Source organism: Bradyrhizobium zhengyangense (assembly GCF_022012435.1).
Taxonomy (GTDB): Bacteria; Pseudomonadota; Alphaproteobacteria; order Rhizobiales; family Xanthobacteraceae; genus Bradyrhizobium; species Bradyrhizobium zhengyangense.
The window spans coordinates 624,999-673,277 of record NZ_JAKLUA010000002.1 but is presented as its reverse complement, the minus strand read 5'-3'; the positions used below and the strand labels follow the sequence as shown (position 1 = coordinate 673,277).

Here is a 48,279-nt window from a genome sequence, read left to right as displayed (position 1 = left end):
ACGCCGCGCGCCGCGGACGTCAAGGCTGGCCGTCGCTCCTGCCTCACCCCAAACTCCGCCCTTGCCAGGCCACGCCTGGACGGCCACAAGCACGGCGTCATTCTCGAAGCAATCGGGCGGATCTTTAATGGTTGCTACGGTACCGAGCGAGCGGGGAGCGCCCACTCACCCGGCTCGCTCACGTCCCGCGCAAGAGTTCGCGCGCGGCCACCCAGTCGTTGCCGTCGAACTGGAGCCTATAGCCGTGCTTGATCGGCCGGAAATCCTGCGGCGTGGTGTTGAGGATGGTTTCTCCCCGGCGCTTATCGTCCGCGCGAAGCGATCACGCGGCGTGCTGCCTTTTGCCAGTGCGTCAGCTCAGCGGAGTTCCGCGGGATGGTCTTGCGTCGAGTTGCTGGTTACTCGGCGCCGCGCTTCGATCCCGTATAGGAACGCCGCAACAACGCGAACAGGCTGCCGCCGGTCGCCGCTCCCAGCAGGTAGACGACCAGGGTCTGGACCGCGAGCGGCAGGCTGAGATTCATCCTGAAGAAGGAGATCGTGACCGTCTCGAAATTCTGTGCGGCAAAGATCACCGTCGCGGCAGCGAACAGAACGATGACGGCAATGTAGAGCCAACGCATCGCGTTCCCCTTCCCGTCCCGCCTAGTGCCGCCGTTTCAGGCTGAAGCCCAGGCTCACCCAGCCGGCGCCCGCCATGATCAAATCGATGCCGAGGAACAGGCCGAGGATGTAGACGCTGTTGACCGGCCAGCGCGCCACAATCAAGAGACCGAGCAGCAGCGTGATGGCGCCTGACAGCGCGACCCATACCCACGGACTCTCGCGCTTCATGCTGAAGGCGAGAAACAGCCTGACAGCGCCGGACGCGATCAACGATATGCCGAGAAACAGCGTCAGCAGGACTGCCGCGAACAGCGGATTATCGAAGGTGAGGATGCCGGCGATGACATAGAGCACGCCGAGCAGCACCCAGATCAGGAACTTGCCCCAGCTCTTCATCTGGAAGGCGCCGATGATCTCGGCGCCTCCGGCAACGATCATCATTGCGCCGACCACGATCACGCTCGCCACCGTCGCCATCACCACACTGCCGAGCGCGACGAAGCCGGCGATCAGGTAGACGACGCCGAGGGCGACGATCCAGCCCCATTTGCCGTGCAACGCAGCGATGCCGGAGCCGAGGCCAGGATGGGGAGAGGTATCCGAAGCAGACGTCATGACGCGCCTCCTGCATGTGATGCCCCAGAGCACATCTCAGGATAGCACGGCGCCGGGACGACAGCCAGCAGATCAGCCAGGCGGGCGCCAGCGTTGACGCAGATCAAGCGCGCGACCGCTCCATCTCAAGCTCGGCCTTGAGATTATCGAGATCGCGATAAATTGAGGCAACCGCGAGCACCCGGCCATCCTTGCGGTACTTCAGCAGGCAATCCCGGTCCTTGATGCTGCCGTCGATGGCGATGTCGTCAAAGCTCTCGGCGTGGCCGACATAGTTGATCGGCACGTCATAATGCTGGCTCCAGAAGAACGGCACGGCATCGAAACGCTCGCGCCTGCCGAGCATGTTGCGCGCCGCGGTCTGGCCCTGCCGCTCCGCCACCACCCAATGCTCGACGCGAATGGTCTGCCGCGAATGCGGATCGGGCCAGCGCGCGATATCGCCGGCCGCGAAGATTCCGGCGACGCAGGTCTCCAGATATTCGCTCACGCTGACGCCGCGATCGACGGCAAGCCCCGCCTGCTCGGCCAGCACCAGGCGTGGCTTGACGCCGATGCCTGCTACAACGAGGTCGGCCTCGATGACAGCGCCGCTCTTCAGCGTCGCACGCGTGCCTTCGAGCTTTTCCACGGTGTCCTCGAGGTGGAAGACCACACCGTTCTCTTCATGCAGCGCACGAATGAAGTCGCCCATCTCGGGGCCGAGCACCTTCTGCATCGGCCGCTCCTCGGGCGCGACCACGTGGACCTCGATCTTGCGCGCCCGCAAGGAGGCAGCAACCTCAAGCCCGATGAAGCTGGCGCCGATCACGAGCGCGCGCTTGGCACTCCCTGATGCCTTGATGATGGCGCGGCTGTCGGCGACGGAGCGCAAGGTGTGGACATGCAGCTGGTCGGCGCCTGCAATCTGGAGCTTGACCGGCTCCGCACCGGTCGCAAGCAGCAGCCGATCGAATGGCAGCTTGTCGCCATTGCCGAGCGTGACGCTCCGCGTCTTCGGGTCGATCCCCGAGACATCAGTGTTCAGCCTGATATCGATGCCGGCGTCCCGGTAATAGTCCTCGCCGCGCAGCGGCAGCCAGTCTTCCGGCGCGTTGCCGGCGAGATAATCCTTGGAGAGGTTGGGCCGGTCGACCGGCATTGCGCCGTCATTGCTGAGCATGGTGATGGCGCCGGCAAATCCTTCGCGGCGAAGCGTCTCGGCCGCCGCAAAGCCAGCCGCGCCGCCGCCGACGATGACGAACTTTTCGGGTGTCGGCGCGCTGCGATGAGCCGTCCGCGGCTTCGGCGCTTCGCGCTTGCGCGCAACGGTGATCCTGTCCTGATCGCGCGCAACCTCCCACACCGCCAGCGCACTCAGCGCCGGCGGCCGCGTGGCTTCGCCCGTGCGCAAGGCGAAGCAGGCATGATGCCAGGGGCAGCGGATGGTGTCGTCAACCACCAGCCCCTCGGCAAGTGGGCCGTGATAGTGGCTGCAAAGCGGCTCGATCGCGAAGATCTCACCGCCGGCATGGACGAGCAAAACGTCCTCCTCACCGACATGGCCGAGCAATTTTCCGTCCTTGAACGCGCTCAGCGACACGCCCTTGGTCAGGTCGGATCCGCTCGGCTTCTTGTCTTCGGTCATGGTCATCTCCCTGGCAGTTCAGGATTGGACGACGGCAGCCGCGAAAAGTTCCTGCGATCGGGAAAATCAGGATGCCGCTTTCCGTACGTCCAGCACGGCCTGCGCCCATTCGGCCGGCCGTTCCTGCGGCAGATTGTGGCCGGCACCGGCGAAGACGCGCCGCTCGAAGAAGCCCTCGAATTTCTCCGCGTGGTGGGCGGTGCCCGGGATGACGCCGTCGCTGTCGCCGTCGATCGCGATGGTGGGGACGCGGACCTGTGGCTGCGCGGCGAGCTTCGCTTCGATCGCGACGTAGGCGGGATCGCCTTCGACCAGCGCGAAGCGATGGCGATAGGAATGGATCACGACGTCGACGAAGTCGGGATTGTCGAACGACACCGCGCTCTTTTCGAATGTCGCATCGTCGAATTGCCATTTGGGCGACCACATCATCCAGAGCTGCCGGGCGAAGCCGCGCCTGTTGCGCTCCAGCGCGCGGCGGCCGCGCTCGTTGTGGAAGAGATATTGATACCAAAGCGCCGCCTCCACCGGCGGCGAGGCCGGCTCCATCGCGCGCGCGATGTTCTGGATGTTGTAGGTATTGCCGGAGACGAGCCCGACGACGCGCTCAGGGTGCAGCACCGAGACGACGCAGGCCGCGCGGCCGCCCCAATCATAGCCACCGACGACGGCGCGTTCGATTTCGAGCGCGTCCATGAAGGCCAGCAGATCGGCACCCAGCGCCGCCTGCTCGCCGGACCGCAACGTCTGAGCCGAACGGAACCGCGTCGGCCCGTACCCGCGCAGCCACGGCACCAGCACCCGCGCGCCGGCCTGCGCGATGATCGGCGCGGCCTCGGCATAGGCGTTCACGTCATAGGGAAAACCGTGGCCCATGATGCAGGGCCAGCCATCGGGCGCGCCGTAGTCGAGATAGGCAATGTCCAGAACGTCAGTCGTAACGGATTTGTATTGCATGCTGCTCACTCGACCTGGCGCTCGAGCCTAACTCGCGCCCGTCGGTGATCCAACTCCTTTTGCGCACCGTTCCTGCCGCATCACGATCGAGGTGCAGCATGGTCTATGTCTCCATGACCGGCTTCCGCCCGCGCGGTATCGCACAGTTGCCGCGATTCTGGTGGCGAACGGTCCAATCGCTGGCGCAGGCGCGTCGTGCCGCCGGAGTTGTCGCAGTCGAAGCGAAGGTCGTCGGCGGAACTTATCACACGCTGACGGCATGGTCGGATCTTGTCAGCATGCGCCATTTCGTTGCGAGCGGAGCGCATCTCAAGGCGATGAAGAACATCCGCAGCCTCGGGACTGGCAAAATCTTCGGCTACGCGCCCGATCACCTTCCCGATTGGGACACGGTCTACGAGCTCTGGAAGCTGCATGGCCGAGAGGTTTGACCGGCCGTCTCAGGCGGCCTCGACGCCTTCTCGTCGTCGATCCCTGAGGTTCCGGCTCGCGCCGCTTGTCGTGGCCGCGCAGGGCCTCTAAAAAAGAGGACTCCTTGAGTGATCCGGCTGACCGCGCCCGTCGTTAGGGACTGGACATGTCAACCGAGGCTCCATGACGACCGGTCTTCGCGCTGTGAGCAGGTCCGTGTGGCGCAGGACCCCTGCGGCGGCTGCTCGGCGGGACCGGCCTCGCGGATTTTCAGGCGAAAGGCCCAACGAAAGGCCCAAGGCGACCGTGGAATGGGCTGAATTGATCGGACGCGTGGCGGCCCATGGCGATCGGGGCGCGTTCAAGCTGTTGTTCGAGCATTTTGCTCCGCGCGTGAAGGGATTCCTGGTCAAGACCGGGATGAGCGCCGATGCCGCGGAGGAGATCGCGCAAATGACCCTGCTGACGGTGTGGCGGAAGGCGGCCCAATTCGACCCGGCGTCCGCGGGCGCGGCTGCGTGGATCTTCACGATCGCGCGCAATCTGCGCATCGATTCTGCCAGGGCTGCGGCGCGGCGGGCCAAGGCTGCCGTGAATGCAGAACGCGATGAAACGCCTGAGGTCGCTCTCTCGCCCGAGACCATGATGAGCCGGAGCGACGATGTATCGCGCGTATCGGCAGCGATCCAGCAATTGTCGGACGAGCAATCCACTGTGATCCGGATGTCGTTTATCGAGGAGCACCCGCACGGCGAGATCGCCGAGCGGCTCGGTATCCCGCTCGGGACGGTGAAGTCTCGCATCAGGCTCGCCATGGCGCGGCTCAAAGATCTCTTGGACGACTGACATGACCATCAACCACCATCCCCCCGAAGATCTGCTGGCGGATTTTGCCGCAGGCCGGCTCGACGAGGCCGACCGTCTCGTCATCGGCGTCCATGCCGCGCAATGCCCAAATTGCCAGCGCTTCATCGCCGCGATCGAGCAGCTTGCAGGTGCCGCGCTCGAACAGGCCGCTCCGGTCGCCATGGCGGACGACGCGTTCGCGACCATCATGGCTGCGATCGACGAGCCGAAGACGGCATCGACGCCGGCGCCGACCTCTTCGCAGCCGGTGCCGCTGCTCGACGACGACCTGCCCGAGATGCTGCGCAGATGCCGGTTCGCCAAGAGCCGGCGCGTGGCGCCGGGCGTCAAGATGCAACCGATCGTCCTGCCCGGCGCGGATAAGTCGCGCGCGTTCCTGCTGTGGTCCGCGCCCGGAACGCGCATGCTGGAGCATTCGCACACCGGGACCGAGCTGACCCTGGTGCTCAAAGGCAGCTTCAGCCATCAGGGCGGCGAATACCGGCCAGGCGATTTCGACTTCGGCGACGGCGAGGTCGATCACCAGCCGCTCGTCGGCAGCGACATGCCGTGCCTGTGCCTTGTGGCCATGAGCGGGGACTTGCAGATGCACGGCTGGCTTGGCCGATTGATCTCGCCCTTCGTGCGGCTTTGAGCGCCCTCATGTGATCCAGTCGCGTCGCGCCGTCGTTCTGCTGGCAGGTAATGCTGGAGGACGAGGGAATGAGCTGCGGCAGACTGACGGCACGGGACCCGACGATCGAGCGCTTGAGCGATCTTCTCGCCCGCGTCGGGCGCGGCGACCAGCGCGCCTTCGCCGAGCTCTTTGCCGCGACGCGCAACAAGCTGCGCAAGACGGCGCGCCCGATCGCGCCGTCCGATGCAGACCTCGACGATCTGCTCCAGGATGCTTATCTGAAGATCTGGAAGCATGCAGCTCACTTCGATCCGCTCCGTTCGTCACCGATCACCTGGATGTGCGCGATCATGCGCAACACCGCGATCGACGCAGCGCGGCTCAAGCAGGTGCCGACGGCGGAACTCGATGAAGCGCTGGCGGTGCCCGACACCGCCTCGACCGAAGACGCATTCGACTACGACTTAGCCCAGCCGATCGTCGCGCGCGCGATCGAGCGGCTCCCGGATCAGCGCCGGCAGTTGCTGTCGCGCGCCTATCTTGACGGTGAAAGCCGGTTGATGCTGGCGCAGCGCTTCGGAGTTCCGGTCGGTACGATCAAGACCTGGCTGCGACGCACGCTGGACTCGGTCCGACGCGATTGCGTCAAACCCGGGACGAGTGGTGCAGTCGCGCAGACCGGCTGAGCCGCTCAATTGAGCAGCCAGATGCTCGCATTGAGCAGCGTGGCGAACGCCACCCACGCGGCATAGGGCAGGAACAGCACCGCCGCAGCTCGGTCGGCTCGCCAACAAACGACAATGAAGCCGATAATCGTGACAAGCAGGACGACGATCACCGCAAGGGCGAGATCAATACGATGCGCCGAGAAAAACACCGGCGACCAGATGAAGTTGAGCAGCATCTGCGCGCCCCACAGCGCCATGCCCACGCCGCGTTTGTCCCTTTCCCAGGTTCGCCAGCCGGCCACAGCGATCAAGACATAAATCACCGACCAAACCGGAGCAAATATCCAGTTCGGCGGATTGAACGGCGGCTTGTGCAGGGCGGCGTACCATTCGCCGGGAAGATTGATCGTCCCGACCGCGATCCCGATTCCGACAGTTGCGACAACAAAGGCCGCGAGGCCGCCAAACTTCTGCATGTGTGTGATCCGAAACTGCTGCGCAACGTCCTCTCAACGTGCGGTCAGCGTAGTCGGATCACCCGGAAGCCCAAAACCTTCCACGGCTATTTCTGCGGTCCGGACAACGAGATATCGCGTTCGGCGCGGAACACGTTGCTGTAGAGATTGGCGATCCACTGCCGGCCGATCTCGGTCTTGTTGAGATAGCCGATCTCGGTCTGGATGTGCGGTGCGACGCTGTTCCAATAGAATTGCGGATAACGGTTCACGATGTCCGCGGGCGAATCGTAGCCGAGTTGGCGGTTCATGCCGACCTCCTCGAACTCGTAATAGAGCGCATTGGCCTTGCGCAGATAGTTGGGATCGCCGAGCTGGCCGATGAAGTCGGCGGCACGTAGGATCGAGGCCTCGTCGTCATATTCCTGGCCCTGGCGCGCCGGAAAGCGCGTGCCTTCGATGGCGCGGGCGACGCGCTCCGGATCAACTCCCGGAATATGCCGCAACCTCCGCGTGACATACAGCTTCGAGCGATCGACATGATACATCATCAGGCTCGCATCCGATGCACCGCGCGGCAATGAGATCTTGGTGTCGGCCGCATCGATGACGAAGCCGTCGGCGTCGTCCTCCTCGAACAGCCCGCGCACATAGCCGATGTCGTGGGCGAGGCAGGCGATCAGGACATGAACGTAATCTTCACCCGACAGATGGGTGTGAAGGCTTCGGCCGCGGAGAATGGCCTGGGCTGCCAGCGTCACCAGCATCGTATGCTCGATATTGTGATAGAGCGCATCGCTGTTGCCGATGCATTCCATCGCGGTGCGCGTCGCGCTTTCGACGATACTTGCGGAAGCCTCATCGTACCGGCGACGCATGAAGCTACCGAGGAATTCCTCGAGGGATTCAGCCGCCAGTCGCGGTAACGTGATCATGGGTGCAGCCCCGTCTGTCGGTGGTGTCCCACGGCAACTCCCGACGCCTCATTGTCGTCCTCGACGCAGGCTCCAGCATAGCCCAATCTGGGGCGACTGACCAAATCCCGGAACAAAAATACGTAAATATGTTACTCTGCCGCCGCGCAGCATCACGGTTGCGGTCACGGTCCGATGCAGCCCGCGGCCAGGCGCCGGCCGTTCATCTTGCAAGGGACACACCATGAGTGCCGGGAGCGCTGCTGCGGCGCGGCTTGGACGCCTGCACCGCGTTGCGGACGGACGCGTCAATTCCCTCGCGCGAGGCGCGCAAGCATGCCGTCGAATGCGACCTTGATCCCGCGAATATACGGATTCTTGTAGGGAAATTCCGGATTCTGGTCGTGCACCAGCATGGAGGCGTTGACCTCGAACACGACGAGACGGCCGTCAGGGTCCAATCCGCAATCGATGCCGAAATAGTCGAGACCGATACGATCGCGAATGACTCGCAACGCCGCATAGTGGCGCGGGCTGAAGACCTGCTCGGGGGCACGCAGAAAGTGCTCCTCCTCGGCCTGCATCCAGGCATGACGGCCCATCTCCGTCGCATCGCGATGGAGCTTCCAGTCGTCGCCAATCGCCAGATGATAGGGCAGGATTTCCTCGCCCACGAACAAGAACCTGTACTTGCGGAAAAAGCCGTCTGCAGAGCGATAATCGATATAGTCGATCACGTAGCGGTCATGGTCCGCATGTGCCGCGAGGAACGAGACCAGTGCAGCCAGATCGTCGAGCTTCTCGAAGAGGTCGCCACCATGCATGCCGGCCTGTCGCGCCAGCACTGGAAAAGCGAGCTTGAGACCATCAGGGAGCCCCTCGCCGGCTGCGATACGGACCGTGCGTGGCACGCGGCAGCCCTCGACGTCGGCGAGCGCCAGAGCCGTGGCGTCGCGCGTCGTACTCCGGATTTTTGCGGGATCGTTGACGACTGGCTTGCCGAGATCGCGTGCAATGGCCGTGGCGAGCGGAAGCACTTCCGTGCCCTGATCGGCGTCTGAGACGAGGTTGACGACGATGTCAGCCTCACGCGCCAGCAGCGCGATATCCGGTTGGCAACCGGGCAAGAGCGACAGGATGCAGGTCTCGTAGCCGCAATCCTTGAACAGGAATTCGACCGGCGTGTTGCCGACAAAAGGTGCAAACAGCGCCAGCGCCCGAAACGCAGGCGGCGACTGGGTCGCCTGTCTGCACAGGATCGGATGCACTTGCGCAGCGCGGGCGTAAGCGACCTCCGCCTGCTCCTCTTCGCCGCGCACCTGACGGATCGCCCCGACCCAGTAAAAATTCTCGGCCTGTTCGGGCGCGAGCGCCATGGCCTGCTCGAATTGCGCGACGGCCTCACCGGTCTCGCCGAGCTCGAAGCAGACCTTGCCGAGCTGGCTGCGGAGATCCGCGTCATCGGGCGTCTCCTCGATCAATTCGAGCAGCAAAGTCTTGGCGATCACGAACTGCCGCGTCGCCACCAGCGCCTCGACCAAATTGGTACGCGACGGCCGATGGCCCGGATTGCGCCTGAGCGCCTCCAGATACAGCGAAATCGCATCCTGAATCATGCCGGTGCGCTGGTGGACGATGCCGAGATTGCACCAGCAGGCGACGAGATGCGGCGCGATGCGCAACGCTGCCTTGTAGTTCTCGGCTGCAGAACAGATGTCGTCGCAAAGCATGAAGGCATTGGCGAGCGCCGCATGCAGATCGGCAACGCCGTCGACGACGACACCGATCGACGCCGTCGTCGCAAGCGCGAGTCCGGCCTGAAATACCGCGATTGCGGGCTTGATCTCGCCGCGCCGGTAGTGTTCGCGGCCGGTGCGCAGCATGTCCGCAATATTTGGCGTGCCGGCGGCAGGCTGCGCGAGGGCCATCGATGGTGACGTCATGGGGTCCGGCGGTGACGCCCCCGAAGCAGCGTTGAACCTGAGCCAACATGTCGCGGGGTAGCGTTAACAGCGTGTTAATGAACCGCCGTTCGGCAGATCGAGGAAATACGATGAAACAAATTTCCCGCAACCAGACGCATTCGGTCACACAGCGGAGTCCGTGAAACGACGGTCATTCCACCAGCAGCACGTCCACGGCGACGCCGAGCTTCTGCTTCGGCGAGCCGACGATGATGCCGTCGACCGGAGACACATCGGAGAAGTCGCGGCCGATCGCCAGCACGATGTGGTCGTTGGCGACCAGGAGATCGTTGGTCGGATCGAAATCAATCCAACCGAGCTCCGCCCCACACCATAGCGACACCCAGGCATGGGTTGCGTCCGCGCCCTGCAAGCGCGTCTGGCCCGGCGGCGGAATGGTGCGCAAATAACCGCTGACATAGGCCGCAGGCAGGCCGAGCCCGCGAAGCCCCGCGATCATGACATGCGCAAAATCCTGGCAGACGCCATGGCGCTTGTCGAAGACCTCGTTGAGCGGCGTCGAGATGGCGGTGGCCTTGGGATCGTAGCGAAACTCGGCGCGGATGCGATGCATGAGATCAACCGCGCCGGCGATGATGCCGGTATCGGGCTTGAAGCTCTCCACGGCATAGGCGCTGACGGGGCGCAGAACAGGCACCAGCGGGCTCGCAAAGACATAGCCGACCGGCGAGGATGGCCCGAGACTCGTGGCTTCGAAGGCAATATCGCGGATGCTCTCCCAGGACGGGCTCGCGGCATCGCGCGCCGGCGGCTTGCGATCGACTGAAACACGCGAGCGCGAGTCGATGCGCAAATTGCGATGCGCGGCCTCGATCACGATGCTCTCGGTCAGCGTGCCAAAGAAGTCGCGCCGGACGTTGCGCTCCGACGGGCGCGGGCGGATTTCGACCTTGTGCGAGATCAACTCCTGACCGTGACCGCTGTTCGGCTCGAGCCGCAGCGTGCAGCGGGCGAAGCTGACCGGGCTCTCATATTCGTAGGTGGTGACGTGCCGGATGTCGTAGATCACGCCAGCCCCGTCAATTTTTCGGGCCGGCTCGCATTCGGGCCGTGCGGGAAATAATGCAGCCCGATCGCCTCGGCGAGGCTGAGCAGATCCTGCTCCAGCGCAAACAGCGCCTTGACCTCGAGCTTCTCCGCCTCCGCGGTCGCCAGCATCGCCTGCACCGCCACCGCAAGCCGCTGCGGCTTTTCGATCAGGCCGTGCTCCTTCAGGCTCGGCAGCGCCGCGATATGCTCGTTCAGGGTCGCGACCTGGAACGCGACCGAGCGCGGATTGTAGCTGTCGAGCACCGCGAGATCGCGCACCGGCGCCAGGATCGGCGCGAGCAGATAGCGCGAGCGATAGGTGATCTGGGAATCCACCAGCGTCAGCAGGATGTCGAGATCCTCATCGCCCGCCTCGTCATAGGCGAACTGCCGTGCAAAGCGCGTGGTGTTGATGGCGCGCTCGGTACGGCGTCCGATATCGAGGAAGCGCCAGCCGGCGGCGCGGTTCATGTTCTCCTGCGCAAGACCTGCAAAGCTGGCGAGCTCCTGCAGGGTCAGCTCGGCCGCGCTCAGCACACTGTCGTCGTCCTCGACCTCGTAGGAGAGACGCTCGGCCATCTCGGTGATGACCTGCCAGGCATCGGGCGACAGCCGCTCGCGCAAGGAGGTGGCCGTGCGCAGCGCCGAGCGCACCAGCGACAACGCCGAGCCGAAACGCGCCTCGCTCTGCAACGCTTCAGCGACGATACGGCTCGGGGCCGCGCGCGAGGTCTGTGAGATCGCCCCCCAGGTCACCAGCAGGCGCTGGATCCGTTCGGCCGATTGCAGCGAAGCCGCGGTGCCCTTGTTGGGTCCACTTGGCGAGCCCAGCGCGCGTACCAGCCGCAGCGTTGCTTCGGCACGTTCGAGATAGCGGCCAAGCCAGAACAGATTGTCGGCGGCGCGGCTCGGCAGCACACCAGCGATACGGCGGATCCGCACCTTGTCGGTTGCCGGCAGCAGAGATGCGGTCGAGACCTTCTTCTCGGAGACAACCCAGACATCAGCGGCACGCGCACCATCGCCCATCGACACCGCGCGCGCGTCCGCCTGCTCGGCGATCCGGCAGAAGCCGCCGGGCATGATGGCCCAGCCATCGGGCGTTGCGGCCGCAAACACACGCAGCACGAACGGCCGCGGCGTCAACTGGCCCTGCTCCCACACCGGCATGGTGGAGAGACGCACCACCTCCTGGCCGACATAATCCATGCCGCGCGCGCCGATGGCATCCACCAGGCGCTGACGTCCTGCTACATCGAGCCCGCTTGCGAGCACCGGACCGTTGCTATCGAAGCCGGGAACACCGCGCTGGTAGGCGCCTTCGATCGCGACCTCGTTGAGCCGCGACAGCACCTCGTCACGCGCCGATTTCTGACCGCACCACCAGGTCGCGATATGCGGCATCTTCAGCTCTTCGCCGAGCAGTCGACGGCTGAGCGCCGGCAGGAAGCCGAGCAGCGCCCTCGCCTCCAACACGCCCGAGCCGGGCATGTTGGCGACGACGACGCCGTCCTTGCGCAGCACGTCGATCAGGCCGGGCACGCCGAGATGCGAGGAGGCATCGAGCTCGAGCGGATCGAGCGAATTGGAATCAACACGGCGGAGCAGCACGTCGAGCCGCTTCAGGCCCGCGACGGTGCGGATGTGGATGCGGTTGTCGCTGACGGCGAGATCGTCACCCTCGACCAGCAGGAAGCCAAGATAGCGCGCCAGCGTCGCATGCTCGAAATAGGTCTCGCTGAAACTGCCGGGCGTGAGCACGCCGATGCGCGGCTCGTCGCGGTCGGCGCGCGCGCGAAGCGAATCGCGAAACGCCTCGAAGAACGGCGCGACGCGCGGCACGTTCATCGACTTGTAGAGATCGGAGAAGGCGCGCGAGAGCACGAGGCGATTCTCCAGCGCATAGCCTGCGCCCGACGGCGCCTGCGTGCGGTCGCCGAGCACCCACCAGCGGCCGTCGGGCCCGCGGCCGACATCGGCGGCATACAGCGAGAGATAGCGGCCGCCCGGCGGCGGCACGCCGCAGACGGGACGGAGATATTCGGGGCTGCCGGCGATCGCACCGGCAGGCAGCGCGCCGTCCGCGATCAGCCGGCCCTCGCCATAGATGTCGCGCAGCACGAGCTCGAGAAGTTCGGCGCGCTGGGTGATGCCGGCGCAGAGCTGCTTCCAGTCGGCTTCGTCGATCAGCAGCGGCAGATGACTGAGCATCCAGGGCCGGTCGGCGCTGTCGCCGGGGGCGCGATAGGTGACGCCGGCCTCGCGAAGGTGACGGTCGGCCATGCCGAAGCGCCGCTCGACCTCGTCAGGCGCCAACGCACCGAAAGCGTCGAAGAACCGGCTCCAGACCGCGCGGGGCGCACCGTCGGGCCCCAGGAACTCGTCGGGGATGCCCGGCAGGCGGCTGTAATCGCGGACCCATTGCGCGAGGCGGCGCTGGCCGTCGCGCTGGCTTTGCGCCTTACCTGTCCCTCTGTCGCCTTCGGCTGCGCCCTCGCCCATGCGCCTCTCCCTGCCCCACCATCATACTCATTGCAGGAGCGGGGTCCGCAAGTCGAGGGTTAGCGGGAATTCATTTGTGCGTTCCTCGGGCGGCGGCTGCATCGGCCCCGGCGTATGGCCGTGGTCCTGGAAGCGCGCCAGCCGCCGCGCCTCGGCCTCGTAGGTGTTGACGGGCTTGGTCTCGTAGTTGCGACCGCCGGGATGGGCGACGTGATAAACGCAGCCGCCGAGCGAGCGGCCGTTCCAGCTGTCGATCAAGTCAAAAGTCAGCGGCGCATGGACCGGGATGGTCGGGTGCAGGCCGGAGGCCGGCTGCCAGGCCTTGAAGCGGACCCCGGCCACGGCCTCGGCCGAGCGGCCGGTCGAGGTCATCGGCAGGCGGCGGCCGTTGCAGGCGATGATGTGGCGGCCTTCGACGAAGCCCTCGGCCTTGACCTGAAGCCGTTCGACGGACGAATCGACATAGCGCACGGTGCCGCCGGCCGAGCCTTCTTCGCCCAGGACATGCCAGGGCTCCAGCGCCTGCCGCAGCTCCATCGTCACGCCGCCGTGGTGGACGCGGCCAAAGGCGGGGAAACGGAATTCAAGCTGGGCCAGATACCATTCCGGCTCGAATGCATAGCCGAAGTTTTTCAGCTCGGAGAGCACGTCCTGAAAATCTTCCCAGATGAAATGCGGCAGCATGAAGCGGTCATGCAGCGCCGTGCCCCAGCGCACGAACTTGCCTTGTTGCGGCTCACGCCAGAATTTTGCGATCAGCGCGCGGATCAGGAGCTGCTGCGCCAATGACATCCGCGGATCCGGCGGCATTTCGAGCGCGCGGAATTCGACGAGACCGAGACGTCCCGTCGGACCATCAGGCGAATAGAGCTTGTCGATGCAGATCTCGGAGCGATGGGTGTTGCCGGTGATGTCGACCAGCAAATGCCGAAACAGCCGGTCCACCAGCCACAGCGGCACCTGGTAGCCCGGCGGCGGCACGTGCGAGAGTGCGATCTCGAGCTCATAGATGCTGTCGTGGCGGGCTTCGTCGATGCGCGGCGCCTGGCTGGTCGGGCCGATGAAAAGCCCGGAGAAGAAGTAGGACAGCGACGGATGCCGCTGCCAATAGAGCACGAGGCTCTTGAGGAGATCAGGCCGGCGCAGGAACGGCGAGTCCTGCGGGCTCAAGCCGCCGATCACGACGTGATTGCCGCCGCCGGTACCGGTGTGGCGGCCATCGAGCAGAAAACGATTGGCGCCGAGACGAACCTTGCCGGCGTCCTCATAGAGGCCCGAGGTGATCTCGACCGCATCGCGCCAGCTTTGCGCCGGCTGGATGTTGACCTCGATGACACCGGGATCCGGGGTCACCTTGATGACCTCGATGCGCGGATCGAACGGCGGCGCATAGCCCTCGACATGGACCTGAAGCTGCATCTCCTCGGCCGTGGCTTCGAGTGCCGCGACCAGCTCGAGATAATCCTCGATGCGCTCAACCGGCGGCATGAAGGCGCAGATCACGCCGTCGCGCACTTCGATCGACAGCGCGGTGCGCACGGGAACAGATGTGTTGAGCTGCTCGGGCGCAACCCGCTGCGGCGATTTCGGCCGCTCCGGGAGCGTGAACACCGGCAGCTTGCCGCGCGCCTCCATCGGGTCCTGCTCGACGATGTAGGGATATTGATTGGGCGGGACATAGCCGAGCGAGCCGAGCGGCAGGCGCAGGCCGAGCGGTGAATCGCCCGGCGACAGGAACAGATGACCGCGACGCAGTTGCCAACGCTCGCTGCGCCAGCGCGGCGGCGCGTTCCAGCGCTGCACCGGCAGCACGAAGCCGCGCGGCGCCCGCAGGCCCTGATTGAACACCCGCGCCATGCGCGCACGCGCTTCGGGATCCGACAGCTGGGAGTTCGAGGGATCGACGTTGATCGGAAGCTCGGCTTCCTTCTGGAGCCAATAGACGGTGTCCTCATAGGCCGGAATAATGTAGCCGGGATCTAGCCCGAGCCGAACCGCCGTGCCCTCCATGAAATCCTCGGCGTCCTCGGTCTGGGCGCGCTTGGGATTCTCGATCTTGGCGATGCGATCCGCGTTCTTCCAGATCGGCAGGCCGTCCTTGCGCCAGTACAGGCCGAAGGCCCAGCGCGGCAGGCTCTCGCCCGGATACCATTTGCCCTGGCCGTAATGCAGCAGGCCGCCCGGCGCGAAGCGATTGCGCAGCCGCCGGATCAAATCGTCGCCGAGCGCGCGCTTGGTCGGACCGACCGCCTCCGTATTCCACTCCGCCGCTTCGAGATCATCGACGGACACGAAGGTCGGTTCGCCGCCCATGGTGAGGCGCACATCCTGTGCGGCGAGGTCGCCGTCGACCTGCTCGCCGAGATCGTTGAGCCGCGCCCAGGAATCGTCCGAGAACGGCTTTGTGATGCGCGGCGCCTCGCGGATGCGCTTCACGCTCATATCGAAGGCGAACTCGACCTCGGCAAAGCCGGCGCCGCCCGAGATCGGCGCGGCCGAGCGATAATGCGGCGTGGCGGCCACGGGGATGTGCCCCTCGCCCGCCAGCATGCCCGACGTGGCGTCGAAACCGATCCAGCCCGCGCCCGGCAGATAGACCTCGGCCCAGGCATGCAGATCGGTGAAGTCGTTCTCGACCTCAGGCGGTCCCTCGATCGGATCGATGTCAGGGCGGATCTGGACCAGGTAGCCGGAGACGAAGCGCGCGGCGAGACCGAGATGACGGAAGGTCTGGATCAATAGCCAGGCCGAGTCGCGGCACGAGCCGGCGCAGGAGGTGAGCGTCTCCTCCGGCGTCTGCACGCCGGGCTCCATGCGGATGATGTAACTGATCTTCTTCTGCAGCTCGCGATTGAGGTCGACCAGGAAGTTGACCGTGTTCGGCGCCTCGCGTGGGATCGAGGCCAGATATTTTGCGAAGGCCGGATCGGGCTTGATGGTCTCGAGATACGGCGCCAGCTCAGTCTTGAGATCCTTTGGATACTCGAACGGAAAGCTGTCGGCATAGGGCTCGACAAAGAAGTCGAACGGATTGACCGTCGTCATCTGCGCCGTGAAGTCGACCTCGAATTTCAGCTCGGTGGTCTTCTCCGGAAAGACGTAGCGTGCCAGCCAGTTGCCCTGCGGGTCCTGCTGCCAGTTCACGAAGTGATTGGATGGCGTGACCTTGAGCGAATAGCTCAGGATCGGCGTCCGCGTATGCGGCGCCGGCCGCAGGCGGATGGTCTGCGGTCCCAGATCGATCGGGCGGTCGTATTTGTAGTGCGTGACGTGGTGTAATGCGACGTAGATCGACACGGGGTACGGTGCTCCAGCAGCTTTTTTGAGCAGAACACCTGATGTCAATGCGATCAAGCACTAACAACGGGCAGACCGTGCCTAGGAAGTATCCGCCGTCGTCCCGGACAAGCAGGATCCGTAGGGTGGGCAAAGCGAAGCGTGCCCACCCTACGATTCTAAAGCCTTACGCCGCCGAGGTCAGCCGCTGCAGAAACTGCGTCACCTCGCGCCGGAGCGTTCCGACCTCGCCGTGGACGCGCTCGGAGGCGCTGTTGACGCGGGCAGCGACGCGGCCGGTGTCGGCGGCGGCCTCGCTGATGCCTGTGACGTTGGAGGACATCTGCGCGGTACCGGCCGAGGCCTCCTGGACGTTGCGGGCGATCTCGCGGGTGGCAAAGCCCTGCTGCTCGATCGAGGTCGCGATCGAGGCGGTGATGTTGTTAATCTCGGCGATGGTCTGCGCGATCGCCTCGACGGCGGCGACCGAATTGGTGGTGGATTGCTGCATCTCGCCGACCTTGGCGCTGATCTCCTCGGTCGCCTTGGCGGTCTGGTTGGCCAGGCTCTTGACCTCGGACGCGACGACCGCAAAGCCGCGGCCGGCCTCGCCGGCGCGTGCCGCCTCGATGGTGGCGTTAAGCGCGAGGAGATTGGTCTGCGAGGCGATCTCGCTGATCAGCTTGACGACGTCGCCGATCCGCAGCGCCGCGTCCGCCAGGTTTCGGATCTCGCTGCCGGCGCGGTTGGCCTCGGTCACGGCACGGCCGGTGCTTGCGGTCGAGCCGGTGACCTGGCGGCCGATCTCGGCGATCGAGGATGCGAGCTGCTCGGCGGCGCTGGCGACGGTCGCGACGTTGCGCGAGGCCTGGTCGGAGGCGCTGAGCACGCCGGAGGTCTGGCGGCTGGTCTTCTCGGCCGCGGTCGCCATCTGGCCGGCGTCGGATTCGAGATCCGTCGCCGCGCCCATCAGCGTGCCGGCGACGCCGTCGAGATGGGTGCCAAACTGTCTTGCGAGATCGCCGATCTCGACCACGCGGCGGCCGAGGCTGTCAGTGCCCGAATTGATGACGGTGGCCGAGCGGCGAAAGGAGCCGGGCAAACCTCGCGCGAGGATCTTGCGGAAATACTTGCCGCGGCTGGCATAGTCCATCGACGCCGAAGCCTCGCGGACGAAGGCATCGGTGATGTCGAGCATATCGTTGACCGATTTCTGGATCAATCCGATCCGGCCGGCTTGACGATCGCTGAGGATACGCGCTTCGAGATCGCCCTGTGAAGCCTTGCGGCAGACGTCGGCCACCTCATCGACGGCCACCGCCGTGCGACGCTGGCACCAGACCGCGTAGCCGAGCAGCACAATGGTCGCGCCGAGCAATGCCGCAGCGGAAAGTCCGGTCACGCCAAGCAGCGCAAGTGCGAACGCAACGACGGCAAGAATGCATGCGAGCGCGGTCGCTCCCTGCGCCTTAGAGAGAGAGCACAAATTCATCGTAACCGACACCCTGTTGCTTTAGGAGTCCGACCATCGCATCGAAGCTCGCATGCATGCCGTCCTTGGCATTGGCGTGACGCGCCTCTTCGGCGCACAACGTCTTATAGATCGGCTTGATGCGCTCGATCTGGACGGGATCGGGCTTACGACGGTTGGAGTGATAGCCGACGATATTGCCGCGCTCGTCGAACGTCGGCGTGACGTGCGCAAACACCCAGTAATGGCTGCCATCCTTCGCCAGATTGACGACGTAGGCGAATATCTCCTGCTTGGATTGCAGCGTGTCCCACAGCAGCTTGAAGACGGCGCGCGGCATGTCGGGATGACGGATCAGGCTGTGGGGCGCGCCCATCAGCTCCGCGTAGGAATATTTGGCCATGCGAACGAAGACGTCGTTGGCGTAAGTGATGCGGCCTTTCAGATCGGTCTTCGATACGATCAGCTCTTCCTCGCCGAGGAAGCTCTCCACACCAGTCGGCCGTATCGCACGCGTCATCGTTGACGAATCCTGTCGAAGGGCAGCGCCCTCGAAGGAGTCGCCCGCATGACCCAACGAATACGGTGCGAAACGTTAATCTCGGGTGACCGCAGGAATTCCCGCGGTCATATGGCACCTACGTATGATTACGTAGGTGTCGGCATTCTGCAGCGAGGTGCATCAGCACCGTCACATCGTCGCGCCCAGCACCCAGGGCGCGAACTCGGCGCCGCCGAAATCGAAGCTTTCGCTCTTGGTCGGCTGACCCGACGCGGTCTTGAGGATGAGATCGAAGATGCGCTTGCCACACTGCTCGACGCTCTCCTCGCCTTCGAGGATGGTGCCGCAATTGACGTCCATATCCTCTTCCATGCGCTTGTACATCGGCGTGTTGGTGGCGAGCTTGATCGAAGGTGCCGGCTTGCAGCCGAACACGCTGCCGCGCCCCGTGGTGAAGCAGACGAGGTTAGCGCCACCGGCGACCTGCCCGGTGGCTGCGACGGGGTCGTAGCCGGGCGTGTCCATGAACACGAAGCCGCGCTTGGTCACCGGCTCGGCGTAGCGCAGCACCTCGACGAGGTTGGTGGTGCCGGCCTTGGCCATCGCGCCGAGCGACTTCTCCAGGATGGTGGTGAGACCGCCGGCCTTGTTGCCGGGGCTCGGATTGGCGTTCATCTCGGCGCCTTCGCGCGTCGTGTATTCGTCCCACCAGCGCATGAGGTCGACCAGCTTCTCACCGACCTCGCGGCTGACCGCGCGGCGGGTCAGCAGATGCTCGGCACCGTAGGTCTCCGGCGTCTCCGAGAGGATCACGGTGCCGCCATGGCGGACGACGAGATCGCTGGCCGCGCCCAGCGCAGGATTGGCCGAGACGCCGGAATAGCCGTCCGAGCCGCCACATTGCAGCGCCACGGTCAGTTCGCTCGCCGGCACCGTCTCGCGCTTGACCTTGTTGGCGTCAGCGAGCGCCTCGCGCACGAAAGCGATGCCCGCCTCGACCGTCTTGCGGGTGCCGCCGACCTCCTGGATGTCCATCGCGCGCAGGCGGCCGGCGAGCTTCTGCTCTTCCATCAGGCCGCCGATCTGGTTCACCTCGCAGCCGAGGCCGAGCACGATGACGTGGGAGAAATTGACGTGCCGCGCATAACCGCCGAGCGTGCGGCGGAGCAGCGCCAGCGGCTCGTTCTGCGTCATGCCGCAGCCGGTCTTGTGCGTCAGCGCGACGACGCCGTCGACATTGGGAAACTCGGCCAGCGGATTGTCGCCGGTGAAAGGATTCTTCTTGAAGACGTCGGCGACAAGGCCCGCGACATGGGCGCTGCAATTCACCGAGGTGAGGATGCCGATATAATTGCGCGTGGCGACGCGACCGTCCGGACGGCGGATGCCTTCGAAGGTCGCTGGCAGATCGAAATTCGGCGTCGGCTTGACGTCGGCGCAATAGGCGTAGTCCTTGGCGAAGTCGCCCATGCCGATGTTCTGCACATGCACGTGCTGGCCCGGCGCGATGGCCTGGGTCGCAAAGCCGATGATCTGGCCGTAGCGGATGACAGGTTCGCCCACGGCGATCGGCTTGATCGCAACCTTGTGGCCGGAGGGGATGCGCTCGACCGTGGTGACGCCTTCGGCCACCACCGTTCCCGGCGGCAGGCTGGCGCGCGCGATCAGCACGCCATCATCGGGATGCAGGCGGATGACGGGGCTGATGGTCATGGAAGTCTCCTCAGGTCTCTTACTCCACCTCTCCCCGTTCTTACGGGGAGAGGTCGGATCGGCACAGCGATCCGGGTGAGGGGCAAGCCGCGCGCTCGATTTGTTAGTTTGGTCACGTATTGAGAGAGGCCCCTCCCCCTAACCCTCGCCCCGTAAAAAACGGGGAGAGGGAAAGGAGAGAGCTCAAGCCTTGCCGCCCGACTCCTTGCGGGTGGCGTTGACCTGCATCTTGGCGTAGGTCGTCATCAAGCCGACCTCGTTCGAGAGCGTCACCAGCTTGAAGCCCATGTTGATGGCGCGCGCAGCACCTTCGGCGCCGCTGCAATGGATGCCGGGATTGAGGCCGCGCTTGCCGCACTCCTTGATGATCTTGTCGTAGATTGCGAGGATCTCGGGCTCGGAGCGATCGAGCTTCGGCTCGAGGCCGTAGGAGAAGCCGAGGTCGGACGGGCCGATATAGACGCCGTCGATGCCTTCGACGTCGAGGATCGCTTCCATGTTCTCGACCGCGGTCTTCGTCTCCATCATCGGCAGCAGGATGGTGTCGGCATTTGCGGTCTTCTGGTAGGAGCCCGCGGTGCCGTACATGCCAGCGCGGATCGGGCCGTTGGAGCGGACGCCCTGTGGCGGATATTTCGAATAGGAAACGAGGTTCCTGGCTTCCTGCGCCGTGTTGACCATCGGGCAGATCACGCCATAGGCGCCGCCGTCGAGCACCTTGCCGATGATGCCGGGCTCGTTCCAGGGCACGCGGACCATCGGGACGACCGGGTGCTTGTCCATGGCCTGGAAGCACTGCACCATCGACTGGTAGTCCTGCACGCCATGCTGGATGTCGACGGTGACGCTGTCGAAGCCGCATTGCGCGATCATCTCAGCCGAGAAGCCGGAAGGAATAGCCAGCCACGCGTTGACCACGGCCTTGCCCGACTTCCAGATTTCCTTGACCTTGTTCGCCACGTTGCCTTCCTTCTTTGTTGTTGGGACGCTTCGACCCTGCGGGCGGTGTTCATTATCGCCGCCCGGATATCATCCGGCAAGGCTGGCGTCATCCGCCACGGCCCCGGATTGGGGTGACCGGCTCGCGCGGCACTTTGAGCGAAAAAAAGCGCTGATGTCCACGACAGACGCTGCGCTCTCGCGCATATCTGCTGTTCACTCCTCGGCACTTGCCCCGTCGGCGGCGCCGAGTCCTGCGAGACTCTGTTCCAGCTCTCCGAGCATCTCCTGCAACTCGGCAAGCTTTCGCGCGCCGAAGCGCTGCGTGATCTCGGCATAGATCGCTTCCGATGAAGGCGCGACGGAGGCCATCAGCTTCACACCGTCTTTCGAGATCGAGACCATGCTGCGGCGCTGGTCCGACTTCGCCGTCCTGCGCTCGATCAGATTGCGTGCCTCGAGATCGCGCAGGATACGCGACAGGCTTGGCCCCAGGAGGAACGCGGTGCGCGCGAGTTCCGTGACCTCGGCGGCCTCGATGGCGGCGAGCGCGCGCAGGATTCGCCATTGCTGCTCGGTCAGACCGTGCTCGCGCAGCTTGGGGCGAAATTGCCGCATCACCGCCTCGCGTGCCCGGAGCAGCGACATCGGCAGCGAGCGCGAGAAATCGCGCATCGGCACCTGGCGGGCGACGGGTGCATTTCCGTTCGCGGGATCAGGGGGTCTCTTCGCCATATCGCCCTTTCAAAGTCGCCCTTTTCAGACCGCAAATCAGACCGCAAAACGTTTGCAGTGCAGCAAACCCAATTTCTGTTTGACGCAGTCACTTAACATGTTAAGTATCTCGAGGCACCACGATTTCACAGATCACCCATGGCGCTTTCCAACGACGATATCCAAGCTTGCGCTGACCGTCTGCACCGGGCGGAGAAGACCCGCGTGCAGATCCGGCAACTGTCGCAGGATTTCCCCGGGATCACCATCGCCGATGCCTACGCGATTCAGAAGGCATGGGTCGACATCAAGGTCGCCGAGGGACGCCTCGTCAAAGGCCACAAGATCGGCCTGACCTCGAAGGCGATGCAGAGCGCGCTCAACATCGACGAGCCTGATTCCGGCGTGCTGCTGGACGACATGTTCTTTGCCGATGGCGGGACCATTCCGACCGAGCGCTTCATTGCGACGCGCGTCGAGGCCGAGCTTGCCTTCGTCATGAGCAAGCGCCTGTCGGGGCCCGACTGCACGATGTTCGACGTGCTCAACGCCACCGACTTCGTGGTGCCGGCGCTGGAGATCCTGGATACGCGCATCCAGCGGGTCGATCCCACGACCAAGGCGACGCGCAAGATCTACGATACAATCGCGGACAATGCCGCAAATGCCGGCATCGTGCTCGGCGGGCGGCCGATCCGCCCGCTCGATGCCGACCTGCGCTGGATCGGCGCGCTCTGCTTCAGGAACGGCCAGCTCGAGGAGACCGGCCTTGCCGCCGGCGTGCTCAATCATCCCGCAACCGCCGTTGCGTGGCTTGCGAACAAGATCGCGCCGCTCGGCCTTGCGCTGGAGCCCGGCCAGGTCGTGCTGGCCGGCTCCTTCATCCGTCCGATCGAGACCCGCAAGGGCGACACAATTCAAGCCGATTATGGCGCCTACGGCTCGGTCAGCTGCTACTTCGCTTAGAAAGCAATAAGACGACACAGGGAGTGAAACTGCCATGCCGCATTTCACGATCGAATATTCGGCCAATCTCGACAGCCGCCTCGACATCGCGGCGGTGTGCGAAGTCGTGCGCAAGGCAGCCGTCGAGACCGGGATCTTCCCGCTCGGCGGCATCCGCGTTCGCGCTGTCAGGTGCGAACACTATGCGATCGCAGATAGCAGGCACGATTACGGTTTCCTCGACATGGTGCTGCGCATCGGCGAGGGCCGCGACCTGCCGACCCGCAAGAAAGCCGGCGAGCATGTGTTTCAGGCGCTCTCAAAACATCTCGATCCCGTCTTCGCCGCCAGCAAGTTCGCTCTGTCGTTCGACATGCAGATCAACGACAAGGACACCAGCTGGAAGCGCAACAACATCCACGACGCCCTGAAAGTGGAGGCCGCCCATGGATAAGCCCACGCCGAAAGCCGATGTGTTTCAGGCCAACCGCGATCGCGTCGCACCGCTGCTGAAAAAGCTGCGCGCCGACGGCGTCGGCCACATGATCGACGGCAAGATCGTGCCGTCCATCTCAGGCGAGACGTTCGAGACCAAGTCGCCGGTCGATGGCGCTGTGCTCGCCAGCGTTGCGCGTGGCAATGCCGAGGATATCGATGCCGCGGCGACCGCCGCTTCCCTCGCCTTCAAGTCCTGGCGCGACATGGGGCCCGCGATGCGGCGCAAGCTGCTGCATCGGGTGGCGGATGCGATCGAGGACAATGCCGAAGATATCGCGGTGCTCGAATGCATCGACACCGGTCAGGCCTATCGATTCATGGCCAAGGCCGCGATCCGCGCCGCCGAGAATTTCCGCTTCTTCGCCGACAAATGCGCCGAGGCGCGCGACGGCCTCAACACGCCGAGCGACGAGCACTGGAATATCTCGACCCGTGTGCCGATCGGCCCGGTCGGCGTGATCACGCCGTGGAACACGCCGTTCATGCTCTCGACCTGGAAGATCGCCCCTGCCGTCGCCGCGGGCTGCACCGTCGTGCACAAGCCGGCGGAGTGGTCGCCGGTGACGGCAGCCATTCTGGCGCGGCTCGTGAAGGAGGCCGGCGTGCCCGATGGCGTGCTCAACACCGTCAATGGCTTTGGCGAAGAGGCCGGCAAAGCGCTGACCGAGCATCCCGCCATCAAGGCGATCGGCTTCGTCGGCGAGAGCGCGACGGGATCGGCGATCATGGTTCAGGGCGCACCAACCCTGAAGCGCGTGCATTTCGAGCTCGGCGGCAAGAACCCTGTCATCGTGTTCGACGATGCCGATCTCGATCGCGCGCTCGATGCCGTCGTGTTCATGATCTACTCGCTCAATGGCGAGCGCTGCACCTCATCGAGCCGCCTGCTTGTGCAGGCGAGCATTGCGGACAAATTCGTGGAGAAGCTGACCGCGCGGGTCAAAGCGCTGAAGGTCGGCCATCCCCTCGATCCCGCCACCGAGATCGGGCCGCTGATCCACGAGCGGCACCTCGCAAAAGTCTGTTCCTATTTCGACGTCGCGCGGCAGGACGGCGCGACGATCGCGGTCGGCGGCAAGGCCTATGACGGACCGGGCGGCGGACATTATGTCGAGCCGACGCTGGTCACAGGCGCGCACGGCAAGATGCGCGTGGCGCAGGAAGAGGTGTTCGGCCCCTTCCTTACGGTGCTGCCCTTCAAGGACGAAGCGGACGCGATCGAGGTCGCCAACGACATCCGTTATGGCCTCACCGGCTATGTCTGGACCAACGACGTCGGCCGCGCTCTGCGCGTCGCCGATGCCCTGGAGGCCGGCATGATCTGGCTGAACTCGGAGAACGTCCGCCATCTGCCGACGCCGTTCGGCGGCATGAAGGCCTCGGGCATCGGCCGCGACGGCGGCGATTACTCGTTCGACTTCTACATGGAAACCAAGCACGTCTCGCTGGCGCGGGGCACGCACAAGATTCAGAAACTGGGAATTTAGGGAAACGGTCATTCCGGGGCGCGCGAAGCGCGAGCCCGGAATCCATTCATCGACCAACTCTGCTGCACGATGGATTCCGGGCTCGGCTCTGCGAGCCGCCCCGGAATGACAGGAGACCGAGGGGAAACGCAATGCCCGTACCGCAACACATCTTCGAGCCGCCGTTCAATATCATCCGCTCCAGCCACGTCGTGCTCGACGTGACCGATCTGAAGCTGAGCCGCGAGTTCTACGAGACCACCGTCGGCCTGCATGTCGAGGATGCCGACGACAACGTGGTGTACCTGCGCGCCGCCGAGGAACATCAGCATCACTCGCTGGTGCTGCGCAAAGCGGCCGTGCCCGCCTGCAACAGGCTGGGCTTCAAGGTCGGCAATGACGGCGATCTCGACAAGGCCGCAAGATTTCTCTCCGAGAACGGCCTCGCCCATGCCTTTGTCGACCAGCCGTTCCAGGGCCGCACGCTGCAATTCTCCGATCCTTTCGGCTTCCAGATCGAGCTCTATGCGTCGATGGACCGCCGGCCGCATCTCTTGCGCCGCTATGATCTCTATCGGGGCTGCCACCCGCAGCGGCTCGACCATTTCAACGTCTTCGCGGCCGAGGTGCAGGACACCGTCGACTTCTATGCGCGGCTCGGCTTCCGTCTCACCGAATATGCCGAGGAGGACGGGCCGAACGGGCGCATCGCCGCGGCCTGGATGCATCGCAAGGGCAATGTCCACGATTTTGCCATCACCAACGGCAAAGGCCCGCGGCTGCATCACTTCGCCTACTGGACGCCGACGGCGATGAACATCATCCATCTCTGCGACGTGATGGCTTCCCAGGGCTTTGTGAAGAACATCGAGCGCGGCCCCGGGCGCCACGGCATCTCGAACGCATTCTTCCTTTATGTCCCGGATCCAGACGGACACCGCCTCGAGCTCTACACCAGCGACTATTTTACGGGCGATCACGACCACGAGCCGCTGCGCTGGTCGTTGCGCGATCCGCGCCGCCAGACGCTGTGGGGCGCACCCGCCCCGCGCTCCTGGTTCGAGCAGGGCTCGCCCTTCACGGGCCAGACCGTGCGCGAGCCGAAATTCGTGGCCGATGTGCTGGTGGCGGATTAATATTCCTCGTCGGGACGACGCAAGACAATGAGCAACCCATGAAGCTGCCTCGCCTCGCCACTTACTCCCTTAAGGGTGAAACCCGCTACGGCGCCGTCCTCGAGGGCGGCATCGTCGATCTCTCCGCGCGCCATGCCAAGGATTATCCGACGCTGCGCGAGGTAATCGCGGCCGGAAAGCTCGTGAGCCTTGCCGAAGAGGCCGCAGGCCGCACGCCGGTTCACGCGCTCGGCGAGATCACATGGCTACCGCCGGTGCCTGCGCCGGAGAAGATCATCTGCATCGGCGTCAACTATCCTGATCGCAACGCGGAGTACAAGGACGGCCAGGAGGCGCCGAAATATCCGAGCATGTTCATGCGGTCGCCCCGCTCCTTCGTCGGCCATGACACGCCGCTGGTGCGTCCGCGCGCCTCCGCGCAGCTAGACTACGAGGGCGAGATCGTGCTGGTGATCGGCAAGCCCGGCCGGCACATCAAGGAGAGCGCTGCGCTCGATCACGTCGCCGCGCTGACGCTCTGCAATGAAGGCTCGGTGCGTGATTGGCTGCGCCACGCCAAATTCAACGTTACGCAAGGCAAGAACTTTGATTCCAGCGGCAGCCTCGGACCGTGGCTCGTGCCGTACACGAAAGAAGCGCAGATCGCCGACATCAGGCTGACCACGCACGTCAATGGCGAGCTGCGGCAAGACGACCGCACCAGCCGGCTGATGTTCCCGTTCCGCTACCTCATCAGCTATATCTCGACCTTCGCGACGCTCGTGCCCGGCGACATCATCGTCACGGGCACGCCGACCGGCGCGGGAGCGCGATTCGATCCACCGCGCTACCTGAAGCCCGGCGATGTCATCGAGGTCGCGGCCGAGGGCATCGGCACTTTGCGCAACGGCGTCGTCGACGAAGCCTGAGACAACAACACGAATGGAATGATGCAATGACCACCCTCACCGGCGGCGAAGCGATCGTAAGCGGGCTCGTCGCCCATGGCGTCGACACCGTGTTCGGCCTGCCCGGCGCGCAGGTCTACGGCCTGTTCGACGCCTTCCATCAGGCCCAGCTCAAGGTGATCGGCGCGCGGCACGAGCAGGCCTGCGGCTATATGGCGTTCGGCTATGCCCGCGCCGGCGGCAGGCCGGGCGTGTTCAGCGTGGTGCCCGGCCCCGGCGTGCTCAACGCCAGCGCGGCGCTGCTCACCGCCTACGGCTGCAACGAGCCGGTGCTGTGCGTCACCGGCCAGGTCCCGACGCAGTTTCTCGGCAAGGGCCGCGGCCATCTGCACGAGATGCCGGACCAGCTCGCGACCTTGCGCAGCTATGTGAAATGGGCCGACCGCATCGAACATCCCGGCAATGCGCCGACGACAGTCGCGCGCGCCTTTCAGGAGATGACATCGGGACGGCGCGGTCCCGCCTCGGTGGAAATGCCCTGGGACGTCTTTACGCAGCGCGCCGACACCGCTGCAGCGCAGGTGCTGGAGCCACTGCCTGCGCCGCTCCCGGATCCCGATGCGATCAAGCAGGCCGCAGCGCTCGTCAAGGCCAGCAAGGCGCCGATGATCTTTGTCGGCAGCGGTGCGATCGAGGCACGCGACGAGATCCTCGAGCTCGCGGAGATGATCGACGCGCCCGTGGTTGCCTTCCGCAGCGGCCGCGGCATCGTCTCGAACGCGCATGAGCTCGGCCTCACCATGGCCGCCGCCTACAAGCTGTGGGCCAAGACCGACCTGATGATCGGCATCGGCACACGGCTGGAATTGCCGACGATGTCGCGCTGGCCGTACCAGCCCGACGGGCTCAAGAGCATCCGCATCGACATCGATCCCGTTGAGATGCGGCGCTATCCGTCCACCGCGGCAATCGTCGCCGATGCCAAGACTGCGACCGCCGATCTCGTCGCCGCCGTCAGCAAGGTCGGTTACAGCAAGACCGCCGGACGCCGCGGCGCGATCCGCGAGGCGAGTGCGAGCGCTCAGGCAGAGATCCAGCGCGTCCAGCCGCAGATGGCGTATCTCAACATTTTGCGCGAGGTGCTGCCGGCGAACGCGATCGTCACGGATGAATTGTCCCAGTTCGGCTTCGCCTCCTGGTACGGCTTTCCGATCTACCAGCCGCGCACCTTCATCACGTCAGGCTATCAGGGCACGCTCGGCTCGGGCTTTCCGACCGCGCTCGGGGCGAAGGTCGCCAACCCCGACAAGCCGGTGGTCGCGATCACCGGTGATGGCGGCTTCATGTTCGGCGTGCAGGAGCTCGCCACCGCCGTGCAGTTCAAGATCGGCGTGGTGACGCTGGTGTTCAACAACAACGCCTATGGCAATGTCCGCCGCGACCAGCGCGAACGCTTTGACGGCCGCGTGGTCGCATCCGACCTGGTCAATCCTGACTTCGTCAAGCTCGCGGAGTCCTTCGGTGTGGCTTCTGCGCGCGTCACAGCGCCGGACCAGTTCAAGGCGGCGATGGAGAAGGCACTCGCGCATGGCGGGCCCTATTTGATCTCGGTGGAAGTAGCGCGGGATTCGGAAGTCAGCCCATGGGCGTTCATTCACCCGCCGAAGCCGTAGTTTTGTCATTCCGGGGCGCGCGAAAACGCGAACCCGGAATCTCGAGGTTCCGGATTCGATGCTTCGCATCACTCCAGAGCGACCGCGGCTTCACCGCGTCCGGCGAAACGTCAGATTGATCCTGATGCGCCCCAGCAGCGCGTGCTCGCCCTCGGCGAGCGGTGCGACGCCGTGATAGGCGAGCCTGGACGGCCCACCCCACACCACGACGTCGCCATGCACGAGGCGAAAGCGGCGCGGCTTGTCGGCGCGCGCCAGGCCGCCAAACAGGAAGGTCGCGGGCAGGCCGAGCGAAACCGAAACGATCGGCGCAGAGAAATCCAGCTCGTCCTTGTCCTGATGCAGCGACAGCCGCGTGCCGGGCTCGTAGCGGTTGACCAGGCAGGCATCGGGCGCGAAGCCTTTGAAGCCGCCCTGCTCCGCGGCGCGACGGGCGAGATCGCGGAGCACTTGCGGCATCGCCGGCCATTGCGCGCCGGTTTTGGGATCAATGGGATCATAGCGATAGCCGGTATGATCGGTGATCCAGCCACGCTCGCCGCAATTGGTCATCGCCACCGACATCAAATGGCCGCCGGGCGTCGTCATCCGCCGGAACGGCGACTGCGCCACGATGCCGCGCACCGCTTCGATCAGCTCGCTTTCGATCGGCCTGACGAAGCCGCGCAACAGCACGGCGCCGTCCGCGATCTCCTCGCGCGACGGCTGCGCCTCGGCAACGCTGTCGAACAAATCAGCCGTCAACGGCTCCGCTCATTTCGCATCGTGAAAGATCACACCCACCGTGTGGCGCTGGCCGGACCTGATCCGGCTGACGCCATGGCGGAGATTAACGCGGTAGGTGCCGCGTGTCCCCTGCACCGGGCGATGGTGCACAGCAAAGGCAACGGCGTCGCCTTGCATCAGTGGAACCACCTCGGCCCGCGACTGCATGCGCGGCCGCTGCTCGGTCAGCACGAATTCGCCGCCGGTGAAATCGCGCCCCGGTTCGGACAGCAGGATCGCGACCTGGAGCGGGAACACGTGCTCGCCGTAGAGGTCCTGATGCAGGCAGTTGAAATCGCCAGCCTCGTATTGCAGCAGCAGCGGCGTCGGCCGCGCCTGCCCTGCCTCGTGGCAGCGCTTCAGGAACGCGGCGTGGCTTGCGGGATAACGGATGTCGATCCCCATCGCCTCGTTCCATCTGTTGGCGACGCCTTGCAGCTGCCCGTAGAGCGCCGGGCGCAGCTCTGCGATCAGATCGGGCAGCGGATAGGAGAAATATTTGTACTCGCCGCGGCCAAAACCGTGGCGGCCCATGACGATGCGACTGCGGAAGTGCGCATCGTCGGCATAGAGCGCGGCGATGCTGCGGCATTGGCCGGGCGTGAGCAGGTTCCTCAGGACAGCGCAGCCCTGGGTGTCGAGTTCGGTGGTGATGTGGGGCCAGTCGAGGGTTGCGACGTGAGCGGCGAGGTCAGCGGATGGCTTTTGGAGCGATTTGCGTGCTGTTGCTGTCATGGCCAACACTTTCGCAAAGCTAGCTCACCCTCTACCACCCGATTTCCGATGACTCTCTCCCCGTCATTGCGAGTGCAGCGAAGCAATCCAGACTACCTCCGCGGAACCAGTCTGGATTGCTTCGTCGCAAAAGCTCCTCGCAATGACGTTGGGGACGGACCTCAGCCTCGCACCGGCAGCGTCGTTACGTCATACCCGTGCTTGATCGTGCGCTTCAGCACCGGATCCTCCAGCTCGAAGTCGAAACGCTCGGCCGGGCGGATGCCGCCCTTGGCGGCAAACGTGCCGCCGAACATGGCGCAGCCGTCCGGGAACTTGCCGCCCGCAAAACCGCGCGCGATGAGGTCATCGACCGGCAGCATCGCATCCAGCGTGCCCTCCTGGTAGAGCACGCGCTCGCCATTGATGGTGGCGTAGGAGCGCAGGATCATCTTGTCCCAATGGCCGATGACGTCCTCGAGCTCCCACAGCGTCGAGGCGACCGGTTTGTCGCACATCTGCTTGGAGACGGTGACGTTGTAGGCCTCGACCTTGCGGTCGGTGTGGTCGGAGCCGCAACCGACGAAGATGCGGCCCTGCCAGCCGATCAGCACGAACTCGACTTCGCCTGAGGAATCGCCGCCGGTGCATTCGATGCCGTCTTCCTGAGTGAGCCGTCGCGCCGAGGCGCGATAGTAGATCGGCGTCGAGGCCGGCGGCGCGATGCCCATCTCCTGCAGCTCGGCGATGTGCTTGTCGCGCGCGACCGGATCGCGGCCGGTCCAGCCGGCGATGACCATCTGGTCGATCGCCAAGGTCAGCGGCGTGGTGGTGCCCTGGGCGTCGACGGTGAAAGTGAGGTCAAACACGAATGACGGCCTCCATGCCGGCAGCAAGTTCAAAGATACGGCGGTCCGAGCCGCCCGCCCCTGCAAGCATCAGGCCGACGGGAACCTCGCCCTCGCGATGCGCCGGCAGCGAGATGGCGCAGCCGTCGATCATGTTGATCAGGGTGCAATTGCGCAGTGCCCGCAGGTTTTGCGTGGTGAACGCCTTGTCGTCGGCGAGATCGGCGATCTTCGGCGGCGTGTTGGCGGTGGTTGGCAGCACCAAGGCGTCATAGGGCGCGATGCGGGCGTTGACGCGGGCGATCAGCGACCGGCGCTCGTTGAGGAGATCGATGTAGTCGGCCGCGCTCTGCGCCTCGCCGCGCATGATGCGGACGGAGACGCGGGGGTCGTAGACATCGCCCTTGGCGGTGATGAGATAACGATGCCAGGCATAGCTCTCGGACGCCGCAAAGCCGCCCTTGGCGTTCATCGGGCCGATGTCGTGGAATTCGATCATCTCGATGCGCTCGATGATGGCGCCGTGATCGGCGAGCGATTTCAGCGCGCGCTCGAAGGTTTCGGCCACGGGCGCATCGAGATCGTCGAGCGCGATCGTGGTCGGCACGGCGAGCCGCATGCCCTTCACGGGGCGCGGCTTGAGCGCCGTGATCGGCTCGTTGGCGAGCACCGCATCGAGAATGGCACAGCAGCTGACCGAGCGCGCCAGGGGGCCGATGCTGTCGAGCGAGAACGACAGCGGCACGGAGCCGTCGAGCGGTACGCGGCGCTGCGTCGGCTTGTAGCCGACGATGCCGTTATAGGCCGCAGGAATGCGGCAGGAGCCGCCGGTGTCGGTGCCGAGCGCGCCATGCGCCATGCCGTCGAGCACGGAGACCGCCGCGCCCGACGACGAGCCGCCAGGCACATGTCCCTCGGCCCGGTTCCAGGCGCCTTTAGGCGTTCCATAGTGCGGATTGATGCCGATGCCGGAATAGGCGAACTCGGTCATGTTGGTGCGCCCGATCACGACGAAACCGGCCTTGCGCAGCCGCGCGACCGCCGCCGCGTCGTGCTCGGCTGGATCGGAATCGTCGAGCGCACGGGAGCCGGCGCGCGTGGTCTGTCCCTTGATGTCGAACAGATCCTTGATCGAGATGGGAATACCGGCATAGCGCGAGGGCGCCGCGTTGACCTTGCGCAGGGCATCCATGGCGTCGGCGGTGGTCAGCGCGGCGTCCTTGTCGACAAGGATGAAGGTGCGCTGCCCCTCGCCGGCGGGATCGGCGATCCTGGCGATGCACGCCTCGACCAGTTTTCGGGAGGTGGTGCGGCCGCTTTCGAGATCGTCGGCCAATGTGGCGAGGGTTGGGGCGTTCGGCATGTCTGGTTCGCCTGCGTCGGGCGCGGCCAAAACACTGCCGCGCTATTTCAATCCAAAATAGGCGCGCCGCAGCGCCTCGTTGTCGGTCATCTCGGCAACCGTGCCGGAAAAGCGAATGCGCCCGCCTTCCAGAACAAATACGCGGGTTGCCACTTCAAGGAAACCGATATTCTGCTCGGCGATCAAAAGCGCGATGCCGCGCCCCTGCAGGCCGTTCAGGATCCGGATGACCTCCTTGACGAAGAGCGGCGACAGGCCGGCCGAAGGCTCGTCCATGACGAGAAGCTTCGGCTCGGCCGCGAGCGCCTTGGCGATCCCGAGCATCTTGCGCTGCCCGCCCGACAGGCTGGAGGCGGCGTCGCGGCGCTTGTCGCGCAGGGCGGGAAAGAGACCATAGAGCTCGTCGAGGCGCCGGCGGGGATTGGCATGACCCAGCGCCTGAGCCCCCACCAGGATGTTCTCCTCGATCGACAGGTCAGGAAACACCGCGAGCTCCGACATGTAGGTCATGCCGAGCTTCATGCGGTCGCTGGAGCGCATATGAGCGATGTCCTGCCCGCCGAGCGCGATGCTGCCGTGACGAGCCTCGACCAGGCCGACCAGCGACTTCAGGAACGTGGTCTTGCCGGCACCGTTGGCGCCGAGCAGCAGGACCGTCTCGCCTGGTTTGACGTCCAGATCGACGCCCCACAGCACCTGCATCGTGCCGTAGCCCGCATCGACGCCTTGCGCCTGAAGAAGAGGCGTTGCTTCAAGCGGCATGCTCGCCTCCCAAGAACACCTCGATCACCTGCGGTTCCTTCACGGCCGCAGCGAGCTTGCCCTCGAAGATTTCCCGCCCCGCATTGAGAACGATGACGCGGTCGGTGATGTGCTCGATGAAACCCATCAGATGCTCGACGACGATGATCGACATGCCGCCGGCCGCGAGCTGCTTGATCCGCTCGGCAATCCAGTCGAGCTCGGCGGGATTGAGCCCGGCGGCGAGTTCGTCGAGCAGCAGCAGGCGCGGTCGCGTCGCCAGGGCGCGGACCAGATCCAGCATCTTCTGCTGCGCACTGTTGAGATCGGCCGCCGGCCGATCGGCCACACTGGCCAAACGATATTCGTCGAGCAGCGCGTCGAGCGCCGGCGGCGCTCCGCCGATGTGGCCGTAGGCCAGGGCGACCCTGACGTTCTCCCGCACGGTCAGCGACATGAACGGCTTCGGCACCTGGAAAGTCCTGTTGATGCCGCGATGGACCAGCTTGTGGGACGCAACGCCGCCGATGGACGCGCCATCGAACGCGACCTCGCCGCCGTCGGGCGCGTAGAGACCGGAGATCACGTTGATAGCCGTGGTCTTGCCCGAGCCGTTCGGGCCGACCAGCCCCAACACCTCGCCGGGCGCGGCATGAAAGCTGAGGCCGTCGAGTGCAACGAAGCCGCCAAAGCGCTTCACCAGCTTGTGGACGCTGAGAATGGGTTTTGTGTCAGGGGACATGCCAGCCCCTCCGCGTCGCCAGCGAGACCAGCCCGGCCGGCAGGAACAACACCAACCCCATGATGAGGAGACCGTAGATGAGCTGGAAATATTGCGGGGTCGTGAACCCGATCAGATTGTAGACGCCGTACAGGATCAGGACGCCGATGATCGGACCGGAGATCGTTGCAACACCTCCAAACAGCGCGAAGACGATCGCGAAGATGCTGAACTCGCCGCTAAAGACGTTGTCGGGATAGAACACGGACACGTACCAGGCATAGATGCCGCCGGCGAGCCCCGCCACCAGCGCTGACGCCAGCCAGGCCGCAATGCGCATCTTGACGACGTTGACCCCCGCCATCGACGCGCTCACGGAATCCTCGCGAACGGCCTGCAGCGCCAGCCCGAAACTCGAGTTCTTCAGGAAGACGACACCGCCCACCGTCAACGTCAGCACCACCAGCGCCGCATAATAGGCGTGCGAGGGATTGAACGTACCCGTCAGCGACACGCCATACGGCCCCTTGGTGATACCCTCCAATGCGGGATTGGCGACCAGGTGCAGCACGGCCAGTGACGCGGCGAGATTGGCAATGGCAAAATAGGCGCCGGAGAGCCGCAACAACGGCGTCAGCAAGAGGCCGAGCAGCACGCCGACCAATCCCGCCGCCAGCACGGCCACCAGCGCCGGCGACTGATAGTGCATCACCAGCACCGCAAATCCATAGGCACCGGCCCCGAAGAAGCCGACATAGCCGAACGGCAAATAGCCGGTGAAGCCGTAGATGATGTTGACGCCCTGCGCGAGGATCAGGAACGTGACGAAATTGAACAGCAGCAGATGGTTCTGGTAGAGGCCCGGCAGCACCGCAAACACTGCGATCAGCGGCACCAGAATGAACAGCACATGCTTGACGGCATTAGGCAACGCGCACCCGCCTTCCAAGCAGGCCGCTCGGACGTAGCAAGAGGATCAGGATCAGCAGCACATAGGGCAGAAGATCCGCCCATGAGCTGAGATAGGTCTGCACCAGCATGTAGCAGACACCGTAGACGACACCGCCGAGCGCCGTGCCGAGCGGATTGCCGAGCGAACCCAGCACGACGATCGCAAACGACGTGACCGTCGCGTCCGCGCCGAAGGCCGGCGTGATCGAGCCGAACATGAACGGCGCAAACACGCCCGCAACCGCAGCAAGTCCGAGTCCGATTCCGAAGGCCGCGGCCGAGACGCGATCAACATCGATACCCGACGCCAGCGCCTCGTCGCGTCGCGACATCACGGCCCGCGTCAGGGTGCCGAGCCGGGTGCGATAGAGATAGACGTACACGAGACCGATCGCGACGAGGCTGGTTCCGGCAGCAATCACCCAGGGCGCGGGAAATCCCTGGCCGAGAATGCGGATCGGACCGGTCTCCGGCTTGCCGCCGAACAGCTGGACCTTGATGGTCGAGAAAACCGTGCCGAGCAGCCGGCTCTGGATCGAGCGCTCGCTGGTGCCGGCGAAGATCGTGGTGATGGCTTCGACCACCTGCGACAGGCCGAAGAACAGGATGATCGACAGCATCTCGGGATTTGCGGATCCCTGCAGACGCGGCACCAGCACCCAATAAAGCAGCATACCGACCAGCAGAAACACCATGAATGCCAGCGGCACCGCAAACAGTGGGTCGATTCCGGCCAGCGCGACGACGCCCAGCGCCACGAAGGCGCCGAGCATCAACACGTCGCCATGCGCAAGATTGACAATGCGCATGACGCCGAAGACCAGATTAAGCCCCATACCGACCAGGCTGAAATACAGCCCGAACAGGACACCGGCGACCAAGGCGTAGGTCAACATCAGCAGCCGACTCCCAGGACTTGTCCCAAGACTTGACCCACAACTTGCCCAGCAGGGTTTGCTGTCATGGACGCGGATAGACCGGCTTTCCGGTCGCCGTCTCATGGGGATAGATCGAGATGAACTTGAGATGCCCGTGATCGCCAAGCTCGAGCTGGCCAAGCGGCGTCAACTCACCGATCTGGCCACCCATCTCGTCGAGCGCGAAGGTGCCATCCAGCGTTTGCAGCTGATTGGACAGGCTGAAGGTCGCCTTGCGCAGCTCGAGCTGATCGAGGCTGGTCGCGACCGACAGGGTCTTTTCGATCACCAGAGCCGTGGTGTAGCCGGCGACCGAGTTGAAGCCGAACTCGACCTTGCCGTCGGGATATTTCTTGTCCCAGGCCGCCTTGTACTCGTCCATGTTCATCCCGAAATTCACGGAATATTTCAGCTCTTGCGGCGGGACGTAGGTGAAGACGTGCTCCAGCCCCTTCTCGCCAACGTTCTTCTCGAGCAGCTCGGTCTCCAGACCCGCATAGATCGAGAACAGCATCTTGAAATTGGCACCGACGTCCTGGACGTTGCGGAGGAAGGCGATGTCGTTCGGCGCATAGCCAAAGTGAATCACCGCATCCGGGTTGGTGTTGGCGATGTTGTTGATGATGACGGTGTAGTTGGTCGTCTCGGTGGGAACGCCCTGATCGTAGACGATCTCGATCGGAGCGCCCGATTCCTTGACGAACTTGCGGAACGCGTTGGCCTGCGTGCCCGTGAACTCGTTGGTCGCATAGAGAATCGCGACCTTCTTGATGCCGAGGCCGGGTCCATCATGCGAGACGAAATCGGCGACCGGCTTCGGCCAGATGGTCGACACCGGGTCGGCCATCAGGGCGATGTAGGGATTGTCCTTGGAGAAGAAGCTGGCGCCCGTGCCGGTCTGGTCGAACAGGAACATCTTGTGGTCGCGGGCAATCGCGACCGCAGGCGCGGTCAGTACCGAGCCGGAATCGGCCACCAGAAGATCGACCTTATCCTGGGTGATGAGCTGATTGTACAAAGTCGCCGCGGTCGCCGTGTTGCTCTGGTCGTCATAGGCAACGAGCTTGATCGGGATCTTCTTGTCGAACGCCTTCACATAGACGCCGCCTTCGGCGTTCTTCTGTTCGACCCACAGCTTCAGTCCATAGTGAACCGGCATCGAGATCGAGGCATAGCGCCCGCTGGACGCATAGAGCGTGCCGATCTTGATCTCGGCCGGCGCGTCCGCAGCCAGGGCCGGCGCAGCGAAGGTCAGACCTGCAACCAGCGCAACGCCTACGGTTCTCAACATGGAATCCTCCCGATCTCTTCTTGTCTCGGCACTTATGTACCGTGCGGACTTAGTTGCACACAAGCACGCCAACCGCAATTGTGCGCATGGTGGAATACATGGCGTGCAGAGCTCAGTGCTGGACCGTTGACGCGCGATAGTCAATTGGCGCATCAAGATTGAAACGGACGAGCATCAAGTTCTCGCCTTTGGGAGGAGCTGCCGACATGGCCGAACCGCAGCGCGCACGACCGAAACCGACGCCGGAAACCCAGCATTTCTGGGATGGCACCAAAGCGGGCGAGCTGCGCCTGCAACGCTGTGATGCCTGTGCGCATGTCTACTTTCCGCCGCGCCCGTTCTGCCCGTCCTGCGCCTCGCGCAAGGTCACTGTCTTCGCGGCGAGCGGCAAGGGTTTCCTTTACAGCTACGTGATCAATCACCGCCCTGCCGCGCCTGGCTTCACGCCGCCTTACGCGATCGCCGTGGTCGAGCTCGATGAGGGACCGCGGATGATGAGCAACATCATCGACTGCCCGCAGACGCCGGAAGCGCTCGAACTCGACATGAAGCTCCAAGTCGCGTTCCAGCAACTGGACGACAAGATCACGCTTCCCGTGTTCCGCCCGGCGAAGGGGTAAGCCATGCGCAAGAACCACGTTGCCGTCGTCGGCGCGGCCGAGACCACCGAGCTCGGCGTTATTCCCAACATGTCGCAGCTCCAGCTCCACGCGGATGCAGCGCTCAATGCGATCGCCGATGCCGGTCTGAAGCTCTCCGACATCGACGGCTTTGCCACCGCAGTCGAAACGCCGCAGCAGGTCTGCCACTATCTCGGCATCAAGCCGACCTGGGTGGACGGCACGTCCGTCGGCGGCTGCTCGTTCATGCTGCACGTCCGCCATGCGGCCGCGGCGATCGAGGCTGGTCTTTGCAAGACGGTGCTGATCACGCATGCCGAGAGCGGCAAATCGATGATCGGCAAGGCGCCGCGCTCGATCCCCGCCGACAGTCTGCAGGGCCAGTTCGAGGCACCCTATGGCGTCTACGGCCCGCCCAGCATGTTCCCGATTCCCGTGCTGCGTTTCATGAAGACCTACGGCATCACGCATGAACAGCTTGCGTCGGTCGCCGTCGTGCAGCGCGAATGGGCGGCCAAGAATCCGCGTGCGATGATGAAGGATCCGATCACGGTCGCCGACGTGCTCAATTCACGCATGATCGCCTATCCGTTCCGCCTTCTGCAGTGCTGCCTCGTCACTGACGGCGGCGGCGCGCTGATCCTCACCTCGGCCGACCGCGCCAGGGATTTTCCGCGCAAGCCGGTTTATATTATGGGCACCGGCGAGAGCGTGGAAACGCCAATGGTCAGCCAGATGGAAACGTTCAACTCCTCGCGCGCGTTCAAGACCGCGGGGCCGCTCGCGTTCAAGGAAGCCGGCATCGCCCACAAGGACGTCGATCACCTCATGATCTACGATGCCTTTGCGCATCTGCCGCTGTTCGGCCTCGGCGATCTCGGGTTCATGCCGCATGAGGAAACCGGCAAATTCATTGCGGACGGCAACACACGCCCCGGGGCCAGGCTGCCGCTCAACACCAATGGCGGCGGCCTCTCCTACATGCATTCGGGCATGTACGGCATGTACGCGCTCCAGGAGAGCGTGCGCCAGATGCGAGGCATCGCGCCGGCGCAGGTACCGAATGCGAAGATTTCAGTGTGCCACGGCGTCGGCGGCATGTTCGCCGCGTCAGGCACGATCGTGTTTACGAACGAGAGGTAACCCACATGAGCAAATCACTGCAGGACAAGGTCATCATCGTCACCGGCGCTGGGCGCGGCATCGGGCGCGAGATCGCGCTGCTCTGTGCGGCTGAGGGCGCCAAGGTCGTCGTCAACGATCCCGGCGGGGCCGCTGACGGCGCCGGCTCGAGCGCTTCGCCCGCCGAGGAAGTGGTCGAGGAGATCAAAAAGCGTGGCGGCACGGCGGTCGCCAATTTCGAGTCGGTCGCGGAAGCGATCCCCGCCAGCAAGATCGTGAAGACCGCGACCGATGCCTTCGGCAGGCTGGATGGTGTCGTCAACAATGCCGGCATCCTGCGCGACATGATCTTCCACAAGATGAGCGTGGAAGCGTTCGAGGCGGTCATCAAGGTGCATCTGATGGGCTCGTTCTATGTCAGCCACGCCGCCGCGCGCATCTTCCGCGAGCAGGAGAGCGGCTCCTTCGTGCACTTCACCTCGACCTCCGGCCTGATCGGCAATTTCGGCCAGGCCAATTATGCTGCCGCCAAGCTCGGCGTCATCGGGCTTTCCAAGTCGATCGCGCTCGACATGAGCCGCTTCAACGTGCGCTCCAACTGCGTGTCGCCGTTCGCCTGGACCCGCATGATCGGCACCATCCCGACCGAGACCGAAGCCGAGAAGGCGCGCGTCGAGAAGATCAAGCAGATGGGCCCCGAGAAGATCGCGCCGATCTGCGCCTATCTGCTCTCCGATGCCGCCAAGGACGTCACCGGACAGATTTTCGGCGCACGCATGAACGAGCTGTTCCTGTTCAGCCAGAACCGCCCGTTGCGTTCGGTCCATCGCAGCGAGGGCTGGACGCCGCAGTCGATCGCGGAACACGGCATGCCGGCGCTAAAGGGCTCGTTCTACAAGCTGGATCGCTCGGCTGACATCTTCCCGTGGGATCCGGTTTAGGGATCATGTAGCCACAATTCCGGCGTCACGGTGCTGCGATCTCTGGTTGTCTTGTCCAGAGATCGCCCGGCTTCAGCCTGAATGAAGGCGAATGATGTCCTCCCAACAAAAAACTTGGGAGGAAACCATGACAAGAATATTGACCAACTTCGACGACACCACTGCAGGCGAGCGCAGCGGCCTCGGCCGCCGCACGCTTCTCAAGGGCGCCGCGACCGTCGCCGCATCCGCCCTCCTCGCTTCGAACGCCGACGCCCGCGACTACGGCGCCAATGCCGAGCCGCAGCGCTACCCCGACCCAGACATCATCGTCATCGATCCCAAGCGTTTCAAGGCCAAGGTCGGCAACACCTCGATCAAGCGGCTTTACACCGGCTGCCTGTGGGCGGAAGGACCGGCGTGGAACGCGCACGGACAATATCTCGTCTGGAGCGATATCCCGGCCAACCGGCAGCTCCGTTATCTCGACGACGACGGCCACATCTCCGAGCAGTTCCACAAGCCGTCGAACGAGGCCAACGGCAATTCGTTCGACACCGAGGGACGCCAGATCAGCGCCGAGCGCACCCGCCTCGTCCGCTACGAGCATGACGGTTCGGTGACGGCGCTGGCCGAGCAGGCCAATGGCAAGCCGCTCAACGGGCCGAACGATATGGTCGTGCATCCCAACGACAAGTCGATCTGGTTCACCGATCCCGGCTACGGCGCGATCAGCATCTACGAGGGCAAGCTCGCCAATACCGGCTCGCTGCAGCCCTATCAGAAAGAGGCGGTCTATCGCCTCGACGCGCAGTCCGGGCAGTTGACGAAGGTTGCGGACGAGCCGTTCAAGCCGAACGGCATCGCCTTCTCGCACGACTACAAGAAAGTCTATGTCTGCGACACCGGCATCACGCATTATCCGCAGGCGGAAAACGTGGTGTGGTCCTACGACCTCGACGGCCAGAAGCTATCGAACCCGAAGCGGCTGATCGACATGAAGCTCGACGGCAAGTCAGGCTTTCCCGACGGGATGCGCGTCGACACCGAAGGCAATATCTGGGTCGGGGCCGGCTGGGTCGGACCGGGCTATGATGGCGTGCAAGTGTTCGCGCCGACCGACGGCGCGCGCATCGGTCAGATCCTCCTGCCCGAGACCTGCGCCAATCTCTGCTTCGGAGGCAAAAAGCGCAATCGCCTGTTCATGACCGCGAGCCAGTCGCTGTATTCGGTCTATGTGGAGACGCAGGGGGCGCATTTCTGTTGAGAGATATGCCGCGCCCTCACCACGCGTCACGGCCGGGCTTGTCCCGGCCGTCCACGATCTTCGATGCTGCACCAAGAATGTGGATGCCCGGGACAAGCCCGGGCATGACGACTGAGTGTGCAGTCGCGACGTCGTCTTAGCCCGTATTCCGCAACCCCGCGGAGATGCCGTTGATCGTCAGCTGAATCCCGCGCAGCACCTGCTCGTCCGGATTCTGGGCACGGTGCTCCCGCAAGAGCTCGACCTGCACGTGGTTGAGGGGATCGAGATAGGGGAAGCGGTGGCGCACCGAGCGTTCGAGCAGCGGGTTGCCCTGCAGCAGGCGATCCTGTCCCATGATGTCCAAAAGCGTCTCGATGCAGGAATGCCATTCGCGACGGATACGGCCGAAGATTTTTTCGCGCAACGCCTCATCAGGCACGAGCTCGGCATAGCGCGAGGCGATCGCGATCGAGCTTTTTGCCAGCACCATGTCCATGTTCGACAGCAGCATGCGGAAGAACGGCCATTCCTTGTAGAGCTCTTTCAGGAACGGCATGCCCTTGTCGGGATGCTCGGCAATCCACTGCTCGACCGCACTGCCGAAGCCGTACCAGCCGGGCAGCATCAGGCGGCACTGCGCCCACGAGAACACCCAGGGGATCGCGCGCAAATCCTCGATCGCGCGGGTCTTTTTGCGCGAGGCCGGACGGCTGCCGATGTTCAGTGTCGCGATCTCGTTGATCACGGTAGAGGACCAGAAGTAATCGACGAAGCCCTCGGTCTCGTAGACGAGGCCGCGATAGGCCTTGAAGGCGAGATTTGAAAGCTCGTCCATCGCGATCAGATATTCGCGGCGCGGCGCGCTCTCGCGCGGCCGCAACAAGCTCGCGTCCAGCGTCGCCGCAGCCAGGACCTCGAGATTGTTGCGGCCGACTTCGGCGTTGGAATATTTCGACGAGATGATCTCGCCCTGTTCGGTGATACGAATCTGGCCGTTCACGGCGCCGCCCGGCTGAGCGACGATGGCGTCATAGCTCGGTCCGCCGCCGCGGCCGACCGAGCCGCCGCGGCCGTGGAAAAGGCGCAGCCGCACATGATGACGCTCGAACACGTCGACGAGTCCGATCTCGGCCTTGTAGAGCTCCCAGCCCGAGGTGACGAAGCCGCCATCCTTGTTGCTGTCGGAATAGCCGAGCATGACCTCCTGCACGCTGCCGCGGCTGTCGACGAGGCGGCGGTAATCGTGCAGCGACAACATGCGATCCATGATGCCGGAAGAGGCCTGCAAATCCTCGATGGTCTCGAACAAGGGCACGATGTTGATGGCGCTGCGCCCGGAGGGATGGACGAGGCCGACCTCCTTGAGCAGCACCGCGACCTCGAGCATATCAGACATGCCCTTGCACATCGAAATGATGCATTGGGGAATGGCGTCCGATCCGAACTTCGCATGCGCTTCTGCGGCCGCATGGAAGACGTTGAGCTCGCCCATGGTCTCGTCGCTGTACTTGACGAAGGGCGACACCAGCGCGCGCGTCGAGCGCAATTCGTTGGTGAGGAGCGAGATGCGAGCCTCCTCGCCGAGCGCGAGATAGGACATGCCGGGGTTGGCTGCGTCCATCAGCTCGGCGATGGTACGTTCGTGCACCGCCGAGTTCTGGCGGATGTCGAGCCGCGCCAGGTGGAAGCCGAAGCAATCCACCGCGCGCCGCAGCACCCGCAGCCGGCCCCGCGCGATGACGCGGGCGTTGTTGGAGATCAGCGAGCGATGCAGCACGTCGAGATCGACCTGCAGCTCCTTGACACTCTGATAAGGCGCGCCCTTGCCGACCGGCCGGCGGGTGATTTCGACCTCGAGCTTTTCGGCCGTCGCGGTCAGGCGCGCATAGATGCCTGATACCGCGAGGCGATAGGGCTCGCCGCTCCGGTGCGGCGAGGTATCGGGCGAGCGCTCCGCGAGCGTGCGCAGCTCCTCGGAGACATCGGCGAGATGGGCCGCGATCGACAATTCCGAGCCGAGCACGTGGAGCTCGTTCAAATAGAACTGCATCACCCGGCTCGACTGCAGCCGCAGCGTGCCGCGCATCACGTCGGCGGTGACGAAGGGATTGCCGTCGCGGTCGCCGCCGATCCAGCTTCCCATCCTCAGGAACGAAGCGAGCTCGCTGGCAGCCTGCTCGCCACCCTCCTCCAGCCGGTCCTCCAGGGCGTTCACCAGCCGCGGCACCTCGCGAAGGAAGGTATAGTCGTAAAATGACAGGCCGTTGGCGACCTCGTCGAGCACGGTCAGCTTGGTCCGGCGCAGCAGATTGGTCTGCCACAACGTCAGCACCTCGCGGCGAAGCTGCTCGTCGCTGGCGGCGGCCTCGTCCGCGGTCAGCGCAACCCGCTCGCGGCGGTCGAGCAAGGCAGCGACCTCCATCTCGCGGTCCATGGTGCTCTTGCGGCGGACTTCGGTCGGATGCGCGGTCAGCACCGGGCTGACGAGCGCGGTCTTGAAGAAGCTGCGCAGCGCGTCGGCGCCAATGCCGGCGGCCTTGGCGTTGGCCAATGTTTGCGCCAGCACCCCGGAGCCGTTGGCGGCGCTGCGGGTGCGCATCTGGCGGATGTTGTTCTGATCCTCGGCGATGTTGGCAAGGTGGGAGAAATAGCTGAAGGCGCGAACGATCCGAACCGTCTCCGAGGTCGACATGCTGTCGAGGATCTGCTCGAGCTCGCGGCGGGCAATCCGGTCCTCGTCGCGGTGGAACCGGATCGAGGTCTGCCTGATGCGCTCGACCAGGTCGAACACATCAGCGCCCTCCTGGTCGCGCACCGTGTCGCCCAGGATGCGCCCGAGCAAGCGAATGTCGTCGCGCAGCCGGGCATCCGCCTCCAGAGCCTGGACGTCCTCAGGCCGATTCGGGCGAAGATCGGCAGCGTCGGATGGTACGGTCTGGAGGGACATGGCTCGCTCCTTTTTCTAGAGCTCCCAATGGCTCCCCGGCGGACCGAGTGTGCGATATTTTTCTGCCGCAGTGCAAGATGAAGTTGGGGGCGGCGCACACAGCCGTGCGCCGGGGCCAAGAGCGCCGGCAGGGTCAGGCCGGCACGATCACCTTGCCGATCGGCCAGAGCGCGATCCCCGCGAGCTTCAGATGGGCCCATGCGAAGGGAATGCCGATAATGGTGATGGCGAAGAGCACGGCCGTCAGGATGTGGCCGAGCGCCAGCCACCAGCCGGCCAGCACGAGCCAGATGATGTTGCCGATCATCCCGAGGGCGCCGGTGCCGATATCGCTCATGCCGGTGACCTCGTCACGGCTGACCGCGCGCGAGCCGAACGGCAGCAGCGTGTAAATGGCGATGTTGAACGCCGCCCGCGCCCAGGGCAGCCCGATGATGGTGATGGCCATGATGACAGAAGCCACCAGCCAGCCGAACGCCATCCAGGCGCCGCCGATGAGAATCCAGATCAGGTTGAGCAGGATGGAAACTGGGGACATGGGATCATCCGGAGGTCAATGATCCCTCAATATAGCACGACCTCGGAGGTCATAGTCCATGACGCCGGCTGCGTTCGGCACGCAGCGACGTGCCGACAAACCCGACATCCTCGATCCCGCGCGAAATCTCCTTCGCGCAAAGCCAAAGCGTCAGCGCGGCGACGCCAATCGCGGCCAGTCCCGAGATCAGAACAGGATTTGGGCAGAATATGACAAGAAAATTATCGAGCGGAATTGATCCAGTTGGCCAGCGCGGACTGCAAGACGATCCCAGCGCCCAACCGGAAAGCATTACAGCAACAGCATTCGCTGCGGCCGACACCGTCACGACGATCGCAAGACCCTTCTTCATGGAGAGTGCGAGATCAACCATCTTCACGACGGCGCAACATGCGACCACGATGATGATGACCAGGCCCCATCCGGGCGCGGCGGCGATGGCTTGAGCCTGGCCGCTCCAGGCCCACAGCGCAGCAACGCAGGCAAGCAGGGTCAGATTGACCTTCACGGCTTCGGGAAACTTGCAGCGAAGCGCCCAGGAGTTCGCCTTCTCGATGATATCAAGCACGGCGCAGGCGATCAGTCCGGCCGCAAACCCGCCGAGATGGACCCCCCAGTCGATCCGCGAATTGCCGAGCGCAAACGCGATGTTCAATCCGATGTTGATCGCGAAGAAGTCGAACCCGACGTCGAGCTTGCCGAGGATCCACAGGCAAAGCAGCGCACCCAGGATGCCCGACGTGGCGCCGGACGCGCCGACCGTCAAATAAGGGGTGGAATGGATACCATTGCCGATGATCGCGCCGAACACCATCGCGCAGAGATAGATGATGAGGAAGTAAGCCGGTCCGATCCGCCGCTCGAGATGCCCGCCCCACAGGACCAGGCACAGCATGTTCATGGTGAGGTGGACGAAATTGACGTGCAGGAAGCCATAGGCGAGCAGGCGCCAATACTCATGCCGCGCGATGGCGCCCGAATACATGCCGCCGTAACGATACAGCAATTCCGCCGGCGCCGCCGGACCGCCCGCCTGGATGAAGCAAAACCCCGACGCGAGCACCGTCACGGTCATGAGGGCGTAGACGGCCGCATGAGGGACCTCGAAGAAGCCGGGACGAAACGATGGCATGAATATCGGGACCGGATGAAATGGGAGCGACAGCGTAGCCGAGCCGATCAAATAACTCTACCCATACGTGCATCAGATCGGCTACAGCTTGCTGTGAACGTTGGATTTTCTTCTGCACCCGGGCTGCGGCAAGACCGCGAGGGTGCGTCGTCGATCGTCAGTTTTGAGGCTGGAAGGAGCGAGCGTCGCGCGGGTGTACTTCCGCTTCATCGAACTGACGCACGCACCAGGCAGAATATGCCGGCCGCCTGAAACATTCGGAAGCCAATGGCGTTGCTGAGGCGGTCGCTATTGGCTGGGGGCTTCAATGTCCGATTTCGTCATCGAGGAAGGCCTGCCTTATCCGCTGGGTGCCCATTGGAGCGGCAACGGCACCAATTTCGCGGTGTTTTCAGCCAACGCCACCAAGGTGGAAGTCTGCTTCTACGACGGCGATCGCGAGACGCATCGCTTCGAGCTGCCGGAATATACCGACCAGGTCTTCCACGGCTATATCGCCGGCGTCGGCCCCGGCACCTTTTACGGCTACCGCGTCTATGGGCCCTATCAACCCGACGCCGGTCACCGCTTCAATCCCAACAAGCTGCTGCTCGATCCCTATGCCCGCGCACATGCCGGGAGCTTGACCTGGAATCCGGCGGTGTTCGGCTACATCATGGAGACCGGCGACGACACGACCTTCGACGAACGCGACAGTGCGCCGTTCATGCCGAAATGCGTCGTGGTCGATCCTGATTTCGACTGGCAGGCCGAGGCGGCCCGTCAGAACGTTCATTGGGACGAGACCATCGTCTACGAGACCCACGTCAAGGGTTTCACCAAGAAGCATCCTGCCGTGCCGGAAAACCTGCGCGGCACCTATGCCGGCTTCGCGGCGCCCGAAATGATCGCGCATCTAACATCGCTCGGCGTGACCTCGATCGAGCTGCTGCCGGTCCATTCCTTCATCAACGACGACAATCTTCTGAAGAAGAACCTGGTCAATTACTGGGGCTACAACACCATCGGCTTCTTCGCGCCCGACCCTCGCTATGCATCGGACGTGCCGAACAGCCTGCGCGAGTTCAAGGAGATGGTCTCGAAGCTGCACGGCGCCGGGCTCGAGGTGTTCCTCGACGTCGTCTACAACCACACCGCCGAAGGCAACGAGCTCGGGCCGACGCTGTCCTTCAAGGGCATCGACAATGCGAGCTATTATCGCCTCCTGCCCGACCTGAAGCGCTATTACATCAACGACACCGGTACCGGAAACACCGTCAACCTGTCCCATCCGCGCGTGATCCAGATGGTGATGGACAGCTTGCGCTACTGGGCCGGCCATATGCATATCGACGGCTTCCGCTTCGATCTCGGCACCATTCTCGCGCGCGAGGTCTACGGCTTCGACGAGCAGAGCGGATTCCTGAAGGCGATGGATCAGGATCCGCTGCTCTCGACCGTCAAGTTGATCGCCGAGCCCTGGGACTGCGGACCCGGCGGCTATCAGGTCGGCGGCTTCCCGCCCGGCTGGGCCGAGTGGAACGACAAATATCGCGACACGGTACGCGATTATTGGCGCGGCGAGGCGCCGCCGTCCGCGCTGGCCTCGCGGCTGCTTGGCTCGGGCGACATCTTCGGCCGCTGGGGCGGCCGGCGCTCATGGGCCAGCGTCAACTTCATCACGGCTCATGACGGCTTCACGCTGAATGATTGGGCGAGCTACAACGACAAGCACAACGAAGCCAATGGCGAGGGCAACCGCGACGGCAACTCCAGCAACCGCTCCTGGAACTGCGGCGTCGAAGGCCCGACCGACAACAAGGATGTCATTGCGCTGCGCGAGCGGCAGAAGCGAAACATGCTGGCAACGCTGCTGCTCTCGCAGGGAACGCCGATGCTGCTCGGCGGCGACGAGTTTGGCCGGACCCAACAGGGCAACAACAACGCCTATTGCCAGGACAGCGATATCTCCTGGTTCGACTGGAACATGGGCGAGGACGCGCAAAAGCTGCTCGACTTCACCAAGCGGGTGATCCAGCTGAGACGAGACTATCCGATCCTGCGCCGCAGCCGCTTCCTCACCGGCGCACATGACGCGCAGCTCGACATCCGCGACGTCGTCTGGGTCAATGCCAATGGCAGCGAGATGTCGAGCGACGAATGGGAAAACGGCTGGCTGAAATGCTTCGGCGCCATGCTCGACGGCCGGGCGCGCAAAACAGCCATCCCGCGCCATGGCGAGGACGACAGCGTGCTCATCATCCTCAACAGCTATGCGGGCGAGGTCGACTTCAAGCTGCCGCACACCACGGCCGGACCGTGCTGGTCACTGCTGCTCGACACCAATGCCGCCGATGGCGCATCCGGCGCGCGGTTCGAGTTCGACAGCGTCTACAAGGTGCCGGGCCGGTCGTTCCTGCTGTTCGTTGGCGGGGAGCTGGTCTAGGGCATAGCGTTTTAGAGCTTGGCTCCATCCCGGGGACACGGCCTTCAGATCTTCCGCCCCGCCTGCTCCCAATAGGGATCGCGCAGGCGGCGCTTGAAGATTTTTCCGGAGTCCTCGCGCGGCAGGCCCGAGCGGATCTCGATATGCTTCGGCACCTTGTAATCGGCGAGCGAGCCCTTCAGTCGCGCACGGATGTCGGCGACACCGAGCGCGACGTCAGGTTGGGGCTCGACCACCGCCATCAGCGCCTCGCCGAACTCGGCATCGGGGATGCCGAACACGGCGCAATCATGCACGCCCGGGACGGCGTGCAGCACCGACTCGATCTCGGCCGGATAGATGTTCACGCCGCCCGATATCACCATGTCGCGCTTGCGGTCGCAGATGAAGACGTAGCCGTCTTCGTCGATGTAGCCGACGTCGCCCGAGGTGATGAAACCGTCGCGGTCGATCTCGGCGCGCTTCTCCGGCTTGTTGTGATAGGTGAAGTCGGCCATTTCACGCATGCGGGAATAGATCTCGCCGATTTCGCCGACGCCGAGC

Annotated in this window: 43 protein-coding genes (1 of these 43 cut by a window edge); 15 read left to right on the top strand and 28 right to left on the bottom strand. The window is 64.2% G+C overall.

All coding sequences use genetic code 11. The annotated features are described in order from the left end of the window. Positions 1–398: 398 nt before the first annotated feature. The 4 genes from L6637_RS11500 to L6637_RS11485 form a co-directional block, all read right to left on the bottom strand. Positions 399–623, bottom strand: coding sequence for a LapA family protein (locus L6637_RS11500; protein WP_237863792.1), 225 nt, complete (start codon positions 621–623; stop codon positions 399–401). A 22-nt stretch (positions 624–645) separates the two neighbouring features. Beyond that, positions 646–1,221: an HdeD family acid-resistance protein gene (locus L6637_RS11495; RefSeq protein ID WP_237863791.1), complete on the bottom strand. Its 576-nt coding sequence runs from the start codon at positions 1,219–1,221 to the stop codon at positions 646–648. Positions 1,222–1,324: 103 nt separating this feature from the next. Then, positions 1,325–2,848, bottom strand: coding sequence for an FAD-dependent oxidoreductase (locus L6637_RS11490; protein WP_237870684.1), 1,524 nt, complete (start codon positions 2,846–2,848; stop codon positions 1,325–1,327). Between the two features lie 66 nt (positions 2,849–2,914). Continuing rightward, complete coding sequence (locus tag L6637_RS11485) at positions 2,915–3,805, bottom strand: alpha/beta fold hydrolase (protein ID WP_237870683.1); 891 nt, start codon at positions 3,803–3,805, stop codon at positions 2,915–2,917. A 98-nt stretch (positions 3,806–3,903) separates the two neighbouring features. Between L6637_RS11485 and L6637_RS11480 the strand changes: the two genes are divergently transcribed. From L6637_RS11480 to L6637_RS11465, 4 genes are all read left to right on the top strand, one after another. Continuing rightward, positions 3,904–4,236, top strand: coding sequence for a hypothetical protein (locus tag L6637_RS11480; RefSeq protein WP_237870681.1), 333 nt, complete (start codon positions 3,904–3,906; stop codon positions 4,234–4,236). A gap of 286 nt (positions 4,237–4,522) precedes the next feature. Beyond that, the gene (locus tag L6637_RS11475; RefSeq protein WP_333909386.1) at positions 4,523–5,062 is read left to right on the top strand and encodes a sigma-70 family RNA polymerase sigma factor; all 540 of its coding nucleotides are present in this window, start codon (positions 4,523–4,525) and stop codon (positions 5,060–5,062) included. 1 nt (position 5,063) lies between these two features. Then, positions 5,064–5,717, top strand: a complete 654-nt coding sequence (locus tag L6637_RS11470; protein WP_237870679.1) for a ChrR family anti-sigma-E factor — start codon at positions 5,064–5,066, stop codon at positions 5,715–5,717. 68 nt (positions 5,718–5,785) lie between these two features. Next, positions 5,786–6,385 (top strand): sigma-70 family RNA polymerase sigma factor, encoded by a 600-nt coding sequence (locus tag L6637_RS11465; RefSeq protein WP_237870677.1) that lies wholly within the window; start codon positions 5,786–5,788, stop codon positions 6,383–6,385. Positions 6,386–6,390: 5 nt separating this feature from the next. Here the strand turns inward: L6637_RS11465 and L6637_RS11460 are convergent, their stop codons facing one another. The 11 genes from L6637_RS11460 to hpaR form a co-directional block, all read right to left on the bottom strand. Next, positions 6,391–6,843: a TspO/MBR family protein gene (locus tag L6637_RS11460; protein WP_237863784.1), complete on the bottom strand. Its 453-nt coding sequence runs from the start codon at positions 6,841–6,843 to the stop codon at positions 6,391–6,393. A gap of 86 nt (positions 6,844–6,929) precedes the next feature. Beyond that, entirely contained in the window at positions 6,930–7,757 is an 828-nt protein-coding gene (locus L6637_RS11455; RefSeq protein ID WP_237863783.1) for an HD domain-containing protein, read from the bottom strand. 287 nt (positions 7,758–8,044) lie between these two features. Then, a complete protein-coding gene (locus L6637_RS11450; RefSeq protein ID WP_237870675.1) occupies positions 8,045–9,679 on the bottom strand; it encodes a tetratricopeptide repeat protein in 1,635 nt (544 codons plus the stop codon). A gap of 172 nt (positions 9,680–9,851) precedes the next feature. Next, entirely contained in the window at positions 9,852–10,730 is an 879-nt protein-coding gene (locus L6637_RS11445) for a transglutaminase family protein (protein WP_237870673.1), read from the bottom strand. Then, positions 10,727–13,252 carry a circularly permuted type 2 ATP-grasp protein gene (locus L6637_RS11440; protein WP_237870671.1) on the bottom strand — a complete coding sequence of 842 codons (2,526 nt, stop codon included), beginning with the start codon at positions 13,250–13,252 and terminating at the stop codon, positions 10,727–10,729. The genes L6637_RS11445 and L6637_RS11440 overlap by 4 nt, the downstream gene beginning before the upstream one ends. A gap of 27 nt (positions 13,253–13,279) precedes the next feature. Continuing rightward, positions 13,280–16,549: a transglutaminase family protein gene (locus L6637_RS11435; protein WP_237870669.1), complete on the bottom strand. Its 3,270-nt coding sequence runs from the start codon at positions 16,547–16,549 to the stop codon at positions 13,280–13,282. Positions 16,550–16,715: 166 nt separating this feature from the next. Further along, positions 16,716–18,020 carry a methyl-accepting chemotaxis protein gene (locus L6637_RS11430; protein WP_237870668.1) on the bottom strand — a complete coding sequence of 435 codons (1,305 nt, stop codon included), beginning with the start codon at positions 18,018–18,020 and terminating at the stop codon, positions 16,716–16,718. Further along, positions 17,998–18,519: a PAS domain-containing protein gene (locus tag L6637_RS11425; protein ID WP_237863777.1), complete on the bottom strand. Its 522-nt coding sequence runs from the start codon at positions 18,517–18,519 to the stop codon at positions 17,998–18,000. The genes L6637_RS11430 and L6637_RS11425 overlap by 23 nt, the downstream gene beginning before the upstream one ends. Before the next feature lie 171 nt (positions 18,520–18,690). Then, positions 18,691–20,214 carry a UxaA family hydrolase gene (locus L6637_RS11420; RefSeq protein ID WP_237870666.1) on the bottom strand — a complete coding sequence of 508 codons (1,524 nt, stop codon included), beginning with the start codon at positions 20,212–20,214 and terminating at the stop codon, positions 18,691–18,693. A gap of 183 nt (positions 20,215–20,397) precedes the next feature. Further along, positions 20,398–21,174: an HpcH/HpaI aldolase family protein gene (locus L6637_RS11415; RefSeq protein ID WP_237863775.1), complete on the bottom strand. Its 777-nt coding sequence runs from the start codon at positions 21,172–21,174 to the stop codon at positions 20,398–20,400. Positions 21,175–21,369: 195 nt separating this feature from the next. Next, positions 21,370–21,888: a homoprotocatechuate degradation operon regulator HpaR gene (hpaR, locus tag L6637_RS11410; RefSeq protein WP_237863774.1), complete on the bottom strand. Its 519-nt coding sequence runs from the start codon at positions 21,886–21,888 to the stop codon at positions 21,370–21,372. A gap of 138 nt (positions 21,889–22,026) precedes the next feature. Between hpaR and hpaH the strand changes: the two genes are divergently transcribed. The 6 genes from hpaH to L6637_RS11380 all read left to right on the top strand — a co-directional run bounded on the left by hpaH (position 22,027) and on the right by L6637_RS11380 (position 28,472). Then, positions 22,027–22,833: a 2-oxo-hept-4-ene-1,7-dioate hydratase gene (hpaH, locus tag L6637_RS11405; RefSeq protein ID WP_237870664.1), complete on the top strand. Its 807-nt coding sequence runs from the start codon at positions 22,027–22,029 to the stop codon at positions 22,831–22,833. A 34-nt stretch (positions 22,834–22,867) separates the two neighbouring features. Further along, a complete protein-coding gene (locus L6637_RS11400; RefSeq protein WP_237863772.1) occupies positions 22,868–23,266 on the top strand; it encodes a 5-carboxymethyl-2-hydroxymuconate Delta-isomerase in 399 nt (132 codons plus the stop codon). Next, complete coding sequence (gene hpaE / locus L6637_RS11395; RefSeq protein ID WP_237870662.1) at positions 23,259–24,797, top strand: 5-carboxymethyl-2-hydroxymuconate semialdehyde dehydrogenase; 1,539 nt, start codon at positions 23,259–23,261, stop codon at positions 24,795–24,797. The genes L6637_RS11400 and hpaE overlap by 8 nt, the downstream gene beginning before the upstream one ends. Positions 24,798–24,928: 131 nt before the next feature. Next, on the top strand, positions 24,929–25,912 hold the full coding sequence (gene hpaD, locus L6637_RS11390) for a 3,4-dihydroxyphenylacetate 2,3-dioxygenase (RefSeq protein WP_237870660.1): 984 nt from the start codon (positions 24,929–24,931) through the stop codon (positions 25,910–25,912). A gap of 38 nt (positions 25,913–25,950) precedes the next feature. Beyond that, positions 25,951–26,820 carry a fumarylacetoacetate hydrolase family protein gene (locus L6637_RS11385; RefSeq protein WP_237870658.1) on the top strand — a complete coding sequence of 290 codons (870 nt, stop codon included), beginning with the start codon at positions 25,951–25,953 and terminating at the stop codon, positions 26,818–26,820. A gap of 26 nt (positions 26,821–26,846) precedes the next feature. Next, positions 26,847–28,472 carry a thiamine pyrophosphate-dependent enzyme gene (locus L6637_RS11380; protein ID WP_237870656.1) on the top strand — a complete coding sequence of 542 codons (1,626 nt, stop codon included), beginning with the start codon at positions 26,847–26,849 and terminating at the stop codon, positions 28,470–28,472. A gap of 90 nt (positions 28,473–28,562) precedes the next feature. Here the strand turns inward: L6637_RS11380 and alkB are convergent, their stop codons facing one another. The 9 genes from alkB to L6637_RS11335 all read right to left on the bottom strand — a co-directional run bounded on the left by alkB (position 28,563) and on the right by L6637_RS11335 (position 36,783). Beyond that, entirely contained in the window at positions 28,563–29,216 is a 654-nt protein-coding gene (alkB, locus tag L6637_RS11375; RefSeq protein WP_237870654.1) for a DNA oxidative demethylase AlkB, read from the bottom strand. Positions 29,217–29,225: 9 nt separating this feature from the next. Beyond that, positions 29,226–29,972 (bottom strand): 2OG-Fe(II) oxygenase, encoded by a 747-nt coding sequence (locus L6637_RS11370; protein ID WP_237870652.1) that lies wholly within the window; start codon positions 29,970–29,972, stop codon positions 29,226–29,228. A gap of 161 nt (positions 29,973–30,133) precedes the next feature. Then, complete coding sequence (locus tag L6637_RS11365) at positions 30,134–30,820, bottom strand: DUF2848 domain-containing protein (protein ID WP_237863765.1); 687 nt, start codon at positions 30,818–30,820, stop codon at positions 30,134–30,136. Continuing rightward, on the bottom strand, positions 30,813–32,162 hold the full coding sequence (locus L6637_RS11360) for an amidase (RefSeq protein WP_237870650.1): 1,350 nt from the start codon (positions 32,160–32,162) through the stop codon (positions 30,813–30,815). The genes L6637_RS11365 and L6637_RS11360 overlap by 8 nt, the downstream gene beginning before the upstream one ends. 42 nt (positions 32,163–32,204) lie before the next feature. Beyond that, positions 32,205–32,924 (bottom strand): ABC transporter ATP-binding protein, encoded by a 720-nt coding sequence (locus L6637_RS11355; protein WP_237870649.1) that lies wholly within the window; start codon positions 32,922–32,924, stop codon positions 32,205–32,207. After that, on the bottom strand, positions 32,914–33,645 hold the full coding sequence (locus L6637_RS11350) for an ABC transporter ATP-binding protein (RefSeq protein ID WP_237863762.1): 732 nt from the start codon (positions 33,643–33,645) through the stop codon (positions 32,914–32,916). The genes L6637_RS11355 and L6637_RS11350 overlap by 11 nt, the downstream gene beginning before the upstream one ends. Further along, complete coding sequence (locus L6637_RS11345; protein WP_237863761.1) at positions 33,635–34,555, bottom strand: branched-chain amino acid ABC transporter permease; 921 nt, start codon at positions 34,553–34,555, stop codon at positions 33,635–33,637. The genes L6637_RS11350 and L6637_RS11345 overlap by 11 nt, the downstream gene beginning before the upstream one ends. Beyond that, positions 34,548–35,471 carry a branched-chain amino acid ABC transporter permease gene (locus tag L6637_RS11340; RefSeq protein WP_237863760.1) on the bottom strand — a complete coding sequence of 308 codons (924 nt, stop codon included), beginning with the start codon at positions 35,469–35,471 and terminating at the stop codon, positions 34,548–34,550. Before L6637_RS11340 ends, L6637_RS11345 begins: the two co-directional genes overlap by 8 nt. Before the next feature lie 64 nt (positions 35,472–35,535). Next, positions 35,536–36,783 carry an amino acid ABC transporter substrate-binding protein gene (locus L6637_RS11335; protein WP_237870647.1) on the bottom strand — a complete coding sequence of 416 codons (1,248 nt, stop codon included), beginning with the start codon at positions 36,781–36,783 and terminating at the stop codon, positions 35,536–35,538. A gap of 206 nt (positions 36,784–36,989) precedes the next feature. On the opposite strand from L6637_RS11335, the gene L6637_RS11330 reads away from it, so the two are divergent. The 4 genes from L6637_RS11330 to L6637_RS11315 all read left to right on the top strand — a co-directional run bounded on the left by L6637_RS11330 (position 36,990) and on the right by L6637_RS11315 (position 40,712). Next, positions 36,990–37,403 (top strand): Zn-ribbon domain-containing OB-fold protein, encoded by a 414-nt coding sequence (locus L6637_RS11330; RefSeq protein WP_237863758.1) that lies wholly within the window; start codon positions 36,990–36,992, stop codon positions 37,401–37,403. A 3-nt stretch (positions 37,404–37,406) separates the two neighbouring features. Next, complete coding sequence (locus L6637_RS11325) at positions 37,407–38,546, top strand: thiolase C-terminal domain-containing protein (protein WP_237863757.1); 1,140 nt, start codon at positions 37,407–37,409, stop codon at positions 38,544–38,546. Between the two features lie 5 nt (positions 38,547–38,551). Then, positions 38,552–39,466 (top strand): SDR family oxidoreductase, encoded by a 915-nt coding sequence (locus tag L6637_RS11320; RefSeq protein WP_237863756.1) that lies wholly within the window; start codon positions 38,552–38,554, stop codon positions 39,464–39,466. Between the two features lie 127 nt (positions 39,467–39,593). Continuing rightward, positions 39,594–40,712 carry an SMP-30/gluconolactonase/LRE family protein gene (locus L6637_RS11315; protein ID WP_237863755.1) on the top strand — a complete coding sequence of 373 codons (1,119 nt, stop codon included), beginning with the start codon at positions 39,594–39,596 and terminating at the stop codon, positions 40,710–40,712. Between the two features lie 136 nt (positions 40,713–40,848). Here L6637_RS11315 and ppc read toward each other — a convergent pair whose 3' ends face one another. The 3 genes from ppc to L6637_RS11300 all read right to left on the bottom strand — a co-directional run bounded on the left by ppc (position 40,849) and on the right by L6637_RS11300 (position 45,311). After that, entirely contained in the window at positions 40,849–43,641 is a 2,793-nt protein-coding gene (gene ppc, locus L6637_RS11310) for a phosphoenolpyruvate carboxylase (RefSeq protein ID WP_237863754.1), read from the bottom strand. 133 nt (positions 43,642–43,774) lie between these two features. Beyond that, on the bottom strand, positions 43,775–44,179 hold the full coding sequence (locus tag L6637_RS11305; protein WP_237863753.1) for a YccF domain-containing protein: 405 nt from the start codon (positions 44,177–44,179) through the stop codon (positions 43,775–43,777). A gap of 49 nt (positions 44,180–44,228) precedes the next feature. Then, entirely contained in the window at positions 44,229–45,311 is a 1,083-nt protein-coding gene (locus tag L6637_RS11300) for a rhomboid family intramembrane serine protease (protein ID WP_237870645.1), read from the bottom strand. Between the two features lie 307 nt (positions 45,312–45,618). Between L6637_RS11300 and glgX the strand changes: the two genes are divergently transcribed. After that, positions 45,619–47,736, top strand: coding sequence for a glycogen debranching protein GlgX (gene glgX, locus L6637_RS11295; protein ID WP_237870643.1), 2,118 nt, complete (start codon positions 45,619–45,621; stop codon positions 47,734–47,736). Positions 47,737–47,780: 44 nt separating this feature from the next. Here the strand turns inward: glgX and L6637_RS11290 are convergent, their stop codons facing one another. Then, on the bottom strand, positions 47,781–48,279 hold the 3' end of the coding sequence (locus L6637_RS11290) for an acyl-CoA synthetase (protein WP_237870640.1). 1,046 nt of this gene lie beyond the right edge of the window; 499 of the gene's 1,545 nt are visible here — the last part of the coding sequence; its start codon lies beyond the right edge, outside the window — the gene reads right to left on this strand; its stop codon occupies positions 47,781–47,783.

Bases quoted from the DNA above. Each gene is read 5' to 3' on its own strand.
- L6637_RS11500 (WP_237863792.1), bottom strand. From the start codon at position 623: ATGCGTTGGCTCTACATTGCCGTCATCGTTCTGTTCGCTGCCGCGACG.
- L6637_RS11495 (WP_237863791.1), bottom strand. From the start codon at position 1,221: ATGACGTCTGCTTCGGATACCTCTCCCCATCCTGGCCTCGGCTCCGGC.
- L6637_RS11490 (WP_237870684.1), bottom strand. From the start codon at position 2,848: ATGACCGAAGACAAGAAGCCGAGCGGATCCGACCTGACCAAGGGCGTG.
- L6637_RS11485 (WP_237870683.1), bottom strand. From the start codon at position 3,805: ATGCAATACAAATCCGTTACGACTGACGTTCTGGACATTGCCTATCTC.
- L6637_RS11480 (WP_237870681.1), top strand. From the start codon at position 3,904: ATGGTCTATGTCTCCATGACCGGCTTCCGCCCGCGCGGTATCGCACAG.
- L6637_RS11470 (WP_237870679.1), top strand. From the start codon at position 5,064: ATGACCATCAACCACCATCCCCCCGAAGATCTGCTGGCGGATTTTGCC.
- L6637_RS11465 (WP_237870677.1), top strand. From the start codon at position 5,786: ATGAGCTGCGGCAGACTGACGGCACGGGACCCGACGATCGAGCGCTTG.
- L6637_RS11460 (WP_237863784.1), bottom strand. From the start codon at position 6,843: ATGCAGAAGTTTGGCGGCCTCGCGGCCTTTGTTGTCGCAACTGTCGGA.
- L6637_RS11455 (WP_237863783.1), bottom strand. From the start codon at position 7,757: ATGATCACGTTACCGCGACTGGCGGCTGAATCCCTCGAGGAATTCCTC.
- L6637_RS11450 (WP_237870675.1), bottom strand. From the start codon at position 9,679: ATGACGTCACCATCGATGGCCCTCGCGCAGCCTGCCGCCGGCACGCCA.
- L6637_RS11440 (WP_237870671.1), bottom strand. From the start codon at position 13,252: ATGGGCGAGGGCGCAGCCGAAGGCGACAGAGGGACAGGTAAGGCGCAA.
- L6637_RS11430 (WP_237870668.1), bottom strand. From the start codon at position 18,020: ATGAATTTGTGCTCTCTCTCTAAGGCGCAGGGAGCGACCGCGCTCGCA.
- L6637_RS11425 (WP_237863777.1), bottom strand. From the start codon at position 18,519: ATGACGCGTGCGATACGGCCGACTGGTGTGGAGAGCTTCCTCGGCGAG.
- L6637_RS11420 (WP_237870666.1), bottom strand. From the start codon at position 20,214: ATGACCATCAGCCCCGTCATCCGCCTGCATCCCGATGATGGCGTGCTG.
- hpaR (WP_237863774.1), bottom strand. From the start codon at position 21,888: ATGGCGAAGAGACCCCCTGATCCCGCGAACGGAAATGCACCCGTCGCC.
- hpaH (WP_237870664.1), top strand. From the start codon at position 22,027: ATGGCGCTTTCCAACGACGATATCCAAGCTTGCGCTGACCGTCTGCAC.
- L6637_RS11400 (WP_237863772.1), top strand. From the start codon at position 22,868: ATGCCGCATTTCACGATCGAATATTCGGCCAATCTCGACAGCCGCCTC.
- hpaE (WP_237870662.1), top strand. From the start codon at position 23,259: ATGGATAAGCCCACGCCGAAAGCCGATGTGTTTCAGGCCAACCGCGAT.
- hpaD (WP_237870660.1), top strand. From the start codon at position 24,929: ATGCCCGTACCGCAACACATCTTCGAGCCGCCGTTCAATATCATCCGC.
- L6637_RS11385 (WP_237870658.1), top strand. From the start codon at position 25,951: ATGAAGCTGCCTCGCCTCGCCACTTACTCCCTTAAGGGTGAAACCCGC.
- L6637_RS11380 (WP_237870656.1), top strand. From the start codon at position 26,847: ATGACCACCCTCACCGGCGGCGAAGCGATCGTAAGCGGGCTCGTCGCC.
- L6637_RS11370 (WP_237870652.1), bottom strand. From the start codon at position 29,972: ATGACAGCAACAGCACGCAAATCGCTCCAAAAGCCATCCGCTGACCTC.
- L6637_RS11360 (WP_237870650.1), bottom strand. From the start codon at position 32,162: ATGCCGAACGCCCCAACCCTCGCCACATTGGCCGACGATCTCGAAAGC.
- L6637_RS11355 (WP_237870649.1), bottom strand. From the start codon at position 32,924: ATGCCGCTTGAAGCAACGCCTCTTCTTCAGGCGCAAGGCGTCGATGCG.
- L6637_RS11350 (WP_237863762.1), bottom strand. From the start codon at position 33,645: ATGTCCCCTGACACAAAACCCATTCTCAGCGTCCACAAGCTGGTGAAG.
- L6637_RS11340 (WP_237863760.1), bottom strand. From the start codon at position 35,471: ATGTTGACCTACGCCTTGGTCGCCGGTGTCCTGTTCGGGCTGTATTTC.
- L6637_RS11335 (WP_237870647.1), bottom strand. From the start codon at position 36,783: ATGTTGAGAACCGTAGGCGTTGCGCTGGTTGCAGGTCTGACCTTCGCT.
- L6637_RS11330 (WP_237863758.1), top strand. From the start codon at position 36,990: ATGGCCGAACCGCAGCGCGCACGACCGAAACCGACGCCGGAAACCCAG.
- L6637_RS11325 (WP_237863757.1), top strand. From the start codon at position 37,407: ATGCGCAAGAACCACGTTGCCGTCGTCGGCGCGGCCGAGACCACCGAG.
- L6637_RS11320 (WP_237863756.1), top strand. From the start codon at position 38,552: ATGAGCAAATCACTGCAGGACAAGGTCATCATCGTCACCGGCGCTGGG.
- L6637_RS11315 (WP_237863755.1), top strand. From the start codon at position 39,594: ATGACAAGAATATTGACCAACTTCGACGACACCACTGCAGGCGAGCGC.
- ppc (WP_237863754.1), bottom strand. From the start codon at position 43,641: ATGTCCCTCCAGACCGTACCATCCGACGCTGCCGATCTTCGCCCGAAT.
- L6637_RS11305 (WP_237863753.1), bottom strand. From the start codon at position 44,179: ATGTCCCCAGTTTCCATCCTGCTCAACCTGATCTGGATTCTCATCGGC.
- L6637_RS11300 (WP_237870645.1), bottom strand. From the start codon at position 45,311: ATGCCATCGTTTCGTCCCGGCTTCTTCGAGGTCCCTCATGCGGCCGTC.
- glgX (WP_237870643.1), top strand. From the start codon at position 45,619: ATGTCCGATTTCGTCATCGAGGAAGGCCTGCCTTATCCGCTGGGTGCC.